Source organism: Cupriavidus sp. FW305-F7, assembly GCF_058782875.1.
This window is the reverse complement of the sequence record NZ_JBYSYC010000055.1, coordinates 1-48,468: the sequence shown is the minus strand read 5'-3', so window position 1 is coordinate 48,468 and position 48,468 is coordinate 1. Positions and strand designations below refer to the sequence as shown.

Genomic DNA, 48,468 nt, shown 5'->3' with positions numbered 1-48,468 from the left:
CCCCCGCGTGGTCAAAGCCCTGCCTAAGCGCTACACCGTCCGGTTCCTCAGAAAGGACCTTAACTGAACGGCATTACGCCGCGAGGCGGCCCTTTTTTCTTGCCCGCGCCAAAAAGCACTAAAATCCAGCATTCGCCCCAGCCTGACCGCCATGCCCGCCACCTATGACGCCATCCTCACCGCCCCCTTCGGCAAGATCGGGGTGCGCACGGACGGCGCGCGCATCCGGGCCATCGTGTATCTTCCCGAGCACGTCGAGACGCGCGCCCCGGCGGACGCGCTGACGCAACAGCTCGCGCAGCAGCTGGAGGCCTACTACGCCAATCCCGACGCCGCCTTCGACCTGCCGCTAGCCCCGGCCGGCAGCGACTTCCAGCAGCGCGTGTGGCAGGCCATCAGCGCAGTGCCGCGCGGCGCGGTGACCACCTATGGCACCATCGCCGAGGCCATCGGCGCGATGCCGCGCGCCGTGGGCCAGGCCTGCGGGCAGAACCCTTTCCCGATCGTGATCCCCTGCCATCGCGTGGTCTCGGCGCGCGGCATCGGCGGCTTTTCGCACCATGCCGAAGACGGCTTCTACCTCGACGTCAAACGCTGGCTGCTGCGCCATGAGGGCGCCATGCTGATATGAGCGGCGCCGCCCAGCCACCTGACATCGCCACCGCGCCCAGCGACGCCGACGTGGCACTGGTCAGCCGCTTCTGCGACGCGCTGTGGCTGGAAGACGGCCTCTCGCGCAACACCATCGATGCGTACCGGCGCGACCTGACACTGCTGGCGCGCTGGCTGCAGCATGAGCACCGCGGCGAGTTGCTGGGCGCGGACGACGGCGCGCTGTCGGCCTACTTCAACGCGCGCCACACGCAGACCCGCGCCTCGTCGGCCAACCGGCGCCTGGCGGTGTTCCGCCGCTTCTACCAGTGGACGCTGCGCGAACACCTGGTCGAAGCCGACCCCTGCCTGCTGCTGCGCCCCGCCAAGCAGCCGCCGCGCTACCCCAAGACCCTGACCGAGTCCCAGGTCGACGCGCTGCTCGAAGCGCCCGACACCAACACGCCGCTGGGGCTGCGCGACCGCACCATGCTGGAGCTGATGTACGCCAGCGGGCTGCGCGTGTCGGAGCTCACGCAGATGAAGACCATCGAGATCGGCCTGAACGAAGGCGTGGCGCGCGTGGTCGGCGGCAAGGGCGACAAGGAGCGGCTGGTGCCGTTCGGCCAGCAGGCCGGCGACTGGCTGCGCCGTTACCTGGCCAGTGCGCGCCCCGCGCTGCTGGCCGGGCGCGCCTGCGACGCGCTCTTTGTCACGCAGCGCGGCGAAGGCATGACGCGGCAGGCGTTCTGGCACCTGATCAAGCGCCATGCGCGCGATGCCGGCGTGCACGCGCCGCTGTCGCCGCACACGCTGCGCCACGCCTTTGCCACGCACCTGCTCAACCACGGCGCCGACCTGCGCGTGGTGCAGCTGCTGCTGGGCCACGCCGATATTTCCACCACCCAGATCTATACGCACGTCGCCCGCGAACGCTTGCGCGAGCTGCACCAGCAGCACCATCCGCGCGGCTGAGCAAGCGGGCAGCGACCACTGTCATGAGCAAGACCAGGCACGTATCAGAAACCCCCGCCACGCAGTACCTGCGCAAGCATGGCGTCGCCTTCGGCGAGCATCCGTATGACTATGTCGAGCACGGCGGCACCGGCGAATCGGCGCGCCAGCTGGGCGTTCCCGAGCACGATGTGATCAAGACCCTGATCATGGAAGACGAGCGCGCGCAGCCGCTGGTGGTGCTGATGCACGGCGACTGCTCGGTCTCGACCAAGAACCTGGCGCGCCAGGCCGGCCGCAAGAGCGTGCAGCCGTGCAAGCCCGAGGTGGCGCAGCGCCACAGCGGCTACATGGTGGGCGGCACCTCGCCCTTCGGGACGCGCAAGCGCATGCCGGTCTACGTGGAAGCGACCGTGCTGGAGCTGGCGCGCATCTATATCAACGGCGGGCGCCGCGGCTACCTGGTCAGCCTGGACCCGACGCTGCTGGCCACGCTGGTGGACGCCCAGCCGGTGCAATGCGCACTGCCTGACTGAGCACATGACCGGGCGCCCCCGCGCAAACCGAGGGACGCTTCGATGCCAATCCGGGAAGTCACGGACGTAGCGAGGCCCCTGCCGCGCTACAATCGCGCCAGCCTGAAAACACCCCACTACACATGGCCAATCTGCTTTTCGCCCTTGCCGCCTACCTGATCGGCTCCGTTTCCTTCGCTGTAGTCGTCAGCAAGCTGATGGGATTGCCGGACCCGCACTCCTATGGCTCCGGCAATCCCGGCGCCACCAACGTGCTGCGCACCGGCAACAAGAAGGCCGCCATCCTGACGCTGATCGGCGATGCCCTGAAGGGCTGGCTGGCGGTATGGCTGGCCGCGCGCTTCGGGCCGGCCTACGGGCTGAACGAAACCGGACTGGCCATGGTGGCGCTGGCAGTCTTCCTGGGACACCTGTTCCCGGTGTACCACCGCTTTGCCGGCGGCAAGGGCGTGGCCACTGCGGCCGGGATCCTGCTGGCCATCGACCCGATCCTGGGCCTGGGCACGCTGGCCACGTGGCTGGTCATCGCGTTCTTCTTCCGCTACTCGTCGCTGGCGGCGCTGGTGGCGGCGATCTTCGCGCCGTTCTTCCATGTGCTGATGAACGGCGTGGACGTGATGACGGGGGCGATCTTCGTGATCAGCGTGCTGCTGATTGCGCGGCACCGGCAGAATATTGCGAAGCTGCTGGCCGGCAAGGAAAGTCGGATCGGCGAGAAGAAGAAGGTCTGAAAACAGCCTGGGCAGCCCTGACGCCGGCTCAGGCCTCGGCTGCCCCAAACAGCATCTCCACCCGGAACCCGCCGCCGTCGGCATTCACCAGGTTCAGCTTCCCGCCCGCCTGCCGCACCAGCCGGTCCACGATCGCCAGCCCCAGCCCGGAATGCGCATTGCCGCCCCGAGCCGGGTCCAGCCGCACAAAGGGCAGCGTAGCGCGATCCTTGTCATCCTCGGGAATGCCGGCGCCCTGGTCCTCCACCACCAGCAGGTAACCCTCCGGCGTGCGCGCGGTCGCAATGCACACCGGCGGCTTGCCATAGGCGTAGGCGTTGTCGACCAGGTTGCCGACGATGCGGTCCAGCTGCGTGGCGATCATGCGGAAGCCCTCGCCCGCGCCCAGCGACAGCACCACCTGGCGCTCCTGCTCGGCCAGCGACGCGGCCAGCTCATTGACGCGCCGGTCCACCGGCACCGGCCGCGCGGTCGACTCGCTGGTCTGCGCGAAGCTCAGGAACTGTTCGACGATGGCCGACATGGACTCCACGTCGCGCGTCACCCCCGCGGCGGCCTTGGGATCGGCCAGCATCTCGGCGCGCAGGCGCAGCCGCGCCAGCGGTGTCTTCAGGTCATGCGCGATGCCGGCCAGCATGGTGTTGCGCTCCTGGTCGATGCGCGCCAGGTCGGCCACCATGCGGTTGAAACGCTCGATCAGCTGGCGCAGCTCATGCGGGCCGCGCTCGCGCAGCGGCGGCACGGCGTGCTGGCGCGACAGCAGCTCTGCCGCATTGGCCATGTCGCGCACCGGCCGCTGAATCTGCCAGGCGATCAGCACGGCAAAGATGATGGCCACGCCCACCACCAGCATCACGCCCGGCACCAGCCGGTTGTCGGGCGGCGGATTGTGGACCCACAGGATCGGCATGGCGATCCAGCGGGCGCGGCTGGGCAGCTTGATCCAGATGCGCGGCGTGGTTTCGTCCTCCAGCCGGATCTCGGTGCCCTGCGGCAGCCTGCCGATGAACTGCTCGACCAGCCGGCGCGAGCGCCCGCCCTTGGGCACGGTGGCATGCTCTTCGGCGTCGGCCGTGTTGGCCGTCTCCACCAGGCTGGGCAGCTTCGCCGGCGGACGCGCGTCGAGCGCGCGCTCGATGCTGTCGAGCTGGAACAGCATCTGCTCGACGGAATAGTCCACCTGCTGCTGGCGGCGGTCCATGCGCAGGATGGCCAGCCATGAGAAATGGCTGATCACAAGCACGGCGGCGATCAGCAGCGCAATGCGGCCGAACAGGGTGTCGATACGTCGCAACTTCATCGCAAAGCAGGATCTGGTGGCAAGCGGCGCCAGGGGGCGGGCGCCGCGGCCATTATTCGGGGAGCCCCGCGGACATCTCTTCCGCTTCGTCGGGCACGAAGGTATAGCCGCGTCCGCGCACCGTCTGGATATAGCGCGGGCGCTGCGCGTCTTCATCGAGCAGCCGGCGCAGGCGCCAGATCTGCACGTCGATGCCGCGGTCGCTAATGCCGCTGGCGCTGCCGTACATCAGTTCGACGATGCGCTCGCGCGACAGCACTTCGAGCGGATGCATCAGCAGCAGCTTGAGCAGCGCAAACTCGGTATCGCTGATCGACAGCGTCTGGCCGGCACGGGTCAGCGTGCGCTGGCGGAAATTGACGCGGAACGGGCCGAAGGCGACCGATTCGCGGTCTTCGGGCGCCGCCGCCGGGCGCGCCAGCTTGCGCCGCAGTACGGCATTGATGCGCGCCAGCAGTTCGCGCGGCGAAAACGGCTTGCCAAGGTAGTCGTCGGCGCCGATCTCAAGCCCGACGATGCGGTCGATCTCGTCGCTGCGGGCCGTGAGCAGGATCACCGGGATATCGTCGTTCTTGGCGCGCAGGTTGCGCAGCGCGGTCAGGCCGTCGACCTTGGGCATCATCAGGTCCAGCACGATCAGCGCGGGGCGCTCGCGCTCCAGGCGCGCCTGCAGGCCGTCGCCGTCATGCATCACCGAGACGGCAAAACCCTGCTGGGTCAGGTACTCGCGCAGCAGGTCGCGAAGTTCGGGATCGTCGTCGACGACGAGGATCTGGGTAGGCTGGTTCGTTCGCATAGGCACATGATAGTCAGCCCCGGCGCCACACATGCCGGTTTGGCCGGGCGGTTTTGTTTCCGGAGGTTACACCCGGGGCGCTGGTAATCCGCTGTAATAAAAGCGCCGGGCGCCGAAATACGGGCGTCCGGGCCCGCACATTATCCTTGCGGCATGACGTGCCACCGGCGCCGCCGCATTGCGCGCCACACGGCACTTGCCGGCCTGCCGGCCACCCCGCGGCGTGCCCTCCCACGCGGCAGGCCGGCGCCCGTGGCGTTGCGGCATACTGCTGCATCGTCACTTGCCAGACCGAACATTGCCGGCGCGCCGCGCGCGCCGCCCCCAGGATTTGCGGACATGTCCAACCCCGAACAAGGCCAGCCTACCCCCACCCCGACTCCGTCTTCGCGTCCGCCCGAGGGCACTCCGCCGCGGCGCACCGGCCGGCGCCGGCTGACCGCCGGCGTGCTGGCGCTGCTGCTCGCGGGGGGCGCCTGGTACTGGTATGCCCATCGCGGCCAGGCGCCGCAGGAGGCGACCGGGGCGGCAGGCGCGCAGCGGGGTGCCAGCGGCCCGGGCGCGCGGGGTGGCGCCGGTGGCCCCGGCATGCCGCGCTCGCCCGTGGTGGTCGCCACCGTGGCCAAGCGCGATATGGACGTGGTGCTCAATGGCCTGGGCAATGTGACCCCGGTGTCCAACGTCACCGTGCGCGCGCAGGTGTCCGGCCCGCTGCTCAAGGTACTGTTCAAGGAAGGCCAGATGGTCAGGGCCGGCGACGTGCTGGCCGAGATCGACCCGCGCCCGTTCCAGGCCGCGCTGGACCAGGCCGTGGGCCAGCTGGCGCGCGACCAGGCGCTGCTGCAGAACGCCAGGCTGGACCAGCAGCGCTACCGCACCCTGCTGGGCCAGGACTCGATCTCCAAGCAGCAGGTCGATACCCAGGACGCGCTGGTGCGCCAGTACGAGGGCGTGGTCAAGACCGACCAGGGCAATGTCGCCAACGCGCGCCTGCAGCTGGGCTACACCAGGATCGTGGCGCCGGTGTCGGGCCGCATCGGCCTGCGCCAGGTCGACCCGGGCAATATCGTCAATACCGGCGACACCAACGGCATCGCGCTGATCACGCAGATCCAGCCGATTGCCGTGATGTACACCATCCCCGAGGATAACCTGCCCTCGGTGCTGAAGAAGCTCAACGCCGGCGAAAAGCTGCCGGTGCAGGCCTGGGACCGCCAGGTGCGCAACCAGCTGGGCGAAGGCACGCTGCTGACCACCGACAACCAGATCGACACCACCACCGGCACGGTCAAGCTCAAGGCGGTCTTCCCCAATGAAGACGGCATGCTGTTCCCCAACCAGTTCGTCAACGTGCGCACGCGCGTCGATACCCTCAGGGACGCCACCGTGATCCCGGTGGCCGCAATCCAGCGCGGCCAGCAGGGCACCTTTGTCTACACCGTGGACGAGGCCAGCAAGGTCAAGGTGCAGGTGGTCACGCTCGGCCCGGGCGACGGCAGCCGCAACGCCGTGCTCAAGGGCCTGGAGCCCGGCCAGCGCGTGGTGGTGGACGGCGCCGACCGCCTCAAGGAAGGCATGACGGTGGAGGCCGTCGATCCGGCCGCGCGCGCCGCCGCGGTGGTGCCGGCCAGCCAGCCGCGCGGGCGCGGCCGACGCAACCGGGACGGCGGCGGTGCCAGCGGCGCGCACGCCGACGCCAGCGGGGCCGCAGCCTCCGGCGCGGCCGGCGAACATCGCCGCCACCGCGACGCCGGCGCCAGCGCCCCGCCCGCCAGCGGCGCGCAGCAGTAAGGACACCGCATGAACCCCTCACGCCTCTTCATCGAGCGCCCGGTCGCCACGGCGCTGCTGATGCTGGCCATCCTGCTGTCCGGGCTGGTGGCGTACCGGCTGCTGCCGCTGTCGGCGCTGCCCGAGGTCGACTACCCGACCATCCAGGTCACCACGCTCTACCCCGGCGCCAGCCCCGACGTGATGACCTCGTCGGTAACAGCGCCACTGGAGCGCCAGTTCGGCCAGATGCCGGGCCTGAAGCAGATGTCGTCGTCCTCGTCGGGCGGCGCCTCGGTGATCACGCTGCAGTTCGAGCTGACGCTGCCGCTGGACGTGGCCGAGCAGGAGGTGCAGGCCGCCATCAACGCTGGCAGCAACCTGCTGCCATCCGACCTGCCGATGCCGCCGGTCTACAGCAAGGTCAACCCGGCCGACGCGCCGATCATGACCATCGCCATGACCTCGGACACCATGCCGCTGCCCAAGCTGCAGGACATGGTCGACACGCGCGTGGCGCAGAAAATCTCGCAGATCCAGGGCGTGGGCCTGGTCACCATCAGCGGCGGTCAGCGCCCCGCGGTGCGCATCCAGGCCAACCCGACCGCGCTGGCCTCGCTGGGCATGTCGATCGACGACCTGCGCACCGCCATCGGCGCCTCCAACGTGAACGGCGCCAAGGGCAGCTTCGATGGCCCGGCACGCGCCTCCACCATCGATGCCAACGACCAGCTGCGCTCGGCCGACGAATATCGCCAGATCATCCTGGGCTACAAGAACGGCGCGCCGATCCGCATCACCGATGTGGCCGAGATCGTCGACGGCCCCGAGAACAGCCGCCTGGCGGCCTGGGCCAATGACAAGCCCGCGATCGTGCTGAACATCCAGCGCCAGCCGGGCGCCAACGTGATCGAAGTGGTGGACCGCATCAAGGCGCTGCTGCCGCAGCTGCAGAACGCGCTGCCGGCCTCGGTCCACGTGCAGCTACTGACCGACCGCACCACCACCATCCGCGCCTCGGTCGAGGATGTGCAGTTCGAGCTGCTGCTGGCGATCGCGCTGGTGGTGCTGGTGATCTTCCTTTTCCTGCGCAATATACCGGCCACCATCATCCCGGGCGTGGCGGTGCCGCTGTCGCTGGTGGGCACCTTCGGCGTGATGTACCTGGCCGGGTTCTCGATCAACAACCTAACGCTGATGGCGCTTACGATTGCCACCGGCTTCGTGGTTGACGATGCGATCGTGATGATCGAGAACATCATGCGCTACATCGAGAAAGGCGATTCACCGATGGCGGCGGCGCTCAAGGGTTCCAAGCAGATTGGCTTCACCATCATCTCGCTGACCTTCTCGCTGGTGGCGGTGCTGATCCCGCTGCTGTTCATGGGCGATGTGGTCGGGCGCCTGTTCCGCGAGTTCGCGATCACGCTTGCGGTGTCGATCCTGATCTCGGCGGTGGTGTCGCTGACGCTCACGCCGATGATGTGCGCGCGCCTGCTGCACCATGTGCCGGAAGAGAAGCTGTCGCGCTTTCACCGCGCCAGCGGCCGCTTCTTCGACAACGTGATCGACCGCTACGGCCGCGCGCTGGAGTGGGTGCTGGACCGCCAGAAGGCCACGCTAGTGGTGGCCGTGGCCACGCTGGTGCTGACCGTGCTGCTGTACCTGCTGGTACCCAAGGGCTTCTTCCCGGTGCAGGACACCGGCGTTATCCAGGGTATTACGGAAGCCGCCCAGACCACCTCGTTCGACGCCATGGCGCGCCGGCAGCAGGCCGTGGCCAAGGTGGTGATGCAGGACCCGGCCGTGGCAAGCCTGTCGTCGTTTATCGGCGTGGACGGCACCAACACCACGCTCAACGCCGGGCGCATGCTGATCAACCTCAAGCCCAAGGGCGAACGCGATCCGATCGAGGTGGTCACACAGCGGCTGCAGCAGGCGGTGCATGACCTCGGCGGCGTGTCGCTGTTCACGCAGCCGGTGCAGGACCTGACCATCGAGGACAAGGTCTCGCGCACGCAGTACCAGTTCACCGTGGAGGATCCGGATCCCGAGACGCTGGCAACATGGGTGCCAAAACTGGTGGAACGCCTGCGCCAGGAACCCGAGCTGCGCGATGTCACCAGCGACCAGCAGAACAACGGCCTGCGCGCCTATGTCGATATCGACCGCGACGCCGCGGCGCGCTTCGGCATCACCACCGCGGTGATCGACAGCGCGCTGTACAGCGCCTTCGGCCAGCGGCTGGTGTCGACCATCTTCACGCAGGCGAGCCAGTACCGCGTGGTGCTGGAGACCATGCCGGAATTCCGCAAGAACCCGCAGTCGCTGGCCGACCTGCGCCTGCCCTCCTCTTCCGGCGGGCAAGTGCCGCTCGGCTCGTTTGCGCGCATCACGGAGCGCACCGGCCCGCTGGTGGTCAACCACCAGGGCCAGTTCCCGGCGGCGACGATCTCGTTCAACCTCGCGCACGGCGAATCGCTGGGCGCCGCGGTCGACAAGATCACCAAGGTGGAACACGAACTGGGCCTGCCGATCTCGATGCAGACCAGCTTCCAGGGCGCCGCGCTGGCCTTCCGCGCGTCGCTGTCGAACACGCTGTGGCTGATCCTGGCCGCGGTGGTGACGATGTATATTGTGCTGGGCGTGCTGTATGAAAGCACCATCCACCCGGTCACCATCCTGTCGACACTGCCGTCTGCCGGCGTGGGCGCGCTGCTGGCGCTGCTGGTGGCGGGCCAGGACCTGGGCATCATCGCGATCATCGGCATCATCCTGCTGATCGGCATCGTCAAGAAGAACGCGATCATGATGATCGACTTCGCGCTCGAGGCTGAGCGCGAGGGCGGCATGAAACCGCGCGACGCGATCTTCCAGGCCTGCCTGCTGCGCTTCCGCCCGATCCTGATGACCACCATGGCGGCCCTGCTGGCGGCGCTGCCGCTGATGCTGGGCTCGGGCATCGGCAGCGAGCTGCGCCGGCCGCTGGGCGTGACCATGGTGGGCGGCCTGCTGGTCAGCCAGGTGCTGACGCTGTTCACCACGCCGGTGATCTACCTGGCCTTCGACCGCATCGCCACGCGCGTGAAGGGCTGGCGCAAGCGGCGCTTCGGCGATCCGGAGGAAGGCGGTACCGGCGAGGAGCCGGTGTAACGATGAATCTCTCGGCTGCCTTCATCCACCGCCCCGTCGCGACCGCGCTGCTGACGCTCGGCATCCTGCTGGCGGGACTGGCCGCGCTGCGGCTGCTGCCGGTGTCGCCGCTGCCGCAGGTGGATTTCCCGACCATCTCGGTATCGGCGTCGCTGCCGGGTGCGAGCCCGGAAACGATGGCCGCCACCGTGGCCACGCCGCTCGAGCGCGCGCTCGGCACCATCGCCGGCGTGACCGAGATCACGTCGAGCAGCTCGCTCGGCTCCACCCGGGTGACGCTGCAGTTCGACCTGTCGCGCAATATCGACGGCGCCGCGCGCGACGTGCAGGCGGCGATCAACGCCTCGCGCGCGACGCTGCCGACCAGCCTGCCCAACAACCCGACCTACCGCAAGGTCAACCCGGCCGACGCGCCGATCATGATCATCGCGCTGACCTCGCCGACCATGACGCGCGGGCAGCTGTACGACGCGGCCTCGACCATCCTGGCGCAGAAGCTGTCGCAGGTCGATGGCGTGGGCCAGGTCACCATCGGCGGGGCCTCGCTGCCGGCGGTGCGGGTGGAGCTGAACCCGACTGCGCTGAACCACTACGGCATCTCGCTGGAGGACGTGCGCAACACCATCAGCGCTACCAATGCCAACCGGCCGCTGGGCACGCTGGAGAACGCCGCCAACAACTGGCAGGTCTATGCCAACGACCAGGCGATGAAGGCGGAAGACTACATGCCGCTGATCATCCGCTATGCCACGCCGGGAACCTTCTCGTCGACGTCGGCGGGCGCGCTGATTGCCAGCACGGCCAACGCCGCCGCTAGCGGCGGCGTCAGCACCAAGGTGGTCAACGGCGTCACCGTGACCACGCTGACCACCAGCAGCGGCACCACCACCATCACCAGCGGCGCCACCGGCGGCACCAGTGCCACTAGCGGCCCCAACTCGTTCGCGGTGCCGGTGCGGCTGCACGACGTGGCCAATGTGGTCGACTCGGTGCAGGACATCCGCAACGCCGGTTCGGCCAACGGCAAGCCGTCGGTGCTGCTGGTGCTGAACCGCTCGCCCGGCGCCAACATCATCGAGACCGTCGACCGCGTCAACGAGATGCTGCCGAACCTGCAGAAGATGATCCCGGCGGCAATCTCGATGAACGTGATGATGGACCGCACGCCCACCATCCGCGCCTCGCTGCGCGAGGTCGAGCACACGCTGATGATCTCAGTGGCGCTGGTGATCATGGTGGTGTTCGTGTTCCTGCGCAATGTGCGCGCCACCTTGATCCCCAGCGTGGCGGTGCCGGTGTCGCTGATCGGCACGTTCTCGGTGATGTACCTGGCCGGGTTCTCGCTGAACAACCTGTCGCTGATGGCGCTGACGATTGCCACCGGCTTTGTGGTCGACGATGCCATCGTGGTGCTGGAAAACATCTCGCGCCATATCGAGGAAGGCATGAAGCCGCTCGCCGCCGCGCTGCGCGGTGCGCGCGAAGTGGGCTTCACGGTGCTGTCGATGAGCCTGTCGCTGATCGCGGTATTCATCCCGCTGCTAATGATGGGCGGCATTGTCGGCCGCCTGTTCCAGGAGTTCGCGATCACGCTGTCAGTGGCGATCCTGGTATCGCTGGTGGTGTCGCTGACCACCACGCCGATGATGTGCGCGCGCCTGCTGCGCCCGCCCGAGCCGGAGAAGCAGAGCCGCTTCTTCCGCGCCACCGAGCGCATGTTCCAGTGGCTGCACGACGGCTATGCGCGCTCGCTGTCCACGGCGCTGCGCTTCAGCCCGCTGGTGTGGCTGGTGCTGATCGCCACCATCGCGCTGAACGTGTACCTGTACGTGATCGTGCCCAAGGGCTTCTTCCCGCAGCAGGACACCGGCCGGCTGATCGGCTTTATCCGCGCCGACCAGGCCACCTCGTTCCAGGCCATGCGCGGCAAGCTCGACAACTTCATCACCATCGTGCGGTCGGATCCGGCGGTGGAGAACGTGACCGGCTTTACCGGCGGCTCGCAGCGCAATACCGGGCAGATGTTCGTCACGCTCAAGCCGCTGTCGGAGCGCAAGGAATCGGCCGACGCGATTATCGCGAGGCTGCGCGGCAAGCTGGCCAAGGAGCCAGGCGCGAGCCTGTTCCTGCAGTCGGTGCAGGACATCCGCATCGGTGGGCGGCAGAGCAGTTCGCAATACCAGTTCACGCTGCAGTCAGACGACCTGGAGGTGCTGCGCGCGTGGGAGCCCAAGGTGCGCGCCGCGTTGTCGAACCTGAAGGGGCTGGAGGATATCGACACCGATACCAACGACAAGGGCCTGCAGACCTCGGTGATCATCGACCGCGACGCGGCCTCGCGCCTGGGCGTGACCGCGCAGCAGGTGGATGCGGTGCTCAACGATGCCTTCGGCCAGCGGCTGGTGTCCACCATCTACCATCCGCTGAACCAGTACCGCGTGGTGATGGAGCTGAGCCAGGAGTACCTGCAGGGGCCCGATGCGCTCAAGGACATCTACGTGGTCACCGGCAACGGCAACCGCGTGCCGCTGGCGGCCTTCGCGCGCGTAACCCCGACCAGCACGCCGCTGGGCGTGAACCACCAGGGCCAGTTCGCGGCCTCGACGATCTCGTTCAACCTGGCCGAGGGCATGTCGCTGTCGCAGGCGACCGACGCGATCACGCGCGAGATGGCGCGCATCGGCGTGCCGGAGACGCTGCGCGCCAACTTCCAGGGCGGCGCCAAGGCGTTCCAGGACTCGCTCAAGAGCCAGCCGATCCTGATCCTGGCGGCGCTGATCACGATCTATATCGTGCTGGGCGTGCTGTATGAAAGCTACGTGCACCCGCTGACGATCCTGTCGACGCTGCCCTCGGCGGGCGTGGGCGCGCTGCTGGCGTTGCTGGCATCGAAGACCGACTTCAGCATCATCGCGCTGATCGGCGTGATCCTGCTGATCGGTATCGTCAAGAAGAACGCGATCATGATGATCGACTTTGCCATCGATGCCGAACGGCGCGAGGGGCTGTCGCCGCGCGACGCGATCTACCGCGCCTGCCTGCTGCGTTTCCGCCCGATCCTGATGACCACCATGGCCGCGCTGCTGGGCGCGGTGCCGCTGGCGATCGGCCGCGGCGACGGCGCAGAGCTGCGCGCGCCGCTGGGCATCTCCATTGTCGGCGGGCTGGTGGTAAGCCAGCTGCTGACGCTGTACACCACGCCGGTGGTCTACCTGACGCTGGACCGCTGGCGCCTTAAGGTCAAGGCCTGGCGCCAGCGCCGCCGTGGTACTGGCACGCCGGACCAGCCGGCCACCGTCTAGATTTGCGAAGACTCGACATGACAGTTCTTTCCCGCTTCCTGACCCATGCCCTGCCGGTGCCGCTGGCCTGCGCCCTGCTGCTGGCCGGCTGCGCCGTCGGCCCCGACTACCAGCGCCCCGATGCGCCGGTCTCCGCATCCTTCAAGGAAGCCGATGCCGCCACCCCTGCCTGGAGCGGCGACTGGAAGCCCGCCGAGCCGCAGGATGCGCTGGCACGCGCCGACTGGTGGACCGTGTTCGGCGATGCGCAGCTCGACGCGCTGATGTCCGAGGTGCAGATCTCGAACCAGAACATCAAGGCCGCCGAGGCGCAGTACCGTCAGGCCGTGGCCGCGCTGCAGGCGGCGCGCGCCGGCTTCTTCCCGATCGTCGACGCGCAGGCCGGGGCGTCGCGCGCGCGCGGCGCCAGCGGCAATACGCTCAACGGGCAGAGCGTGACGCTGGGCGCAACCTGGGAAATCGACGTCTGGGGCCGCGTGCGGCGCCAGGTGGAAAGCAGCGAGGCCAGTGCACAGGCCAGCCAGGCCGACCTGGCCTCGACGCTGCTATCGACCCAGGCGACGCTGGCGCAGAGCTACTTCCTGCTGCGCGTGGCCGATGCGCAGAAGGCCCTGCTGGACCGCACCGTGGCCGATTACCAGAAGTCGCTGCAGCTGGTGCAGAACCAGTATGCGGCGGGCACCGCGCAGCGCTCGGACGTGCTGCAGTCAGAGACCCAGCTCAAGAGCGCGCAGGCGCAGCAGATCGACATCCAGATCACGCGCGCGCAGCTGGAGCACGCCGTCGCCGTGCTGGTGGGCAAGCCCCCCGCGGCGCTGACGCTGGGCGCCGACGACTTCCGCACCGCGCCGCCGCGCGTGCCGGCCGCGGTGCCGTCGCAACTGTTGGAGCGCCGCCCCGACATCGGCGCGGCCGAGCGCCGCATGGCCTCGGCTAATGCGCAGATCGGCGTGGCGCAGGCAGCCTACTACCCGACCCTGTCGCTGTCGGCCAGCGGCGGCTTGACCGCCAGCACGCTGGCGCGCTGGATGTCGCTGCCGGACCGGATCTGGTCGATCGGCGGCGGGCTGGCCGGCACGCTGTTCGACGGCGGCCTGCGCAGCGCGGCCAAGGCGCAGGCGGTGGCGGCCTACGACCAGACCGTGGCCAACTACCGCCAGACCGTGCTGGGCGCGTTCCAGGAAGTCGAGGACAACCTCGCCGCGCAGCGGCTGTTGGAACAGGAAGCGGTGGTGCAGAACGACGCGCTGCGCTCGGCGCGCGAGGCGCTGGCGCTGGTGAACAACCGCTACCGCGCCGGCACCGCTGGCCTGCTCGACGTGCTGACGGCGCAGACCAGCGCCTACACCGCCGAGCGCACCGCACTGTCGATCGCCGGCCGCCAGTACACGGCGGCGGTGGTGCTGATCAAGGCGCTGGGCGGCGGCTGGCATGCGCCCGGCGCGGAGGCTACGCCGGCACAGGCCGGTACGAACCAGGCCGTCAGCCAGCGCTAGCCGCCGGGGCGCGCGGCAGCGGCTGTTGGCAGATGCGCTCGCGCAGCCAGGTGGCGGCCTTGCCCAGCGGCCGCTGCTTGTGCCAGACCAGTTCCATCGCCACCGGCCAGTCCTGTTGCTGGAATGCCAGCGGCGGCGTCACCAGCCGCGCCGCGGCCGGTGAATTGGCCACCACGTGCCACGGCACGAAGGCCCAGCCCAGCCCGCGCTTGACCAGCTCCACGATCACCCACTGGCTTTCCACCCACCACACGTCCGCGGCCACGCGCAGGCGCATCTTCTCTTCGCTGTCTGAGCGGGTTGCGACCATCAGCTGGCGGTAGCGCTTCAGTTCCTCCCAGTCCACGCGCTGGCCGGCCAGCGGATGCTCGGGCGCGCACAGGATCTGCATCGGCACCCAGCCCAGCGCATGGAAGCCCAGCGCCGGCGGCAGCACCTCCTGCCGCCACATGATGCCGAGGTCGGCGCCGCCTTCCAGCACCAGTCGGCTGACGTCCTCCATCAACGGAAACAGCAGCTCAAGCTCCACCGCCGGGAAGCGGCTGGAAAATTCTTCCAGCAGCATGCCCAGCGTCTCTTCCGGATAAAGCTCGTCCACCGCCAGCACCAGCCGCGTCTCCACGCCCTCGCCCAGGCTCTTGGCCACGCCGCGGAAGTGTTCGCAGCGCTCCAGGATCACGCGCGCCTCGGCCAGCAGCCGCTCGCCCGCGGGAGTCAGTACCGGGTAACGGCCGGCGCGGTCGAACAGCGCGTTGCCGGCGTCGATTTCCAGGTTGGACACCGCCGCGCTGACCACCGACTGCGCCTTGCCCAGCCGGCGCGCGGCGGCCGAGAACGAACCGGTGTCAGCCGCCGCGACGAATGCCTGCAATTGCTCGATGGAGAGGCTCATAAATAACTTTCAATGTTTATCCATCTGTTTTGCAGATAGTATCCAACTTGGCAATCCCTACCCAGCAGATAGACTAGCTCCCATCGCGTTTGACACGCAAGGAGAACAACGATGCGCAAGACCTGGGACCGGATTCGCCACGCCATCGGCTTCGAGGTGGTCGGCCTGCTGATTTTCGCGCCGGTGGCCAGCCGGGCCTTCGGCTATGAACTGCATGAGATGGGCGTGATCGGCGCGGTCGCCTCGCTGATCGCCACCGGCTGGAACTACCTGTACAACGTGCTGTTCGACAAGGGCATGCTGCGGTTCACCGGCCAGCTGCGCAAGTCGCTGCCGGTGCGCGTGCTGCACGCCGTGCTGTTCGAACTGGGCCTGCTGGTGGTGTTCCTGCCGTCGGTGGCCTGGTACCTGGGCATCAGCCTGTTCGACGCGCTCATCATGGACCTCGCCGTGGCCGGCTTCTACATGGTCTACGCGCTCGTGTACAACTGGCTGTACGACCTTGTCTTCCCGGTGCCTTCGCTGCAGGCACAAGCCAAGCCGGAAGGCGCCGCGCTCGGCTGAGCGCGGGTTTTTCCTGACCCCGGAGGCGTCACTCCGGGGACTTCCCCGTCTTGCCGCGACCGGTCGAATTGTTATACTCCATAACAAATCCAATTCGACCGGAGGCAGCGCGCCCGCGCTTGCGTACCGGCGCATCCTGCACGCGGGGGAGACAACATGAAGATCGCAATCGCCGGTGGCGGCATCGGCGGACTGACGCTGGCGCTGCTGTGCCAACGCCACGGCATCGAGGCCGAGGTCTGGGAGGCCAGCGAAACGCTGCGCCCGCTGGGCGTGGGCATCAACCTGCTGCCGCACGCCGTGCGCATCCTGTCCGAGCTGGGACTGCGCGACGCGCTGGCGGATATCGCCATCGAGACCTCGTCGCTCTCCTACTACAACAAGCGCGGCCAGCGCATCTGGCATGAGCCACGCGGGCTGGCGGCCGGTTATGACTGGCCGCAGTTCTCGATCCATCGCGGCGAATTCCAGATGCTGCTGCACCGTACCGTGGTGGAGCGCCTGGGCGCCAGCGCCGTGCATACCGGCCATAGCTTCGAGACCGTGCTGGACACCGGCACGGGCGGACAGGCGCGCTTTGGCCTGCGCCGCCGCAGCGACAATGCCGAGGTCGAAGCCAGCGCCGATGTGCTGGTCGGCGCCGATGGCATCCACTCGGCTGTGCGCCGCCACTTCTACCCCACCGGCGACCTGCCGCGTTTTTCGCGCCGCCTGCTGTGGCGCGCGGTCACCGAGGCGCCGCCCTACCTGGACGGGCGCTCGATGTTCATGGCCGGGCACCAGGACCAGAAGTTCGTGGCCTATCCGATCTCGGAACCGCTGCGCCGCCAGGGCCGCTCGCTGGTCAACTGGATCGCCGAGCTGCGCGTGCCCGACAGCGTTCCCGACACCCCGCCGCGCAGCGACTGGAACAAGCAGGTCGACAAATCCGTGTTCTGCGCCGCGTTTGCCGACTGGAAGTGGGACTGGATCGACATCCCCGCGCTGATCGACGGTGCCCAGGCGATCTACGAATTCCCGATGGTCGACAAGGACCCGCTGCCGCGCTGGACCTTCGACTGCGTCACGCTGCTGGGCGACGCCGCGCACCCGATGTACCCGATCGGCTCGAACGGCAGCGCCCAGGCCATCCTGGACGCGCGCTACCTGGTCGACAGCCTGCTCGGCACGCCCGACACCGGCTACGCGCTGCGCGAATACGAGGCCGAGCGCCTGCCGCGCACCGCCGGCATCGTGCTGCGCAACCGCATGAACGGGCCCGAGCAAGTGATGCAGCTGGCCGAGGAACGTGCGCCGCAGGGCTTTGCCGACATCGACCAGGTGATCCCGCGCGCCGAACTGGAGGCGATTTCGCTGCGGTACAAGCAGCTGGCGGGATTCGACCGGCAGTCGATGCAAGGCAACCGGTAGGATCCGGCAGGTTTGACATGCAGAACAAGACCATCGAGAGAGGAGACACCATGGCGCCCCTGACCACCACCAAGCTGGCCCGCCTCGCGCTGGCCGCGGCCCTCGCCTTCAGCGCCGGCAGCGCGCTGGCCGACATCACCGTCGGCGTCAGCCTGTCCACCACCGGCCCGTCGGCGTCGCTGGGCATCCCGCAGAAGAACTCGCTGGCCTACCTGCCGCAGAAGATCGGCGGCGAGGCGGTGCGCTACATCGTGCTGGACGATGCGTCGGACCCCACGCAGGGCGCCAAGGTGGCGCGCCGCTTTGTCTCCGAGGACAAGGTCGACATCATCCTGGGCTCGTCCGCGGTGGCGCCGTCGATCGCCATTGCCGAGGTGGCCGATGAAGCCCAGACCGTGCAGCTGGCGTTCTCGCCGATTGAGCTCAAGCCCGGGCGCGGCGCCTGGACCTTCCGGCTGGCGCAGCCGGTGCGGCTGATGGCCAATGCCGTGGCCGCCACCGCCAAGACCAACGGCGTCAAGACCATCGGCTTTATCGGCTTTGCCGATGCCTACGGCGAGACCTGGCTGAAGGACTTCACCGCCGCCGCCAGTGCCAACGGCATCCGCCTGATCGCCACCGAGCGCTACGGCCGCGCCGATACCAGCGTGACCGCGCAGGCCATCAAGCTGATTGCCGCCAAACCCGACGCCATCCTGATCGCCGGCGCCGGCACCGGCGCCGCGCTGCCGCACACCACGCTGCGCGAGCGCGGCTACGGCGGCACCATCTACCACACCCACGGCGCGGCCACCAAGGACCTGATCCGCATCGGCGGGCGCATGGTCAATGGCGCAATCCTGCCGGCCGGGCCGGTGATCGTGCCGGAGCAATTGCCCGCGGGCGACCCGGTGCGCAAGCCGGGGCTGGACTACGTCACCCGCTATGAGAAGCAGTACGGCGCCGACAGCCGCACCCAGTTCGGCGCCCATGCCTACGACGCCGGGCTGGTGCTGGAGCGCATCGTGCCGGTGGCGCTCAAGCATGCCAAGCCGGGGACGCCGGCGTTCCGCCAGGCGCTGCGGCAGGCGCTGGAGACCGAGCGCGACATCGTGGTCTCGCACGGCGTGCTGAATTACAGTGGGCAAGACCACTATGGCTTCGACCAGCGCGGGCGAGTTATGCTGACCATCGACAACGGCAACTGGAAACTGCTGAAATGAATCCCGACGCATCCGGCACACCGCCCGCCGCGCCCCCGCGCCCGCGCAGCACCACCGCCGCGTCCGCGCGGCGCAAGGCGCGGGACCCGCTCGCGCCGGATCCGGCCGCAAGCGCCGGTGCCGATGCCGGTTTCGACCCGCATGTGCCGAATATCGACTATGGCGTGCTCGACAACCTGATCGGCTACGCCATCCGCCGCGCGCAGATCCGCATCTATGAAGACTTCGTGCTGTCACTGGCGCAGTGGCAGATCACGCCACCGCGCTTTTCGGCGCTGATCATCATCTCGCGCAACCCGCACCTGAAGCTGACCGAGCTGGCGCAGATCCTCGGCATCGCCCGCTCCGGGGCGGTGCTTCTGGTCGACGCGCTGGAAGAGATGAACCTGGTGGCGCGCCGCCCGGCAGCCGGGGATCGCCGCGCCTACAGCCTGGTGCTGACGGCAGCCGGCCGCCGCACGCTGGAAGCCGCCACGCAGGCGGTGGTGGCGCATGACGCGCACGTCGGCTCGGCGCTGACCGATACCGAGCAGGTCACGCTGAAGTCGCTGCTGGCACGGCTGGCGCCGCCGCGCGCCGGCTGAGGGCAGCCGGCAAGACTGTCATCCGCCTGCCAGCGGCCATGCGTTAACATGGCCGCCATGCCAAGAACAATCGCCGCGCCTACCGCATCGCGACCCGGCGCCCTGCTGCGCCGCCTGTCGCCACTGCTCTCGCCCATTCTTGCCGCCGTGCTGCTGGCCGGCGGTCCCGCACTCACCCCGGCGCAAGCCAAAGCCCCCGCCAAGGCGGCCAAGGCAGCCAAGACTGCCACCGCCGCAAAAGCCGCTGCCGATCCCGCACTGGTGAGCGCCGGCGTGCCGGCCCCGGTGGCCGCGGCGCTGCGCCGCGCCGGCGTGCCGGCCTCGGCCGCCAGCTTCTACGTGGTCAAGCTGGGCGCGGGCACCGCCCGCGCCAGCTGGAATGCGCAGCAGCCGATGAATCCGGCCTCGACCATGAAGCTGGTCACCACCTTTGCCGGGCTGCAGCTGCTGGGGCCCGACTACCGCTGGCAGACCTCGCTCTACGCCGATGCCCAGCCCGGCTTCGACGGCACCGTCAACGGCAATGTCTACCTGCGCGGCCACGGCGACCCCAAGCTGGTGCCCGAGGAAATGGCTAAGCTGGTGGCGAAGGCACGCGCCGCGGGCGCCACCGGCATCAACGGCGACCTGGTGCTGGACCGCAGCTACTTTGCCGATGGCCTGGACGGCAACGGCACCATCGACGGCGAGGTGCAGCGCGCCTACAACGTCGGCCCGGATGCACTGCTCTATGCGTTCAAGACGCTGTCATTCACGCTGACGCCGGACCCGGCCAGCCAGACCGTGGCAGTCAGCGTCACGCCCGAGCTGGCCCAGCTCAAGCTGGACAACCGGCTGACGCTGACCAACGGCCGCTGCGGCGACTGGCAGTCCAGCGCCAGCCCGAGCGTGCTGCCGCAGGCGGACGGCACCGTGCTGGCGTCGTTCTCGGGCAACTATGCCAGCGACTGCGGCGAGCACGTGCTCAATATCGCCACGCTGTCGCACGCGGAATTCACCTGGGGCGGCTTCGTCGCCGAGTGGCAGCGCGCCGGCGGGCGCTTTGCCCATCTGCCCGGGCTGCGCAGCGGCAAGGTGCCGCGCGGCGCGGTGCTGCTGGCGCGCCACTACGGCCTGCCGCTGGCGGACATCGTGCGCGACATCAACAAGTTCTCGAACAACGTGATGGCACGCCAGCTGTTCCTGACCATCGGCGCCGAAATGGACCGCGGCGGCCCGGCCAGCACGGCCCGCTCGACCCGCGTGGTGCAGCGCTGGCTGGCGCGCCAGGGGCTGGACATGCCCGGCCTGGTGCTGGACAACGGCTCGGGCCTGTCGCGCGAGGAACGCATCAGCGCCTATGACATGGCGCGCCTACTGCAGCAGGCCGCGGCCAGCAACGTGGGGCCGGTGCTGATCGATTCGCTGCCGGTGCTGGGCGTCGACGGCACGCTGCGCAACCGCCTGACGCGCGCCAACGCGGCCGGCAACGGCTACCTGAAGACCGGCACGCTGGCCGACGTGCGCGCGCTGGCCGGCTATGTGGATGCTGCCGACGGCGGCCGCTACGTGGTGGTCAGCATGATCAACCATCCCAACGCCGCGCAGGCGCTGGAAGCACACGACGCCCTGCTGCAATGGGTGTACCGCGGCGCACCCTGAGTCCGCGCCGGGCGGGCTGCGGCGCGGCACCGTGGCCTGGCGCCAACGCCGCGGCCGCATTTTGTTAAGCGGACACTTACCAGCGCCCGATCCGCCCCTATAATGCCAGGGTGCCGGCCGCGTCCTGCGGCGGCAGCCTTCCGGGCCGGCCCTCGGCCCCGGGCCTGCATTGCCCCCTCGCCCTCTGACATGACTTCCCGACAACCCCCGGTGTGGTTGCGCCTCTGGCATCGCTTCGCACCCGCCGAACGCGCCGGCTTTATCGACGGCGCGCGCTACTTTGCCCCGTCCCTGCCCGCGGTCTTCTCCTGGGGCCTGGTGACCGGCGTGGCGATGAGCAAATCCGTGATGACCGTGCCCGAAGCCATCGGCATGTCGCTGCTGGTCTACGCCGGCTCGGCGCAGTTGGCGGTGCTGCCGCTGTTCGCCGCGGGCCTGCCGCTGTGGACCATCTGGCTGACCGCGGCCGTGGTCAACCTGCGCTTCGTGATCTTCAGCGCCGGCATGCAGCCGCACTTCAGCTACATGCCGCTATGGCGGCGCACCATCCTGGGTTCTTTCAACGGCGACCTGCACTTCGTCTACTTCCTGCAGAAATACAGCACGCCCGGCTACGAGCCCGGCAAGGAAGGCTATTTCTGGGGCATGGCGCTGACCAACTTCTGCATGTGGCAGCTGTCGTCGATCATCGGCATCGTGCTGGCCAGCCTGTTCCCAGACAGCTGGGGCCTGGGGCTGGCGGGCACCATGGCGCTGATCCCGGTGATGATCGCCACCATCAACTCGCGCTCGACGCTGCTGGCAGTGGTGGTGTCGGCGGTGCTGGCACTGCTGTGCTTCGACTTGCCGTACCGCCTCAGCCTGGTGGTGGCGGTGGTGGGCGCGATTGCCGCCGGCATGGCCAGCGACGACCTGGCCGCGCGCGCGGCGCTGCGCGGCATCCGCCGGCGCAAGCCCAAGGTCCCCGAGATCACCAACGCCGCCGCGCCGGAAACGCCGCCGGGAGACCGCGCATGAGCCATCTTGAAATCTGGATTGCCATCCTTGGCATGGCGGTCGTCACCATCGTCACGCGCGCGCTGTTCCTGATGGCCGGCGAGCATGTCACCGTGCCGGACCGCATCGCGCGGGCGCTGCGCTATGCGCCGGCCGCGGCGCTGGCGGCAATCATCCTGCCGGACCTGATGACCTGGCAGGGGCATTTCACGGTGGCGTTTTCCAACGACAAGCTGATGGCCGGGATTGCGGCCACGTTGTTCTACCTGCTGACCCGGAAGATGGTGGGGATGATTATGGTGGGGATGGCCGTGTATACGGCGTTGCGCTTGCTGGGGGGGTAAGGGACCCTCACCCCTCGAACGCCGCCGCCGCCCGCTCCAGCCGATCCCGCACCCCGGCCCAATCCTGCCCTACAGGCAGCACCTCGAACATCAGCTGCGTATAGCCCTGCTTGTCGAGCTTGCGCAGCAAGCGGTAAAGCTCACGCGCGTAAGCCGCCGCATCCGCAGGCGCCTGCACCCAGGTGCACCGCTGGTCCACCAGCGGCGCCCGGCCGACCCACACCACGCGTGCATCGTCCGGCAGCGAGGCCAGCTGCGCCGAAGCCGCTTGCGCATCGGCCAGTAGCAGCGGTGTGTGCGGCGCGTAGTGGGCCTTGAGCGTGCCTGAGGCCCGCGGCGCAGCCGCATCAGGCGGCAGCGGGGCCGCGCCCAGTACCTGCGCCATCATCGCCGCGGTAATCGCGCCCGGCCGCAACAGCACCGGGCCGATGCCCTGGTCCAGCCGCGACAGGTCGACGATGGTCGATTCGATACCGACCTCCACGCCATCGCCTTCCAGTACATAGACCGCATCGCCGAATTCATCGCGCACATGCTGCGCGGTGGTCGGGCTGACCTGGCCGAACTTGTTGGCCGACGGCGCGGCAATGCCGCCGCGGCCGCGCTTGAAGCGCGCCAGCAGCGCCTGCGCCACGGGGTGAGACGGGCAACGCACGCCGATGCTGTCCTGGCCGCCGGCGACGGCCGAATGGATATGCGCGGCGCGCTTCAGGATCAGCGTCAGCGGGCCGGGCCAGAAGGCGTCGATCAACTGCTGCGCGGCCTCGGGGACCTCGTCGGTCCAGTAGCCGATATCGGCACCGTCCACCACGTGGACAATCACCGGATGGTTCGACGGCCGGCCCTTCAGCGCGAAGATGCGGGCGACCGCCTCGGGGTTCTCGGCGTCCGCACCGAGCCCGTAGACGGTTTCGGTGGGAAAGGCGACCAGTTGCCCGGCCTCGAGCAGGCGGACGGCTTCGTCCAGTTCAGCGGCCGTGGGCATTCGCGGCGACATCGTGTTCCTTGGAGCTATGGCTTCAGAGCGGGATATGCAGCGCCCGCGCGGCGGCGGCAAAGGCGGCGGCAGCCGCTTCGGCATGCTCGCCCACGCAGTTGACGTGGCCCATCTTGCGCGACGGGCGCGCATCGCCCTTGCCGTAAAGGTGCAGCTTGGCACCAGGTTGCGCCACCACCTCGTCCCACGACGGCGTGCGCTCCAGGCCGAACTCGAACCACACGTCGCCCAGCAGGTTCAGCATCTTGCCGGCCGAGTGCTGGCGCGTGCTGCCCAGCGGCAGCCGCGCCATGGCGCGCACCTGCTGTTCGAACTGGCTGGTCTCGCACGCATCCATGGTGATATGGCCGGAGTTGTGCGGACGCGGCGCCATCTCGTTGGCGACCAGCGAGCCGTCGGTCAGCACGAAGAACTCGATGCACAGCACGCCGACGTAGCCCATCTCGGTGGCGATGGCAGCGGCTGCGGCACGCGCGCGGTCGGCGATCTCAGGCGACACGCTGGTCGACGGCATTTCCGTCGAGAACAGGATGCCGTCGCGGTGCACGTTCTCGGCCAGCGGCCAGGTGGCAGTGGAGCCGTTCGCGGCACGCGCGGCCAGCACCGAGACCTCATAGGCCAGCGGCAGCATCTGCTCCAGCACGCACGGCACGTGCTGCATGGCGTTCCAGGCGGCGCGCACGTCGTCGCGCGTCTTCACGCGCGCCTGGCCCTTGCCGTCATAGCCCATGCGCGCGGTCTTGAGGATGCCGGGCAGCACGTGGTCGGGCAGCTGGTCGACATCGGCATCGTGCTGGATTACCCAGTGAGGGGCCGGCGACACGCCGGTGCGCTCGGCGCACGCGGCAAAGAACTTCTTCTCGCCGATGCGGTTCTGCGCAATCGACACACAGTAGCCGCGCGGCGCGACAAAGGCGCCGAGTTGCTCGAGCCGGTCCAGCGACAGCGACGGCACGTTCTCGAACTCGGTGCTTACCGCCTGGCACAGCTTGCCCATCTCGGCGAGCGCGGCCTCGTCGGTGTATTGCGCACAGATATGCTTGTCCGCCACCGAGCCGGCCGGGCTGTCCTGGTCCGGATCGAGCACGCATACGCGATAGCCCATCGCCTGCGCCGCATGCGTGAACATGCGGCCGAGCTGGCCGCCGCCCAGCATGCCGAGCCACGCGCCGGGCAGGATGGGCGCGTCGGGACGGTCGACGCCGAACTCGGCGCGCGATTCCGGCGTGTGGGCTTCGGAGAGGTAGGGATGGATATCGGTAGGCATTGCTAGGTTCCGTGGGATGTCCGGATGATTACAGCGGCAGCGTCATCGCGCGCGCGGCTTCGGTCTGCTTCGCGCGGAACGCTTCCAGCGCGCCGGCCAGCGCCTCGTCGGTGGTGGCCAGCGTGGCGATCGCGTGCAGCGCGGCATTGGCGGCACCGGCCTCGCCGATGGCAAAGGTGGCTACGGGCACGCCCTTGGGCATCTGCACGATCGACAGCAGGGAATCCTCGCCGCGCAGGTACTTGGACGGCACCGGCACGCCGAACACCGGCACGATGGTCTTGGCGGCGATCATGCCGGGCAGGTGCGCGGCGCCGCCGGCCCCGGCGATGATGGCGCGGATGCCGCGGCTGCGCGCGCTCTCGGCATAGCGGAACATGTCATCCGCCATGCGGTGCGCGGACACCACCTGGGCTTCGAACGGCACGCCGAAATCCTTCAGCATGGCCACTGCGTGCTGCATCACGTCCCAGTCGGAACTGCTGCCCATCACCACGCCGACCAGCGGCTTGTCTTGCTTGCTCACTTTGTCTGTTCCTTCGTTGGCCGTTCCCGCACGCGCGGGAACGGCGCCCTGCATTACTGCAGTTCTTCGCCCGTCAGGCGCGTCAGCGCATCACGGTACTTGGCGGCGGTCTTTTCGATCACGTCGTCCGGCAGTTGTGGCGCCGGCGCGGTCTTGGGCCAGGGCTGGCCGTCGATGCGCACGGCTTCCAGCCAGTCGCGCACGAACTGCTTGTCGAACGACGGCGGGTTGGTGCCCACCTGGTACGAATCGGCCGGCCAGAAGCGCGACGAATCGGCGGTCAGCACTTCGTCCATCAGCGTCAGCACGCCATTGTCGTCCAGGCCGAACTCGAACTTGGTATCGGCGATGATGATGCCGCGCGTGGCGGCAAACTCGGCCGCTTCCTTGTACAGGCGGATCGAGATCTCGCGCATCTGGCGCGCCAGCGCGATGCCGATGCGGGCCTCGACTTCGCCGAACGAGATGTTCTCGTCGTGCTCGCCCATCTCGGCCTTGGCGGCCGGGGTGAAGATCGGCTCGGGCAGCTTCTGCGCGTTCTGCAGGCCGGCGGGCAGTTCGATCCCGCACACCTTGCCGGTGGCCTGGTAGTCCTTCCAGCCGCTGCCGGCGAGGTAGCCGCGCACCACGGCTTCGACCAGGATCGGCTTCAGGCGCTTGACCACCACGGCGCGGCCCTTGACCTGCTCCACTTCCTCCGGCGCGACCACGGTCTCGGGCGCGATGCCGGTCTCGTGGTTCGGCACGATGTGCGCGAGCTTGCGGAACCAGAAGTTCGCCATCTGGTTCAGAACGCGGCCCTTGTCAGGGATCGGCTCGCCCATGATGACGTCGAACGCCGACAGGCGGTCGGTGGTGACGATCAGCAGCTTGTCATTGCCGACGGCATAGTTGTCGCGCACTTTGCCGTGGCCCAGCAGCGGCAGCGAGTTGATGGAGGACTGGTAGAGAGCGTTGGACATGTTGGTTCCGATAAAACGGCGAAGCCGCCGGGCGCTGGATGCGTGCCGCGGCGGCCGGAACTGCAATCCGCCTTCCCCTTGCGCGGAAGGCGGACTAGGGACATTTACTGCACGACCTGCGACAGCTTGCCCGCCTTGTACTGCTGCGCGATGTCGGTCAGGCCGATCGGCTTGATCTTGCTGGCCTGGCCTTCGCAGCCGAAGGCGATGTAGCGCGCCTTGCACACCTGCTTGGCGGCTTCGCGGGCCGGCTTCAGGTATTCGCGCGGGTCAAACTTGCTCGGGTTCTCGGCGAAGAAGCGGCGGATCGCGCCGGTCATGGCCAGGCGGATGTCGGTGTCGATGTTGATCTTGCGCACGCCGTACTTGATCGCTTCCTGGATTTCCTCGACCGGCACGCCGTAGGTTTCCTTCATGTCGCCGCCGAACTTGCGGATCTCTTCCAGCAGCTCTTGCGGAACGGACGACGAGCCGTGCATCACCAGGTGGGTGTTGGGGATGCGAGCGTGGATTTCCTTGATGCGGCTGATCGCCAGAATGTCGCCGGTGGGCTTGCGCGTGAACTTGTAGGCGCCGTGCGAGGTGCCGATGGCGATGGCCAGGGCGTCCAGCTGGGTGGCCTTGACGAAATCGGCGGCCTGCTCCGGATCGGTCAGCAGCATGGAGTGATCCAGCACGCCGACGGCGCCGATGCCGTCTTCTTCGCCGGCTTCACCGGTTTCCAGCGAACCCAGGCAGCCCAGTTCGCCTTCCACGGTCACGCCGACGGCGTGGGCCAGCTGCACCACCTTGCGGGTGACGTCGATGTTGTAGTCGTACTCGGCCGGGGTCTTGCCGTCTTCGCGCAGCGAGCCGTCCATCATCACCGACGAGAAGCCCAGGTCGATCGCGCCCTGGCAGATCGCCGGCGACTGGCCGTGGTCCTGGTGCATCACGACCGGAATATGGGGATAAGCCTCAACGGCGGCTTCGATCAGGTGGCGCAGGAAATGCTCACCGGCGTATTTGCGCGCGCCGGCCGAGGCTTGCATGATCACCGGTGCGTTGACCTCGTCAGCGGCCTGCATGATGGCCTGCACTTGCTCGAGATTGTTGACGTTGAAGGCCGGCAGGCCGTAGCTGTTCTCGGCCGCGTGGTCCAGCAGCTGGCGCATCGATACGAGTGGCATGTCTAACTCCTAATAAAAAATGGGGTGTCTTCCGCGTATTCTTCTAATCGGCGCTTACGCAGTGAATCGACTTACGTAGCGCATCGCCCGTGCCTGCCGGCGCCGTCAGCCCTGCGCATTCCGCGCTGGCGCTCCGTCCGGCATGGCACGCATTGCCTCATCTCACTTTCAGCTGCCCACCCTGACGATTTTCAGGGTATTGGTGCCGCCCGGCTGGCCCATCGGCTCGCCAATGGTCAGCACGATGAAATCGCCGCGCTGCACCACGCCCTGGGCCAGCAGCAGTTCTTCTGCCTGCTCCAGCGCGGTGTCGCGGTCGGCGCTGGACTGCAGCGGCAGCGGCACCACGTTGCGGTACAGCTGCATCTTGCGCTGCGAGGCCAGGTTGGGCGTCATCGCATAGATCGGCACATGGATACGGTGACGGCTCATCCACAATGCGGTGGCGCCGGAATCGGTCAGCGCGGCAATCGCCTTCACCTGCAAATGATAGGCCGTGAACAGCGCACCCATCGCCACCGACTGGTCGATGCGCGAAAAGGTCTGGTTCAGGAAATCGGTGTCGAGCTGCACCACCTCGGACTTCTCGGCTTCGATGCAGACCGCGGCCATGGCCTCGACCGTCTCCACGGGGTAGCGGCCCGCCGCAGTTTCGGCCGACAGCATCACCGCGTCGGTGCCGTCCAGCACGGCGTTGGCCACGTCCGAGACCTCGGCACGCGTGGGCACAGGGTTGATGATCATGCTCTCCATCATCTGGGTGGCGGTGATGGTCAGCTTGTTGGCCTCGCGCGCCAGCTTGATCATGCGCTTCTGCAGCGCCGGCACGGCGGCATTGCCCACCTCCACGGCCAGGTCGCCACGCGCCACCATGATGCCGTCGGACGCCTGCAGGATCTCTTCCAGCACGCCCGGGCGGATTGCCTCGGCGCGTTCGATCTTGGCGATCATGCGGGCCTTGTGGCCGTGCGGCTGGCCGGCCACGGCGGCCAGCTGGCGCGCCATTTCCATGTCAGTGGCGTTCTTGGGAAAGCTGACGGCGACGTAGTCGGCGCCCAGGGCCATGGCGGTCTTGATATCGTCCATGTCCTTGGCTGTCAGCGCCGGCGCCGACAGCCCGCCACCCTGGCGGTTGATGCCCTTGTTGTTGGACAGCTCGCCGCCCACGCGCACGGTGGTGAAGATCTCACTGCCGAGCACGCGGTCCACCACCAGCACGATCAGGCCGTCGTTGAGCAGCAGCAGGTCGCCCGGGCCGACGTCGCGCGGCAGGTCCTGGTAGTCCAGGCCGGCGCGCTGCTCGTTGCCGAGCTGGCAGCTCGAATCCAGGATGAACGGGTCGCCCGCCTTGAGCGTAATCTTGCCGTGCTCGAACTTGCCGACGCGGATCTTGGGACCCTGCAGGTCGGCCATGATGGCGACCTCGCGCCCGCATGCCTGCGCGGCTTCACGCACCAGGCGGGCGCGGTCGAGATGGTCCTGGGCGGTGCCGTGCGAAAAATTCAGCCGCACCACGTCGACCCCCGCCGCGATCATGCGGGTCAGGATTTCCAGCGAGCTGGAGGCGGGGCCGATGGTGGCGACGATCTTGGTGGAACGAGTCATGCGCGGAATTCCTGGTTCAGGGCCCCGGCAACACCGCCGGGCCCGGCGGATGCGTCAGCCTGCGGCGCGCTGCTCCAGCACTTCGAATGCGGGCAGCTTCTTGCCTTCCAGGAATTCCAGGAACGCGCCGCCGCCCGTGGAGATATAGCCCACGCGGTCGGCGATGCCGTACTTGGCAATGGCCGCCAGCGTGTCGCCACCGCCGGCGATCGAGAACGCCTTCGATTCAGCGATGGCCTGGGCCAGCACCTTGGTGCCGTTGCCGAACTGGTCGAATTCGAACACGCCCACCGGGCCGTTCCAGACGATGGTGCCGGCGGCCTTGAGCTGCTCGGCCAGCATCGCGGCGGTCTTGGGGCCGATGTCCAGGATCATGTCGTCGTCGGCGACGTCCTTGACGTCCTTGACGGTGGCCGCGGCGGTGGCGCTGAATTCCTTGGCGCACACCACGTCGACCGGGATCGGCACCGAGGCGCCGCGGGCGGCCATGATGTCGATGATGGTCTTGGCGTCGCCGACCAGGTCGGCTTCAGCCAGCGACTTGCCGATCTTCAGGCCGGCGGCCAGCATGAAGGTATTAGCAATGCCGCCGCCGACGACCAGGTTGTCGACCTTGTCGGCCAGCGACTTCAGGATGGTCAGCTTGGTCGAGACCTTGGAGCCGGCCACGATTGCCACCAGCGGACGCGCCGGCTGGCCCAGCGCCTTGCCCAGCGCGTCGATCTCGGCGGCCAGCAGCGGGCCGGCGCAGGCGATCGGGGCGTACTTGGCGATGCCATACGTGGTGGCTTCGGCGCGGTGGGCGGTGCCGAAGGCATCGTTCACGTAGACGTCACACAGCTTGGCCATCTTCTGGGCCAGTTCGTCGCTGTTCTTCTTTTCGCCTTTGTTCACGCGGCAGTTTTCCAGCAGCACCACCTGGCCCGGCGCCACCTCGACGCCGTCGACCCAGTTCTGCACCAGCTTGACCGGCTTGCCCAGCAGTTCGGACAGGCGCGTGGCGATCGGCGCCAGCGAATCTTCGGGCTTGAACTCGCCCTCGGTCGGGCGGCCCAGGTGGGAGGTGACCATCACCGCGGCGCCGCCAGCCAGGCAGGCCTCGATGGCCGGCACCGAGGCACGGATGCGGGTGTCCTCGGTGATGTTGCCGGCGTCGTCCTGCGGCACGTTCAGGTCGGCGCGGATAAACACCCTCTTGCCGGAGATTTTGCCTTGGGAAATCAGGTCGGAAAGACGCAGGACAGAGGTCATGGCGATGGATGGCGCGAGATTTCGCTGAAATTCGGGGAAACGGGCATTTTACCTGATCGTGGTCAACGCTTTGCCGATTCCGGACCGTTACGCGCTTGAGAAATTACCCTTGCGTCACATTCATGGCAACCCCACAGGGTGCTGGTGACATACTTCCCCACGAAAGAAGGGTCAGCTCCATGCCCCTCTTGACCCCCGAGTGCGGTAATGTATGCAACGTCTGCTACAACAGACACGCAAAAAGCGCCAGAGCCGGTCTTGAAACGGCCATGACAACAGGCGGCCAAAATAACAAGCAGCCAAAAAGAATGCAGCCGGTGTGCGATCAGACGCACCGCCGGCGCCGCGCATTTCCTTGTCGCGAATGCAGGGGGTGAGTCAGATGAAAGAAGCCGACATGCACGGAGCGATCCGTGGCTTGTACGAGGGCATTCTCGATCCCGGTGCCTGGCAGCAGAGCCTGCGCACCCTGACGGAACTGGCGGGCACGGCACATGCCTCGATGATGGTCTGGGACACCGTCCGCGACCAGGTCACCGTCAATGAGATCGTCAATCCGGTGGTGGAACTGTTTTCCGAGTACGAATCGGACTACCAGGCCATCGATCCGGCCAAGCAGTTCGCGCCGCGCCTGCGGCCGGGCGACTGGTATATCGACGCGCGCGAACTGGGCGAAGGCACCATGGCCCGCCATCCGTTCTACCGCGACTTCTTCCACCGCTATGACCTGCGCTCCTACGTGGCCTGCCTGGTCGAGCGCCAGCCCCACTACGAAGTCTATTTCTCGATGCAGCGCGCGCGCACGCAGCCGCTGTTCTCGCCCGACGACACCCGCGGCATGGACTGGATCATCCCGCATATGCGCAGCGCCATGGCCATGCGCGACCGCACCCTGGGGCTGACGGTGCTGGCGCGGCTGTCGACGCAGCTGGTGGAACGGCTCAATTTTGCGCTGCTGGTGTTCTCGCCGCAGCGCCACGTGCTGCTCAGCAACCGCGCCGGCGAGCGCTGGGCGCGGCGCCTGGACCCGGCCGGCAAGGTGTCGGACTGGACCCTGTCGCGCCCGTTCGCCGACATGGTGCAGGCCGCCTGCGACCCGCAACGCGCGGTCGCGGCGCAGGCCGCCCGCGCCACCGACGGCAGCGGCGCCGGTGCGCAGGTGATCGTGCTGCCGCTGCCGCCCTCGCACGCCTTTGCCGCGCAATGGCAGGAACCGGCGGCGCTGGTGATCGTGCATGAGCAGGACAGCGCGCCGCTGTTGCTGGCGCCGGTGCTGCGCGACCTGTACGGACTCACCCCGGCGGAGACCCGGCTGACCAACCAGCTGGCCACCGGCCAGGGCCTGCCAGAAGCCAGCCAGCAGCTGAACATCCGCCACGAAACCGCGCGCACCCAGCTCAAGGCCGTGTTCCACAAGACCGGCTGCAACAGCCAGGCCCAGCTGACGCATCTGCTCTCGCGCCTCGGCGCAGCGCTGGACGAGGCCTGAACACCACCGCGCCCGGCATCGGGCCAGCGCCGCGCCTGCGGCCCGCCCGTTGCCCCGCGAAGAAAGTGCTAAAAATACAAGAAGTAAAAAGAAGGGAAGCCATGAGCGATACACAGATGCACGACACCATTCGCGCGCTGTACGAGGGGATCTTCGATGCCGACGCCTGGCAGCGCAGCCTGGGCGCGCTGTGCCAGGCCAGCGGCAGCACGCATGCCCATCTGCTGGTGCTCGACACGGTCAACGAGCGCGTGCTGGTGAACCAGGAGGTCAACCCCATGCCGGAGGCGGTGGCCGCCTACAGCGAACAGTACGTGGCCATCGACCCGGCCCTGCCGTTCGCCAGGCGCATGTCGGTGGGCAACTGGTATATCGATTCACGCGAGCTGGGCGTGCCGGCGATGCGCAGGTCGCCCTTCTATGGCGAGTTCCTGCGGGAATTCGAGCAGTCGTCGGTGATGGCCTGCCTGATCGAGCGCCAGCCGCACTACGACGTGTTCCTGTCGCTGCAGCGCCCGCATGGCCACGACCACTATTCGCCCGAAGACGCGCGCGCGCTCGACTGGGCCATCCCGCACGTGCGCCAAGCGATGGCGCTGCGCGACCGCACCCACCAGGTGTCGGCACTGGCGCATGCGTCGGCGCAGCTGATGGAGCGGCTGCCGTTCGGCGTGATCGTGTTCCGCGATGACGGCAAGCCGCTGCTGGCCAACAGCATCGGCGAGGCCTGGGTGCGCCGGCTGCTGCCGGCGGCGTCGATCGAAACCAGCGCCGTGGCGTCGCCTGCCGCGGCCGTGCGCGAGGAAGCCGACTGGCAGCTGTCGCGCCCATTTGCCGAAGCGCTGCGGGCGGCATGCAACCCCGCCAACCCGCAGCCGGCACAGGCGCTGCGCGCCGCCGACAGCGCCGGCCGCCAGGCCCAGGTCGTCCTGCTGCCGCTGCCACCCGCGCACCATCTGGCGATGGACTGGCAGCGCCCCAGCGTGCTGGTGGCGATCCACGAGCCCGGCACCGCGCCGATGACACTGCCGGCGGTTCTGCGCGACCTCTACGGCCTCACGCCGGCCGAGACCCGGCTGGCCTTGCAGCTGTCATCGGGCATCGGCCTGCCCGAGGCGTGCGAGCTGATCGGCATCCGGCGCGAGACTGGGCGCACGCAGTTGAAGGCTATTTTTACCAAGACGGCTACGGGGACGCAGGCGCAGTTGGCGCATTTGTTGACTCGGTTGGGGGTAAGAGCTTAGGGGCGGGGCTTGGGGGGCGCTTGCCGCTTCTCGTGGATGCAGGCTCTGCGATAGCCAACCATCCCCCAACCACCCTCAATCCACCGACGCCCCCACAGTCTTAACCACCCCCGCCCACTTCTGCCGATCCCCCTTCACCGTCGCCTTGAACTGATCCACAGTCTCGACCCGCGGCGTGTTGCCCGCATCGATCAGCTTCTGCCGGATCGCCGGCGTTTCCAGCGCCACCTTCACCGCATCGTTGACCTTGCGCGCGATCTTCGGATCCAGCCCCTTCGGCCCGAAGAAGCCGAACCAGATGGTGCTGTTGAAGCCGGGCAGGCCGCTCTCGGCAATGGTCGGCACGTCGGGAATCACTTGCACCCGCTGCCTGGTGGTCACGCCCAGCAGGCGCACCTTGCCGGCGCGGTACTGCGGCAGCACGCTCTGCACCTGGTTGAAGATGCAGCAGACCTCTCCCTTCACCACCGCCTGTAGCGCGTCCGGGCCGCCCTTGTAGGGCACGTGGACCATGTCCAGGCCGGCGCGCGCATTGAACTCGGCAAAGGCCAGGTGCGTGCCGGTGCCGTTGCCGGTGGACGCGAAGTTGTACTTGCCCGGGTTGGCCTTGACCTTCTCGATAAACTCCTTGACCGACTTCACGTCGATCACCGCCGGGTTGACGGTGAGCACGTTGGAGACCTCGACCAGCGGCGCGATCGGGGTGAAATCGGCCTCGGCGTCGAACGGCAGGCTCTTGTACAGCGCCGGGTTGATGCCGTGCGTGGCGGCGGTGCCCAGCAGCAGCGTGTAGCCATCCGGCCTGGCATGCGCCACTGCTTCGGAGGCGACGTTGCCGCCGGCGCCCGGCCGGTAGTCGTAGATGATGGTGGTCTTCAGCGACTTCTGCAGCGATTCCTGCAGCGTGCGGCCGACGATGTCGACGCCGGAGCCGGCGGTGAAGCCCATCAGGATCGTCACCGGCTGCGTCGGCCACTCCCCTTGCGCGCGGGCGGGCATGCTGACCGTGCTGATGGCAGCGGCGGCGCACAGCACGGCCAGGCCGGTCGCGGGACGGAAGGACAAGCGCGGAAGCAGGCGGGACGAAATAGGCATGGGGGCACCGTCGGTAAGTTTAATGACCGGGATCTGAGCCCCGGGCCAGCGCCACACGATAGCAAGGTTCCTGCCAAAACCAAACGACCGAGTTGGTTTGAAGGTATGCCGTGCGGGCATATGGTGCTGCCCGGTGCCGCTCAGCGCCGCAGCAGGCCCACCAGTTCATCCACGTCCGGCAGCGGCGCGCCGGTTCCCGCGGTGCTGTCGTCGTCGGCCTCCAGCAGCCCGTCGGCCAGCGCGCGCTTGTCGCGGTGCAGGTCGACGATGCGCTCTTCGATGGTGCCCGCATTGATCAGTCGGTACACCGTCACGGGGCGCTGCTGGCCGATGCGGTGCGCGCGGCCCATGGCCTGGTCTTCGGCGGCGGGGTTCCACCAGGGGTCGGCAATGATCACGTAGTCGGCCGCGGTCAGGTTCAGGCCGAAGCCGCCGGCCTTCAGGCTGATCAGGAAGACATCGCCCTCGCCCGCCTGGAAGGCGGCCACGCGGCGAGTGCGCTCGGCCGCGGGGGTGGCGCCGTCCAGGTACTGCAGCGCCAGCCCGGCCCGCTCCAGCCCCTGGCGCAGCAGCTGCAGGAAATCGACAAACTGGCTGAACACCAGGGTCTTGTGGCCGCTCGCGGCAAGCTCGCTGGCCAGCTCGACAAAGGCGCGCACCTTGGCGCCTTCGGAAAGCTGGCCGCTGAGTTCCGGCGTGACCAGGCGCGGATCGCACGCGGCGCGCCGCAGCCGCATCAGCTGCGCCAGCACGTGGATGCGCGCCTGCGCCTGGTGCTGGGCCTGCGCCAGGGCGCGCGCACGGGCCCCGGCAGGCGCGCCTTTGGTGGCCTTGCGCGCCGCTTCCACGCGCGCCAGCGCGGCCTCGGCCTCGGTCTGGGCCTGGCGGCGCAGGGCCTCGTAGTGCGCGGCTTCGACCGGCTCGGGCTCGACCCGGATCACCAGCTCCGTGCGCGGCGGCAGTTCGTCCAGCACCTGCGCCTTGGTCCGGCGCAGCACGAATGGCGCGATCATGCGGCGCAGCCGCTGGCGCGCCTCACGCACGCCGCCGCGCTCGATCGGGTTGGCAAAGTGTTCGTTGAAGCGGGCCAGCGAGCCCAGCAAGCCCGGATTGCAGAACCGCATCACCGACCAGAGTTCCGCCAGCCGGTTCTCCACCGGCGTGCCGGTCAGCGCCATGCGGAAGCCCGACGGCAGCGCGAACATCGCCTGCGCCCGCCGCGTGACCGCGTTCTTGAAGGCCTGCGCCTCGTCCGCGACCACGGTATGCCATTCGCGCGCGCAGAACGCCTTGCTGGCCTGCTGCAGCAGCGTGTACGAGACGATCACCAGGTCATGCGGCCCGGCCTGCGCCAGCAGCGTCTCACGATCGCCCTCGGCATAGACATGGACGTTGAGCGTGGGCGCAAAGCGCCGCGCCTCGGCCGCCCAGTTGCCGCACACCGAGGTCGGCGCGATCACCAGCGCGGCGCCGCCGCCGGCGCGCGCCACCAGCACCGCCAGCGCCTGCAGGGTCTTGCCCAGGCCCATGTCGTCGGCCAGGCAGGCGCCCAGGCCCGAGGCCGCCAGCGTCATGGCCCAGCGGTAGCCGGCCTCCTGGTAGGGCCGCAGCTCAGCCGCCAGCGTGGCAGGCAGCGCGATGTCAGCCTCGCGCGCGGCGCGCAGCCGGGCGATGCGCTGGCGGAAATGCGCGTCGGGATCGACGCCCGCGCCGGCCAGCACGTCGTCCAGCCACGGCGTGGCCATCTGCGGGACGCGAATGCCGTCGGGCACATGCTCACCGACGCCGGCCAGGTCGCGCAGCCGGCCGCGCAGCGCGCGCGTCAGCGCCACGTAGACGCCCTGCCCCATCGGCACGAAGCGCCCGGCGTGGCTGCCGGTCCAGTCGATCAGCTTGCCCAGCTCCAGCACCAGCCCCTCGGCCACGCGCAGTTCGCCGGCCAGCCGGTACCACGCGCCGCGACTCTCGATCTGCACCCCCAGCTGCGGCAGGTCGGCCGGCAGCACGCGGATCTCCTTGCCGCGCGGCCATTCCACGGCCTGCACGGCGGGCAGGCCGGGCAGTGCCTCGACCACGGCGAGCGCGTCCTCCGGATCGTCCAGTGTCCAGGTGTAATCGCCGCCCGGCGGCGACAGCGCCACCAACTGCGGCAATGCCGCGAAGACCTCGGCCACGCTGGCCAGCTCGGCATCCAGGTCGCGCTGCGTGGCCAGGGTCTCGCCGCGCACGGCGGCCATCAGGCGCTCGCGCCCGGCGCCAGGCGCCAGCCGCGGCCCGAGCGGCCCCAGCGGCGTCACCACCAGCCGCAGCGAAATGCCGCGGGCCACCGGCGCCACCTCGGCGCGCAGCCGTGTCTCGGCCTCCACCGCGCGTGTGCCGACGGCCTGGTCGGCATGGACCTGGAAGTGGCCGGCCAGCGCGCGCAGGGTCTGGTCGAGCTGCGCCTGGCCGTCCTCCGGGATCGCCAGACCGTCGCCGAGCAGCCGCGCGGCATCGAACTGGGCGGGCGTGTAGCGGATCACCCGCAGTCGGTGCGGGCCATCGCGCACCACCGTGAGCTGGCGCAGCGCCTCGGCCTCCTGGCGTGCGGCGGCGGGCAGCAAGGCTTCCATCGCCGGCGCCTCGCGCACCGGCGGGAAGATGCGCAGCACATAACGGCCGGCGCTGTGGACCGCTTCCAGCGCGGGGGCGTCCTCGACCACCTCCAGCGTCTGCGATGGCGCATGCGCCAGCACCACGCCCGGGTGGCCCACCAACGCCATCACCGCGGCGGCGCGGTCCAGCACGCAGCGCCGGTTATGCGACTGGTCGCGGCGGATGGTGCGCGCCACGCGGGCATCCCACGGCTCGAGCCGGTCGTCCTCGGCGACCCGGGCCAGTGGCACCGGCTTCGGCTTGCCCCAGCCGCGCGCGCCGCGCACCTGCTCGAGCGGCTCGATCGTGCCCGGCACGCCGTCGGCGTCCAGCGTCAGCGCCCACAGCAGGCGCCGGGCCTCGGCGCCGGCGGCGGGTTCGGCGCCGGCCAGTGCACGCAGTGCTGCCAGCGCCTGCTGCCAGTCCGGGCCCGGCGCGGGGCTGGCGCCGTCCTCGCCGGGTTCAGGCAGGTCGTCATGGCCGGGATGTGTGGTCAAAGGCACGGCGGTTCTGGGATAGGGAAACGTGCAACAACGGGGGAACAGCAGGAAATGACGTCCGAAATTCGGCAAACGCCCGGAAAAGAGGATTCTAGACCGCCGCAACGCCTGCATCGCGTTGTGACCCATGCCCCCGCGGCTTACAATGGCGTTTTTGCTAATTTGACGGCGCTGGGAGAAAAGACATGTCGATGGCTGATCGCGACGGCAAGATTTGGATGGACGGCAAGCTGATCGAATGGCGCGACGCCAAGATCCATGTGCTGACGCATACGCTGCACTACGGCATGGGCGTGTTCGAAGGCGTGCGCGCCTACAAGACGCCCGAAGGCACCGCCATCTTCCGCCTGCACGAGCACACCCGGCGCCTGTTCAACTCGGCCAAGATCTTCCAGATGGTCATGCCTTTCGACGAGGCCACGCTGGAAGCGGCGCAGCGCGAAGTGGTGCGCGCCAACAAGCTGGAATCCTGCTACATCCGCCCGATCGTGTGGGTCGGCGACGAGAAACTGGGCGTCTCGGCCAAGGGCAACACCATCCACGTGGCGATCGCGGCCTGGCCGTGGGGCGCCTACCTGGGCGAGGAAGGCATGGAGCGCGGCATCCGCGTGAAGACCTCGTCGTTCACGCGCCACCACGTCAACGTGTCGCTGGTGCGCGCCAAGGCCAGCGGCTACTACATCAACTCGATCCTGGCCAACCAGGAAGCCACCGGCCTGGGCTACGACGAAGCGCTGCTGCTGGATACCGAAGGCTATGTCAGCGAAGGCTCGGGCGAGAACGTCTTCATCGTGCGCAACGGCGTGATCTACACGCCGGACCTGGCCTCCTGCCTGGACGGCATCACCCGCGACGCCACCCTGGCCATCGCCCGCGACCTGGGCATCGAGGTGCGTGAAAAGCGCATCACCCGCGACGAGATGTACTGCGCCGACGAAGCCTTCTTCACCGGCACCGCCGCCGAAGTCACGCCGATCCGCGAACTGGACGACCGCGTCATCGGCGAAGGCCGCCGCGGCCCGGTGACCAAGCAGATCCAGGACACGTTCTTTGCCGCCGTGGGCGGCACCAACGAAAAGTACAAGAAGTGGCTGACGCTGGTCTGAGCACCGGCTGCCAGCCCCTTCTGCGCGCGCCCGGTACTGCCGGGCGCGGCACACCCGCTGTTTTCATCGAACAATAAGCATCACTCCCTGCAACACCATGACGCAAACCGCCACCATCATCGAAATCGGCGCTGAAGACATTCCGCTGCACTGCCCGACCGCCAGCACCCCGGCATGGAACTACCATCCGCGCGTGTTCCTCGACGTGGCAGACACCGGCGAAGCCAAGTGCCCCTACTGCGGCACCGTCTACAAGCTCAAGCCGGGCACCGTGCTGAAGGGCCACCACTGACCCGAGCCGCCCGCATTCGCACGATCCTGACGCTCCGGGCCGCTTGCAGGCGCCCCGGAGCGTCGGCGTTCCCGGCGTCCGCGCCGGCGTGCCGGCTCCAAGCGCCCCGCCCATGAAGAAAGCCCTCGTCATCGCCCCCAACTGGATCGGCGACGCCCTGATGGCGCAGCCGCTCTTTGCGCTGCTCAAGGCGCGCCATCCGCGCCTGGTCATCGACGCACTCGCGCCCAAGTGGGTCGCGCCCGTGCTCGCGCGCATGCCGGAGATCGGCCGCGTGTTCCCGTCCGACCTCGCGCACGGCAAGCTGCAGCTGTCGGCACGGCTGATGTTCGCGCAGCAGCTCAAGAACGAAGGCTACGACCTCGCCTACGTGCTGCCGAACTCGCTCAAGTCGGCACTGGTCCCCTGGCTGGCCGGCATCCCGCTGCGCATCGGCTACCGCGGCGAAGCCCGCTTCGGCCTGCTCAACGTGCGCCACGCCAACCCGCCGCGCGACAAGCGCCCGCCAATGGTGGAGCACTACGCTCGCCTGGCGCTCAGGCCCGGCGCGCGCCTGCCCGAAGACCTGCCAGAGCCGCGTCTGCGCGTCGACCCGACGCGCATGGCGGCCACCGCCGAGCGCTTTGGCATCGCCCCGCACACGCGCGTGATCGCGTTCTGCCCGGGTGCCGAGTTCGGCCCGGCCAAGCGCTGGCCGGCCGGACATTTCGCCAGGCTCGCGCAGATGCTGCGGCGTTCCTACCCGTATGCGCAGATGATCACGCTGGGCTCGGCCAAGGACGCCGAGATCGCCGCCGAGATCGTCAGCGAGGCCCCGTTCGTGCGCAACCTGTGCGGCCAGACCTCGCTGGATGACGCCGTGGACCTGCTGGCGCTGTCCGAAGCCGCGGTCTGCAACGACTCCGGCCTGATGCACGTCACCGCGGCGCTGAACCGGCCCCAGGTGGCGGTGTTTGGCTCGAGCGACCCGCGCCACACGCCGCCGTTGTCACAGGCAGCGAGTATCATGTGGCTGCAGCTGGAGTGCAGTCCCTGCTTCAAGCGCGAGTGCCCGCTGGGCCACCTGCGCTGCCTGAAAGAGATCGAGCCTGAAATGGTGTTCGTCGAGCTGCGCAAGCTGCTGCACCGGCCCTGATTTCACCGCCCTCGCCACTTCTACTGCCACCATGCCTCGCTTTGCCCGCCTGTTCGATTCCGCCGAAGACATCGTCGAAGCCTTTCGCGAAGCACTGAAGCTGCGCGACGCCGACGGCGCGCTGCGCCTGTGGCTAGACGAAGACTCGATCACCTGCGTGCTGCCCGACGGCCAGCGCCTGATCGGCCACGAACAGCTGCGCCAGGCCTTCCTGCAGTTGCTGGAAGAACAACCGGTGCTGGTCGATGCGATCGAGACCAGCAGTCATGCGTCGATGGCCGTGGCGATCTTCGACGTGACCGAGGCACTGCGCTTCGGCGGCGACCGCGTCGAGGCCGACCTGTACGTGCACACCACCTATGTGCTGATGCAGAACCACGAAGGCTGGCGCCTGGCACATATCCACTGCAGCCCGGCCAACGCGGTGCAGGTTGCCGCCGTGGCCGCCGCGCCGGGGCAGGCGCTGCACTGAACCCCGCATGGCCGCGCCGCGGCCTGCTGCAACACCACGCCGGCATGACGCAGCTTCCGCACCACCGCCTTCCCCAGGTCGTCAACGCCGCCCAGGTTGATCCCGCCACGGCACCCGGCCATGGCTACGGCGAAGGCGTGCCGATGCCCTGGTGGCTGCGCGGCGGCCATGCCCAGACCATCATCCCCGCGCGCTTCACGCGCCGCCCGCCGCGCGTGAGCTTCCGCCGCGAACGCTGGGACACCCCCGACCAGGACTTCATCGACCTCGACTGGACCACCCACCCGGTGCGCCCGGACACGCCGCTGGTGGTGATGTTCCACGGCCTGGAGGGCGATTCCGGCAGCCATTACGCGCAGGCGCTGATGCATGCGCTGTCCCTGCGCGGCTGGCAGGGCGTGGTCCCGCATTTCCGCGGCTGCTCGGGCGAGCTCAACCTGGCCCCGCGCTTCTACCATTCGGGCGATTCGGCCGAGATCCGCTGGGTGCTGGAGCGCATGCGCCAGCGCCATTGCGCCAACGGGCGCAAGCTGCTGGTGGTGGGGATCTCGCTGGGCGGCAACGCGCTGCTGCGCTTCCTGGGCGAAGACGGCGCCGGCGCCGGCCACGTGCATGCGGCCGCGGCGATCTCCGCGCCGCTGGACCTGGCTGCCGGAGGCGCGGCGCTGTCGGCCGGCTTCAACCTGGTCTACACGCGCATGTTCCTGCAGACGCTCAAGCGCAAGTCGCTGGCCAAGCTGGGGCAGTTCCCGGGGCTGTTCGACCGCGACACGATGCTGGCCAGCCGCGACCTGTACGCCTTCGACAACGTCGTCACCGCGCCGCTGCATGGCTTTATCGATACCGACGACTACTGGCGCCGCGCCGCCAGCAAACCCGTGCTGCGCGACATCGCCGTGCCCACGCTGGTGCTCAATGCGCGCAACGATCCCTTCCTGCCGGCCCGGCACCTGCCCGGCCCGGCCGACGCCAGCCCCCAGGTATGGCTGGAACAGCCCGAGCACGGCGGCCATGTCGGCTTCATGACCCCGCCCGAGGGCTGGCGCCGGCACCTGCCGCTGCTGCCCGACGGGCGCTTCAGCGGAGATATCGAATGGCTGCCGGCACGGATCCTGGGATTTTTTGACCGCATGATGTAGGGCGGGTGCAGCGGCACGATAAGCCACCGGCCCCCCGAGGAGACAGACATGGACGAGATCGTCAGGCAAGCCATGGCACGCTGGCCCAACGTGCCCAATGCCTACGGCTGGCTGGCACTGGACCGCCGCGGGCAGTGGCGCCTGCGCAATGAATACGCCCAGCAGCACGGGCTGTCGGGCGACCCCATCCGCCATGAAGCGCTGATCGGCTTTATCGAACGCAACTACCTGTGCGACGAGCGCGGCGCCTGGTACTTCCAGAACGGTCCGCAACGGGTGTTCGTATCGCTGGGCTATGCGCCGTGGGTCGTGCGGCTGCATGAAGGCGCGTTGCGCACCACCACGCAGCAGCCCTTCACGCTGCAGGCCTGCTTCGCCGACGAGCACGGCAATGTGGTGCTGGCCGGCACGGTCGAAGGCATGGCGCAAGGCAGCCTGCCGGCACAGCAGGGCGCCCTGCTGCACGACCACGACCTGGAACTGTTCAGCGGCGCCAGCACCTGGCATGGCGAAGCCTGCGGCACGGACCTGGGCGTATTCCATCACGATGGCCGCGACATCCCGATCGAGCCGATTGCCGAGAGCGAGGTGCCCAAGCGCTTTGGCTTCGTGCGCCAGCCGGCGGCCTGACGAAACCGCCCTCGTCAGAAGTACCTGGCCACCCTGAGCATGCCGCTCTGGTCCACGTAGTCCCTGGCGCCGCGCAAGCGGTACTCGGCCCGCACGGCCCATCCTCCCTGGGTCAGCAGTTCGAAACCGGCCGTCGCGTCGCCATACCATTTCGGCATGCGCGTCGTGATCTGGAACGGTGCCGCCGAGAACTCCGCCAGGCTGACACTGGCAGTGGCGTCGCCGCTCAGCAAGGCGCTGGCGCCCACGGCCAGGTAGGGACGCACGGTCGCCCCTGCAAGCTCAACCCGGCCGCCCACCTCGAGACCCGGCGTCACCATCCACGCGGTGCGCCCGCGCGCGCCGTAGGCCAGGTTGAAGACACCGGCCCCGGACTCGCGATAGGCGGGCGTGTGGTCGTAGGTGACATCGAGATCGGCGAACGGCTTGAGGTACCACGCCTGGAACGGCACCTGGTATGACGCGCGGGCGCGGGCCCCGAGAAAGTACGTGTCGGGCTTGCTGTCCGCGGTGGCGAACATGCGTGGCAGCGCGATGTCCCGCCGCTGCGTCGACGCTTCATAGCCGCCGAACAGCGCCCCGGCGAACAGCCAGTTGCCAAGCTGCCGCTTGAGCGTCAGGCCGGCCTGGCCGCCGTCGCTCGAGGCCCGCATGGCGCCATCGGAGGAGCGGGCGCTGGTATGCGCATAGCTGAACGAACCGCCCAGGTACCAATCGGGTGCGATCGCCTTCTGCACGCCAAACTGGACGCCGCCCTGCGTGCTGCGATAGCCCGCATCCTCACTGGTGGCGGTGCGCTCGACACTGCCGCCAATCGCGCGGCCCCACGCACACTCGCCCTCCGCCTGGCGGGCATCGCCCTCGCTGAAGTAGGGGCAGCTCATCAGGCGGTTCAGGAAAGCGTAGCTTTCGTGGCGGCGGCTGCTCGCGCGGGCCAGCGCCACGTCGGAAGCGATGGTGTTGAGGGCGCGCGCATAAGAGGACGGATCGGCAATGGCGGCGAGTGGGTCGAACACGGTCGCGGCCCTGGCATCGGCCGTGTTCCACAAGGCCTGCAGATGGTTCGCCACTCCCGCCTGGTCGCGGTTGAGCGCGACACCCGGGGACTGGAAGTGGGCATCGACCGAGACCAGCACATCGCGCTCGTCGTCGCTCTGGCGCAGGGCATAGGCAAAGACGGGCGACGCGCTTGCGACCCCGAGCTGCACCGCATCGTCAGCCAGCGGCTGGTCCGAATGGATGATCGCGAGCGCCGTGCCGCGCACGGGATACCTGGTCAGGGGCGTGACGGTGCCCGCGAAGCGGGACCCGCCGGCATTCGAAAGCTGGTCGCTGGCCTTGCCGGCGAAATCGAGATCGGCGGCGAAGGTGCCCGAGGCAAGCTGGTGGAAGCTGCCGAAGTTCAACCGCGTGGTCGTCATGACACCCGGGCCGCCGGGGTTGAGGGTGCCGGCATTGTTCAGCGTGCCATTGTTGATGTACAGCGTGCTGCCGCTGTAGAAGGTGGCGCCGGCATGGTTGTTGAACGCGCTGGCCAGGCCGGAATCGCGGCCGATGTCGACGTTGCCGCGGATGGTGCCGGTGTTTTCGACCACGGCCTGACGCTTTGCGCTGATCGCCGTGTCGGCGTCAATCAGGCCGGCGTTGCGGATCGTCGTCATGGACTGGGCGTATGCCAGCAAGCCGGTGCCAGAGCGGCCGCTCGCGCTCACGCTGGCGCCCATGTCGACGGCGATGTCGACCGTGGCGGCGCTGTCGCCCGTGGCCGCGCCCCAGCTGACCGCGGCGATGGCGGGGGAATTCGCCCCCTGCGTGCTGACCGCTCCGTTCGCGGCAAGATGGACCGACACCGGGCCGCCAGCCGCGCTGGCCGACGTTTGGCCGTCCTTCATGTAGATGCCGCCGTCCTTGAACACGGCGCCGCCGCCAAGGCTCATCGCCAGGATGCCCGGGGCGTTGTCCCCGGAGGTGTAGACCATGCCTTGCCCGCCCACCTCGACCGTGACCGCGCCGCCCCTGCCCGAGCCGCCCGGGATGCCGGCGCTCCGGACCAGGCCCAGGCCGTAGCCGACCGCCGACAGGTCGCCAGCCAGCCCGCCGCCCCCGCCAAGGCTTTGCGCGAGCACGCCCACCCCGCCGCTGCCGGTGGTCTGGAGGCCGCCGTCGACCACCGCGCGCACCGGGCCGCCATCGCCGCTGCCGTTCGAGGCCGTTGCCGCCAGCGTGACCAGGCCCGGCCGGGTGCCGAGCGCGGCAATGCCGCCGCCGCCGCCAATGCTCTGGCCGAGCATGCCGACGGCATTCTGCCCGCCGGTCGTGATGCTGGCGCCGGCACCGAGCGAGAGGCTGACTGCCCCGCCGCCGCCGGCAACGCCATCGCTCGCGTTCAGTGACAGGGTGACCGGCAGCGCCGCCGTCTCCCCGCTGGTGAGCGCAACATAACCGCCACCGGCCCCCACGCTTTGCGCCATCATGCCGAACGCCAGTGCACCGGTGGTGACGATGGTGCTTGCGCCATCGCTGGTGCCCGCACTGTCGATGCTGACCGAGCCGCCATCAGTGCGGATGCTGCCCCCCGCCACGCCGCTCGCGCCCAGCGTGATGCGGGCGGGGCCCGTCAGCGCAAGCGCGGTCGGACTGATCGCCAGGCTGGCTACGCCGCCACCGCCACTGATGCTCTGCGCCAGCACCCCATGGGACAGCAGGCCGACAGTCCGGACCGTGCCGTTCTGCGTGATCGCCACACCGCCGGCACTGATCCCGCTGAAGCCGAAAAGCCCGGTCATGGTCGCGCCGAGGAAGATCTCCGGGACCTGCGGGGCCTGGCCCTGACCCAGCCCCGCGTCCGTGCCAGCCATGCTGACCGAGGCGGCTCCGCCGCCGCCGCTGATGCTTTGCGCGACGATGCCAACCGCGTTCCGGCCCTGGGTGCGCACATTGGCGCCGTTTGCCGCCGTCACCTGGCCGCTGCCGGTCGCAAAGGAGTTGCCCGTGAAGACGCTGGTCTCGCCCAGCCGGATCGCCAGCGGGTGCGCGGCGGTGCCGGCCAGCGCGGCAAGGCCGCCGGCGCCGAGCAGGCTGCTCTGGACGTCGGCCGTGCCGCCGCCACCGCCGATGCTTTGCGCGAGGAACGCGGGAGAGCTGTCGCCCGCCGTTTCGATGCGGCTGGCGATGCCCGAGGCATCGACCGTCACCGCACCGCCGACGCCCGGGGGACCATCGGAGCGGCCCAGGCTGACATCGATGCTGCTGGTGATGGACAGCCCTTTGCTGGCTAACAGTCCGAGGATCTTGTTGATGCGCGCCAGGATCTCCGGCGCCGCCGCGCCGGCCTGCTTGCGCACCAGGTCTTCAAGGCTCTGCTCGGTGATGGTGCCGCGCCCGCCGCCGCCGCCAATGCTCTGCGCCAGGATCGCAGGCGAGGCCGTTCCTGCCGTGGCGAGGTCGCCGATGTTGGCGACGTGCACGGCCGCGCCATCGCCGCCCGAGCCACCGCCGCCGCCCACGGCCAGGTTGACGCCGATATCGGGCGCCAGCGCGAACGCCCCGCTGACGCCCCCGCTCACGGTGGCGACGCCAGGGCGCCGCTGGTCGCCACGCGCGCACCCTGCGCCAGGTTCACCGCAATCGCGCCGGCCGAGCCGCCTGCCCCGCCATCGCCGCCAACGCTCATGGACACCCCCAGCAGCACGCCGGCAGACGTCGCGCGTGCCGACCCGCCCAGCCCGCCGCCACCGCCAATGCTCTGCAACGTCAGGCCCGACGCCGCCGCCCCCGCCGTAGCGATATCGCCGGACGTGCCCAGGGAGATGTTGCCGCCGTCACCGGCCGCGCCGCCGCGCCCGCCCACGGCCATGGCCGTGATGAGGCCAACGCTGTCGGCATCGCCACCCGCCCCGCCGCCACCGCCGATGCTCTGCAACAAGACGGCCGGGCTGTGGTCGCCGGCGGTCCGGATCGTGCCCTGGTTGCTGGCGGCCAGCACGCCGCCGTTGCCACCATTGCCGCCATTGCCGCCCCCGACCCGGAACACACCATGGCTGCTCGTGCCGGCCCCGCCGCCGCCGCCGACGGCATGGGAAAGATGCCGGCGGCATCCTGTCCCTCAGTGGCAATGGTGCCGCTGTTGTCAATCTGGACCGCGATCGCACCGGTACCTGCTCCGGCGCCGCCGTTGCCGCCGCGCCCGAAAGTCCCGGCGCGACCGCCAGCGCCACCGCTGCCGCCGCCGATAGCCATGGCTGAGATGCCATTCGCATTGGCGCCATGTGTGCTGATCGAACCCGTGTTGGTAATGGCAACCCCGCCGGCCGCCCCCCTTTGCCGCCATCGTGCCCGTCGAGCCAGCTGCCCTGCCCGCCGTCCGAGCCGTTCCCGCCGATGCTCGCGGCAAGAATGCCAGGCGAGCGCGCCCCGCCGGTCGTGAGCGCCGCGCCGTTGACCACCGTCACATGGCCGGCATTGCCTCCGTCGGCCGCCCTGACGTTTACCAGGGGAATGGGCAAGCCGTCGGCGTCCACATCATGCCAGGTCCGCGCCGTGCCGCCGATCGAGCGCGCCAGGATGCCCGCCACCCTGGCACCCTGGGTCGTGATGATGCCGTCCGCCGCGGTCACCGTGACGTCGCTCGCGGAACCGCCCTGGCCTGAATTGGCGTGGCCGCCGAGCTCACTGTCGTTGCGTCCCCCGCCGCCCTGGCCGCCCAGCGCCTGGGCGCGTATGCCCGCCCCCATTTCCCCCGGGAAAGCGCCAACGCCGCCCGCCTGCACGGTGACGGTGGACTTGCCGTCCAGGGTGACACTGACCGGCCCGACGGCATTGCCGCCGGCCCCGGCATCCCGCTCCGCGGCGCCAAACTTCGGGATCGCGCTGTCCTGCCCGTTGCCGCCGATCGTTTGCGCCGAGATGCCGTAGCCGACCGCGTCGATGGTCGACCCCGTTACCGCCAGCACCACGGCGTGGCCATCGCCGCCGCTGCCCCAGGGTGGGTGGGCCCCGGCGTCTCCCCACCTGCCGCCGTCGCCGCCCCGGGAGATGGCGGAAATGCCGATGCCCCCGGTACTGACCATGGTGCTGCGCTGAACCGTGTACTCGATGATCCGGCCCATGCCGCCCTTGCCGCCCCAATGATTCTGGCTGTCGACATCGTCGCCGTCGCCACCATTGCCGCCGCTCACATCGAGCGTCACGGCGGTGCCTGCCGCCTTGATGTTCAGGCCAGACTGGGTCAGCACCAGGTCGCTTCTGCCGTCTGCGCCGGCGCAGCCATTGCTGCCAGCGCAGTGGCCGCCGTCGGCCCCGCGCAAGTCCTGCACCACCGGTCCCGATTGCGCAAAGACTGGTGTGCCGAGCGTCAGGCGGGGGACGCCGAGCGCCAACGCGAGCGGCAGGGGGGAAATCCGTGGCTTCATGACGCGCAGGCCGGTGCGTCAGGCCTGGGCGGCCTTTGCCGCTTCGCCCAGCACGTCGGCCGCGGCGCGGATGAACTCGCCGGTGCGTTCGGTGCTCAACGGTCCGCCGTTCCAGTTCAGCGTCAGGCAGAAGGTCACCGGCACCGCGCCCACCAGCATCTGCCCGGCGAAGCACAGGCAATGGAAGCTTTCCCAGTCGATGCTGCCACCCTTGCCGAAGCCCTGCGCACCGGCCGGCACGGCCATCCACACTGCATCGGCCATGGCCTGGATACGCCTGAACTCCGTCAGCGTCGCCGGCTGCGCGAAGAACTTGCCCGCCAGCGCTTGCCGGTACCAGTTCACCATTTCGGTCGCGGTGCTCAGCATCGCCTGCTTGTCGTTGATGACATTGGTGCGCGACGTGAGGCCAAGATCCTCGCCATTGTCCATCCTGACCATGCCGTCCCAGCCGAGGTCGACGCCGGATTCCGCCCCGGCCAGGTAGGAGAACAGCTTGCGGGTCGAATCCGGGATGCGGGTCTGGGCCAGGCCCGCTTCTGCGATCAGCGCGCGCACGCGGTCGGGGCCGACGGCGGCGAGCGCGATATCGGTACCAGTGTTGTCGCTGTGCGTGATCATGGCCTCCAGCGCATTGCGGTACGGCGTCTTGCCGGTCAGCCCCAGGAACACCGGACTGCCGGGGGAACGGAAGGTATCGCTGACGTCGCAGGCCTGGTTCTCGCTCAGCCCGCCGCGGCCGGCTTCGGCGTCGCGCAGGAACTGCGCCAGGATGAAAGTCTTGACCGCACTGCCGACGAACAGCTGGCGGTCCGGATTGTAGCCAGCCGACCATGCATTGGCGCCGCCGCCAGCGGGCTCCGCGCGCACCAGGCAGTTGGCGGTATCCGGCGCCAGCGCGGCAAAGCGCGCGATCGCGCCTTCCACGTTCGGCGGCGCCGCAGCTTCGGCACTGCCGCCGCAGGCAGCAATGGCGGGCAATACCAGGGACGTGGCGGCGAGCTTGAGCGTGCGCCGCTTGGCGGGCTGGAAGGCAGACATGCGAAGGTTCCCGTACTGAAAAGACTGGCCGGCGCGCCGGCACGTTGAGTTGGCCTGTGTCGGCACGGTGTTGCCGCGCTGCACAAGCTGGCTGATTTTGCGGCGAGTTTATGCCAGAATCAGCCATCAAAAGTAGTCAACGGGTCTCGAAGTCTGTTGACATCCCCCCCGTCCTCAGCCTTCGGCTGCCGCCTTACGGCGGAAAGGACGAGGATTCCTACGGCGCTACGTGATGCTCTAC

General features: G+C 68.8%; 39 protein-coding genes. 23 read left to right on the top strand and 16 right to left on the bottom strand.

Annotation, left to right across the window (positions count from 1 at the left end; genetic code table 11):
* Nucleotides 1–151: 151 nt before the first annotated feature.
* The 4 genes from AC3WL8_RS34355 to plsY all read left to right on the top strand — a co-directional run bounded on the left by AC3WL8_RS34355 (nucleotide 152) and on the right by plsY (nucleotide 2,812).
* Nucleotides 152–631 carry a methylated-DNA--[protein]-cysteine S-methyltransferase gene (locus tag AC3WL8_RS34355; RefSeq protein ID WP_013955670.1) on the top strand — a complete coding sequence of 160 codons (480 nt, stop codon included), beginning with the start codon at nucleotides 152–154 and terminating at the stop codon, nucleotides 629–631.
* Nucleotides 628–1,566, top strand: a complete 939-nt coding sequence (xerD, locus tag AC3WL8_RS34350; protein ID WP_492379745.1) for a site-specific tyrosine recombinase XerD — start codon at nucleotides 628–630, stop codon at nucleotides 1,564–1,566. Before AC3WL8_RS34355 ends, xerD begins: the two co-directional genes overlap by 4 nt.
* Before the next feature lie 23 nt (nucleotides 1,567–1,589).
* Nucleotides 1,590–2,081 carry an aminoacyl-tRNA deacylase gene (locus AC3WL8_RS34345; protein ID WP_153955656.1) on the top strand — a complete coding sequence of 164 codons (492 nt, stop codon included), beginning with the start codon at nucleotides 1,590–1,592 and terminating at the stop codon, nucleotides 2,079–2,081.
* A 122-nt stretch (nucleotides 2,082–2,203) separates the two neighbouring features.
* Entirely contained in the window at nucleotides 2,204–2,812 is a 609-nt protein-coding gene (plsY, locus tag AC3WL8_RS34340; protein WP_013955667.1) for a glycerol-3-phosphate 1-O-acyltransferase PlsY, read from the top strand.
* 28 nt (nucleotides 2,813–2,840) lie between these two features.
* Here plsY and AC3WL8_RS34335 read toward each other — a convergent pair whose 3' ends face one another.
* Together AC3WL8_RS34335 and AC3WL8_RS34330 are read right to left on the bottom strand one after the other, a co-directional pair.
* Nucleotides 2,841–4,112, bottom strand: a complete 1,272-nt coding sequence (locus AC3WL8_RS34335; protein ID WP_013955666.1) for an ATP-binding protein — start codon at nucleotides 4,110–4,112, stop codon at nucleotides 2,841–2,843.
* Between the two features lie 52 nt (nucleotides 4,113–4,164).
* Nucleotides 4,165–4,908 (bottom strand): response regulator, encoded by a 744-nt coding sequence (locus AC3WL8_RS34330; RefSeq protein ID WP_013955665.1) that lies wholly within the window; start codon nucleotides 4,906–4,908, stop codon nucleotides 4,165–4,167.
* Nucleotides 4,909–5,247: 339 nt separating this feature from the next.
* Here AC3WL8_RS34330 and AC3WL8_RS34325 point away from each other — a divergent pair, with 339 nt between their 5' ends.
* From AC3WL8_RS34325 to AC3WL8_RS34310, 4 genes are read left to right on the top strand one after another with little or no spacing between them, the layout of a single operon-like run.
* On the top strand, nucleotides 5,248–6,699 hold the full coding sequence (locus AC3WL8_RS34325; RefSeq protein WP_492379744.1) for an MdtA/MuxA family multidrug efflux RND transporter periplasmic adaptor subunit: 1,452 nt from the start codon (nucleotides 5,248–5,250) through the stop codon (nucleotides 6,697–6,699).
* Between the two features lie 9 nt (nucleotides 6,700–6,708).
* Entirely contained in the window at nucleotides 6,709–9,831 is a 3,123-nt protein-coding gene (locus AC3WL8_RS34320; RefSeq protein ID WP_211980753.1) for an MdtB/MuxB family multidrug efflux RND transporter permease subunit, read from the top strand.
* Between the two features lie 2 nt (nucleotides 9,832–9,833).
* A complete protein-coding gene (locus AC3WL8_RS34315; RefSeq protein ID WP_492379743.1) occupies nucleotides 9,834–13,133 on the top strand; it encodes an efflux RND transporter permease subunit in 3,300 nt (1,099 codons plus the stop codon).
* Between the two features lie 17 nt (nucleotides 13,134–13,150).
* The gene (locus AC3WL8_RS34310; protein WP_492379742.1) at nucleotides 13,151–14,629 is read left to right on the top strand and encodes an efflux transporter outer membrane subunit; all 1,479 of its coding nucleotides are present in this window, start codon (nucleotides 13,151–13,153) and stop codon (nucleotides 14,627–14,629) included.
* Here AC3WL8_RS34310 and AC3WL8_RS34305 read toward each other — a convergent pair.
* The gene (locus tag AC3WL8_RS34305; RefSeq protein ID WP_013955660.1) at nucleotides 14,616–15,521 is read right to left on the bottom strand and encodes a LysR family transcriptional regulator; all 906 of its coding nucleotides are present in this window, start codon (nucleotides 15,519–15,521) and stop codon (nucleotides 14,616–14,618) included. The two genes, AC3WL8_RS34310 and AC3WL8_RS34305, sit on opposite strands and share 14 nt — an antisense overlap.
* Before the next feature lie 111 nt (nucleotides 15,522–15,632).
* Between AC3WL8_RS34305 and AC3WL8_RS34300 the strand changes: the two genes are divergently transcribed.
* The 7 genes from AC3WL8_RS34300 to AC3WL8_RS34270 all read left to right on the top strand — a co-directional run bounded on the left by AC3WL8_RS34300 (nucleotide 15,633) and on the right by AC3WL8_RS34270 (nucleotide 22,262).
* Nucleotides 15,633–16,085 carry a PACE efflux transporter gene (locus AC3WL8_RS34300; RefSeq protein ID WP_492379741.1) on the top strand — a complete coding sequence of 151 codons (453 nt, stop codon included), beginning with the start codon at nucleotides 15,633–15,635 and terminating at the stop codon, nucleotides 16,083–16,085.
* A 156-nt stretch (nucleotides 16,086–16,241) separates the two neighbouring features.
* The gene (locus AC3WL8_RS34295) at nucleotides 16,242–17,495 is read left to right on the top strand and encodes a flavin-dependent oxidoreductase (protein ID WP_492379740.1); all 1,254 of its coding nucleotides are present in this window, start codon (nucleotides 16,242–16,244) and stop codon (nucleotides 17,493–17,495) included.
* 50 nt (nucleotides 17,496–17,545) lie between these two features.
* Nucleotides 17,546–18,697 carry an ABC transporter substrate-binding protein gene (locus AC3WL8_RS34290; RefSeq protein WP_194946887.1) on the top strand — a complete coding sequence of 384 codons (1,152 nt, stop codon included), beginning with the start codon at nucleotides 17,546–17,548 and terminating at the stop codon, nucleotides 18,695–18,697.
* On the top strand, nucleotides 18,694–19,281 hold the full coding sequence (locus AC3WL8_RS34285) for a MarR family winged helix-turn-helix transcriptional regulator (RefSeq protein WP_013955656.1): 588 nt from the start codon (nucleotides 18,694–18,696) through the stop codon (nucleotides 19,279–19,281). Before AC3WL8_RS34290 ends, AC3WL8_RS34285 begins: the two co-directional genes overlap by 4 nt.
* A 48-nt stretch (nucleotides 19,282–19,329) precedes the next feature.
* Complete coding sequence (gene dacB / locus AC3WL8_RS34280; protein WP_492379739.1) at nucleotides 19,330–20,922, top strand: D-alanyl-D-alanine carboxypeptidase/D-alanyl-D-alanine endopeptidase; 1,593 nt, start codon at nucleotides 19,330–19,332, stop codon at nucleotides 20,920–20,922.
* Between the two features lie 189 nt (nucleotides 20,923–21,111).
* Nucleotides 21,112–21,939 (top strand): AzlC family ABC transporter permease, encoded by an 828-nt coding sequence (locus AC3WL8_RS34275; protein ID WP_013955654.1) that lies wholly within the window; start codon nucleotides 21,112–21,114, stop codon nucleotides 21,937–21,939.
* Nucleotides 21,936–22,262 (top strand): AzlD domain-containing protein, encoded by a 327-nt coding sequence (locus AC3WL8_RS34270; RefSeq protein WP_013955653.1) that lies wholly within the window; start codon nucleotides 21,936–21,938, stop codon nucleotides 22,260–22,262. Before AC3WL8_RS34275 ends, AC3WL8_RS34270 begins: the two co-directional genes overlap by 4 nt.
* Nucleotides 22,263–22,269: 7 nt before the next feature.
* On the opposite strand, the gene AC3WL8_RS34265 is transcribed toward AC3WL8_RS34270, so the two are convergent.
* From AC3WL8_RS34265 to AC3WL8_RS34235, 7 genes are all read right to left on the bottom strand, one after another.
* Complete coding sequence (locus AC3WL8_RS34265; RefSeq protein WP_013955652.1) at nucleotides 22,270–23,259, bottom strand: L-threonylcarbamoyladenylate synthase; 990 nt, start codon at nucleotides 23,257–23,259, stop codon at nucleotides 22,270–22,272.
* Between the two features lie 22 nt (nucleotides 23,260–23,281).
* Complete coding sequence (locus tag AC3WL8_RS34260; RefSeq protein ID WP_211980747.1) at nucleotides 23,282–24,526, bottom strand: 5-(carboxyamino)imidazole ribonucleotide synthase; 1,245 nt, start codon at nucleotides 24,524–24,526, stop codon at nucleotides 23,282–23,284.
* Nucleotides 24,527–24,554: 28 nt separating this feature from the next.
* Complete coding sequence (purE, locus tag AC3WL8_RS34255; RefSeq protein WP_010812195.1) at nucleotides 24,555–25,052, bottom strand: 5-(carboxyamino)imidazole ribonucleotide mutase; 498 nt, start codon at nucleotides 25,050–25,052, stop codon at nucleotides 24,555–24,557.
* Between the two features lie 53 nt (nucleotides 25,053–25,105).
* Complete coding sequence (locus AC3WL8_RS34250) at nucleotides 25,106–26,014, bottom strand: phosphoribosylaminoimidazolesuccinocarboxamide synthase (RefSeq protein WP_492379738.1); 909 nt, start codon at nucleotides 26,012–26,014, stop codon at nucleotides 25,106–25,108.
* 104 nt (nucleotides 26,015–26,118) lie between these two features.
* Nucleotides 26,119–27,183 carry a class II fructose-bisphosphate aldolase gene (fba, locus tag AC3WL8_RS34245; RefSeq protein ID WP_211980745.1) on the bottom strand — a complete coding sequence of 355 codons (1,065 nt, stop codon included), beginning with the start codon at nucleotides 27,181–27,183 and terminating at the stop codon, nucleotides 26,119–26,121.
* A 168-nt stretch (nucleotides 27,184–27,351) separates the two neighbouring features.
* Nucleotides 27,352–28,788, bottom strand: coding sequence for a pyruvate kinase (gene pyk / locus AC3WL8_RS34240; protein ID WP_211980744.1), 1,437 nt, complete (start codon nucleotides 28,786–28,788; stop codon nucleotides 27,352–27,354).
* A gap of 54 nt (nucleotides 28,789–28,842) precedes the next feature.
* A complete protein-coding gene (locus AC3WL8_RS34235) occupies nucleotides 28,843–30,039 on the bottom strand; it encodes a phosphoglycerate kinase (RefSeq protein WP_211980743.1) in 1,197 nt (398 codons plus the stop codon).
* A gap of 382 nt (nucleotides 30,040–30,421) precedes the next feature.
* Between AC3WL8_RS34235 and AC3WL8_RS34230 the strand changes: the two genes are divergently transcribed.
* Both AC3WL8_RS34230 and AC3WL8_RS34225 read left to right on the top strand, forming a co-directional pair.
* Complete coding sequence (locus AC3WL8_RS34230; protein WP_013955644.1) at nucleotides 30,422–31,528, top strand: helix-turn-helix transcriptional regulator; 1,107 nt, start codon at nucleotides 30,422–30,424, stop codon at nucleotides 31,526–31,528.
* 101 nt (nucleotides 31,529–31,629) lie between these two features.
* Nucleotides 31,630–32,772 carry a helix-turn-helix transcriptional regulator gene (locus AC3WL8_RS34225; RefSeq protein ID WP_013955643.1) on the top strand — a complete coding sequence of 381 codons (1,143 nt, stop codon included), beginning with the start codon at nucleotides 31,630–31,632 and terminating at the stop codon, nucleotides 32,770–32,772.
* A gap of 75 nt (nucleotides 32,773–32,847) precedes the next feature.
* On the opposite strand, the gene AC3WL8_RS34220 is transcribed toward AC3WL8_RS34225, so the two are convergent.
* A complete protein-coding gene (locus tag AC3WL8_RS34220) occupies nucleotides 32,848–33,867 on the bottom strand; it encodes a Bug family tripartite tricarboxylate transporter substrate binding protein (protein WP_211980742.1) in 1,020 nt (339 codons plus the stop codon).
* A gap of 140 nt (nucleotides 33,868–34,007) precedes the next feature.
* Entirely contained in the window at nucleotides 34,008–37,004 is a 2,997-nt protein-coding gene (locus tag AC3WL8_RS34215) for a DEAD/DEAH box helicase (protein ID WP_371827388.1), read from the bottom strand.
* A gap of 182 nt (nucleotides 37,005–37,186) precedes the next feature.
* Here AC3WL8_RS34215 and AC3WL8_RS34210 point away from each other — a divergent pair, with 182 nt between their 5' ends.
* From AC3WL8_RS34210 to AC3WL8_RS34185, 6 genes are all read left to right on the top strand, one after another.
* Entirely contained in the window at nucleotides 37,187–38,107 is a 921-nt protein-coding gene (locus AC3WL8_RS34210; RefSeq protein ID WP_013955640.1) for a branched-chain amino acid transaminase, read from the top strand.
* A 97-nt stretch (nucleotides 38,108–38,204) separates the two neighbouring features.
* Nucleotides 38,205–38,399, top strand: coding sequence for a zinc-finger domain-containing protein (locus AC3WL8_RS34205; protein WP_013955639.1), 195 nt, complete (start codon nucleotides 38,205–38,207; stop codon nucleotides 38,397–38,399).
* A 112-nt stretch (nucleotides 38,400–38,511) separates the two neighbouring features.
* Nucleotides 38,512–39,534, top strand: a complete 1,023-nt coding sequence (gene waaF, locus AC3WL8_RS34200) for a lipopolysaccharide heptosyltransferase II (RefSeq protein ID WP_013955638.1) — start codon at nucleotides 38,512–38,514, stop codon at nucleotides 39,532–39,534.
* Nucleotides 39,535–39,565: 31 nt separating this feature from the next.
* Complete coding sequence (locus AC3WL8_RS34195; RefSeq protein WP_013955637.1) at nucleotides 39,566–40,006, top strand: YybH family protein; 441 nt, start codon at nucleotides 39,566–39,568, stop codon at nucleotides 40,004–40,006.
* A 44-nt stretch (nucleotides 40,007–40,050) separates the two neighbouring features.
* The gene (locus AC3WL8_RS34190; RefSeq protein WP_492379737.1) at nucleotides 40,051–41,145 is read left to right on the top strand and encodes a YheT family hydrolase; all 1,095 of its coding nucleotides are present in this window, start codon (nucleotides 40,051–40,053) and stop codon (nucleotides 41,143–41,145) included.
* 48 nt (nucleotides 41,146–41,193) lie between these two features.
* On the top strand, nucleotides 41,194–41,775 hold the full coding sequence (locus tag AC3WL8_RS34185; protein WP_013955635.1) for a DUF2946 family protein: 582 nt from the start codon (nucleotides 41,194–41,196) through the stop codon (nucleotides 41,773–41,775).
* A 14-nt stretch (nucleotides 41,776–41,789) separates the two neighbouring features.
* On the opposite strand, the gene AC3WL8_RS34180 is transcribed toward AC3WL8_RS34185, so the two are convergent.
* The 4 genes from AC3WL8_RS34180 to AC3WL8_RS34165 all read right to left on the bottom strand — a co-directional run bounded on the left by AC3WL8_RS34180 (nucleotide 41,790) and on the right by AC3WL8_RS34165 (nucleotide 48,227).
* Nucleotides 41,790–45,341, bottom strand: a complete 3,552-nt coding sequence (locus AC3WL8_RS34180; protein ID WP_492379736.1) for an autotransporter domain-containing protein — start codon at nucleotides 45,339–45,341, stop codon at nucleotides 41,790–41,792.
* Complete coding sequence (locus AC3WL8_RS34175) at nucleotides 45,338–45,526, bottom strand: hypothetical protein (protein ID WP_492379735.1); 189 nt, start codon at nucleotides 45,524–45,526, stop codon at nucleotides 45,338–45,340. The genes AC3WL8_RS34180 and AC3WL8_RS34175 overlap by 4 nt, the downstream gene beginning before the upstream one ends.
* Nucleotides 45,527–45,596: 70 nt before the next feature.
* Nucleotides 45,597–47,186, bottom strand: coding sequence for a hypothetical protein (locus AC3WL8_RS34170; protein ID WP_492379734.1), 1,590 nt, complete (start codon nucleotides 47,184–47,186; stop codon nucleotides 45,597–45,599).
* 18 nt (nucleotides 47,187–47,204) lie between these two features.
* Nucleotides 47,205–48,227, bottom strand: a complete 1,023-nt coding sequence (locus tag AC3WL8_RS34165; RefSeq protein ID WP_013955632.1) for a serine hydrolase — start codon at nucleotides 48,225–48,227, stop codon at nucleotides 47,205–47,207.
* Nucleotides 48,228–48,468 lie beyond the last annotated feature (241 nt).

Coding starts and splice junctions, on each gene's coding strand:
- AC3WL8_RS34195 (WP_013955637.1), top strand. CDS start 39,566: ATGCCTCGCTTTGCCCGCCTGTTCGATTCCGCCGAAGACATCGTCGAA.
- plsY (WP_013955667.1), top strand. CDS start 2,204: ATGGCCAATCTGCTTTTCGCCCTTGCCGCCTACCTGATCGGCTCCGTT.
- AC3WL8_RS34235 (WP_211980743.1), bottom strand. CDS start 30,039: ATGACCTCTGTCCTGCGTCTTTCCGACCTGATTTCCCAAGGCAAAATC.
- AC3WL8_RS34320 (WP_211980753.1), top strand. CDS start 6,709: ATGAACCCCTCACGCCTCTTCATCGAGCGCCCGGTCGCCACGGCGCTG.
- AC3WL8_RS34330 (WP_013955665.1), bottom strand. CDS start 4,908: ATGCGAACGAACCAGCCTACCCAGATCCTCGTCGTCGACGACGATCCC.
- AC3WL8_RS34335 (WP_013955666.1), bottom strand. CDS start 4,112: ATGAAGTTGCGACGTATCGACACCCTGTTCGGCCGCATTGCGCTGCTG.
- AC3WL8_RS34185 (WP_013955635.1), top strand. CDS start 41,194: ATGGACGAGATCGTCAGGCAAGCCATGGCACGCTGGCCCAACGTGCCC.
- AC3WL8_RS34345 (WP_153955656.1), top strand. CDS start 1,590: ATGAGCAAGACCAGGCACGTATCAGAAACCCCCGCCACGCAGTACCTG.
- AC3WL8_RS34290 (WP_194946887.1), top strand. CDS start 17,546: ATGGCGCCCCTGACCACCACCAAGCTGGCCCGCCTCGCGCTGGCCGCG.
- AC3WL8_RS34300 (WP_492379741.1), top strand. CDS start 15,633: ATGCGCAAGACCTGGGACCGGATTCGCCACGCCATCGGCTTCGAGGTG.
- AC3WL8_RS34270 (WP_013955653.1), top strand. CDS start 21,936: ATGAGCCATCTTGAAATCTGGATTGCCATCCTTGGCATGGCGGTCGTC.
- AC3WL8_RS34210 (WP_013955640.1), top strand. CDS start 37,187: ATGTCGATGGCTGATCGCGACGGCAAGATTTGGATGGACGGCAAGCTG.
- AC3WL8_RS34250 (WP_492379738.1), bottom strand. CDS start 26,014: ATGTCCAACGCTCTCTACCAGTCCTCCATCAACTCGCTGCCGCTGCTG.
- AC3WL8_RS34225 (WP_013955643.1), top strand. CDS start 31,630: ATGAGCGATACACAGATGCACGACACCATTCGCGCGCTGTACGAGGGG.
- AC3WL8_RS34285 (WP_013955656.1), top strand. CDS start 18,694: ATGAATCCCGACGCATCCGGCACACCGCCCGCCGCGCCCCCGCGCCCG.
- AC3WL8_RS34355 (WP_013955670.1), top strand. CDS start 152: ATGCCCGCCACCTATGACGCCATCCTCACCGCCCCCTTCGGCAAGATC.
- AC3WL8_RS34315 (WP_492379743.1), top strand. CDS start 9,834: ATGAATCTCTCGGCTGCCTTCATCCACCGCCCCGTCGCGACCGCGCTG.
- dacB (WP_492379739.1), top strand. CDS start 19,330: ATGGCCGCCATGCCAAGAACAATCGCCGCGCCTACCGCATCGCGACCC.
- AC3WL8_RS34190 (WP_492379737.1), top strand. CDS start 40,051: ATGACGCAGCTTCCGCACCACCGCCTTCCCCAGGTCGTCAACGCCGCC.
- AC3WL8_RS34170 (WP_492379734.1), bottom strand. CDS start 47,186: ATGAAGCCACGGATTTCCCCCCTGCCGCTCGCGTTGGCGCTCGGCGTC.
- AC3WL8_RS34275 (WP_013955654.1), top strand. CDS start 21,112: ATGACTTCCCGACAACCCCCGGTGTGGTTGCGCCTCTGGCATCGCTTC.
- AC3WL8_RS34265 (WP_013955652.1), bottom strand. CDS start 23,259: ATGTCGCCGCGAATGCCCACGGCCGCTGAACTGGACGAAGCCGTCCGC.
- AC3WL8_RS34220 (WP_211980742.1), bottom strand. CDS start 33,867: ATGCCTATTTCGTCCCGCCTGCTTCCGCGCTTGTCCTTCCGTCCCGCG.
- waaF (WP_013955638.1), top strand. CDS start 38,512: ATGAAGAAAGCCCTCGTCATCGCCCCCAACTGGATCGGCGACGCCCTG.
- xerD (WP_492379745.1), top strand. CDS start 628: ATGAGCGGCGCCGCCCAGCCACCTGACATCGCCACCGCGCCCAGCGAC.
- AC3WL8_RS34230 (WP_013955644.1), top strand. CDS start 30,422: ATGAAAGAAGCCGACATGCACGGAGCGATCCGTGGCTTGTACGAGGGC.
- AC3WL8_RS34325 (WP_492379744.1), top strand. CDS start 5,248: ATGTCCAACCCCGAACAAGGCCAGCCTACCCCCACCCCGACTCCGTCT.
- pyk (WP_211980744.1), bottom strand. CDS start 28,788: ATGACTCGTTCCACCAAGATCGTCGCCACCATCGGCCCCGCCTCCAGC.
- fba (WP_211980745.1), bottom strand. CDS start 27,183: ATGCCACTCGTATCGATGCGCCAGCTGCTGGACCACGCGGCCGAGAAC.
- AC3WL8_RS34165 (WP_013955632.1), bottom strand. CDS start 48,227: ATGTCTGCCTTCCAGCCCGCCAAGCGGCGCACGCTCAAGCTCGCCGCC.
- AC3WL8_RS34305 (WP_013955660.1), bottom strand. CDS start 15,521: ATGAGCCTCTCCATCGAGCAATTGCAGGCATTCGTCGCGGCGGCTGAC.
- AC3WL8_RS34295 (WP_492379740.1), top strand. CDS start 16,242: ATGAAGATCGCAATCGCCGGTGGCGGCATCGGCGGACTGACGCTGGCG.
- AC3WL8_RS34260 (WP_211980747.1), bottom strand. CDS start 24,526: ATGCCTACCGATATCCATCCCTACCTCTCCGAAGCCCACACGCCGGAA.
- AC3WL8_RS34205 (WP_013955639.1), top strand. CDS start 38,205: ATGACGCAAACCGCCACCATCATCGAAATCGGCGCTGAAGACATTCCG.
- AC3WL8_RS34310 (WP_492379742.1), top strand. CDS start 13,151: ATGACAGTTCTTTCCCGCTTCCTGACCCATGCCCTGCCGGTGCCGCTG.